Origin of the sequence: Mesorhizobium sp. M0815, assembly GCF_040319995.1 — a bacterium.
Lineage (GTDB): Bacteria > Pseudomonadota > Alphaproteobacteria > Rhizobiales > Rhizobiaceae > Mesorhizobium.
Window position 1 is genome coordinate 108,811 of record NZ_JAMYOU010000010.1, and the last position, 57,671, is coordinate 166,481.

Annotated in this window: 51 protein-coding genes and 1 riboswitch (2 of these 52 only partly in view); of the genes, 27 read left to right on the forward strand and 24 right to left on the reverse strand. The window is 63.4% G+C overall.

Annotation, left to right across the window (positions count from 1 at the left end; all coding sequences use genetic code 11):
* The 9 genes from NKI01_RS13925 to murA form a co-directional block, all read right to left on the reverse strand.
* On the reverse strand, positions 1-939 hold the 5' portion of the coding sequence (locus NKI01_RS13925) for an anhydro-N-acetylmuramic acid kinase (RefSeq protein WP_352963565.1). The gene continues 186 nt to the left of window position 1, outside the view; only the first 939 of its 1,125 coding nucleotides appear in the window; the start codon lies at positions 937-939; the stop codon falls past the left edge of the window.
* 5 nt (positions 940-944) lie between these two features.
* Positions 945-1,946 carry a serine hydrolase domain-containing protein gene (locus tag NKI01_RS13930; RefSeq protein ID WP_352482740.1) on the reverse strand — a complete coding sequence of 334 codons (1,002 nt, stop codon included), beginning with the start codon at positions 1,944-1,946 and terminating at the stop codon, positions 945-947.
* A 70-nt stretch (positions 1,947-2,016) separates the two neighbouring features.
* Positions 2,017-3,765, reverse strand: a complete 1,749-nt coding sequence (locus NKI01_RS13935) for an ABC transporter ATP-binding protein (protein WP_352493946.1) — start codon at positions 3,763-3,765, stop codon at positions 2,017-2,019.
* Complete coding sequence (locus tag NKI01_RS13940; RefSeq protein WP_023716694.1) at positions 3,762-4,601, reverse strand: ABC transporter permease; 840 nt, start codon at positions 4,599-4,601, stop codon at positions 3,762-3,764. The genes NKI01_RS13935 and NKI01_RS13940 overlap by 4 nt, the downstream gene beginning before the upstream one ends.
* Positions 4,601-5,560, reverse strand: a complete 960-nt coding sequence (locus NKI01_RS13945) for an ABC transporter permease (RefSeq protein ID WP_352789786.1) — start codon at positions 5,558-5,560, stop codon at positions 4,601-4,603. Before NKI01_RS13945 ends, NKI01_RS13940 begins: the two co-directional genes overlap by 1 nt.
* A 34-nt stretch (positions 5,561-5,594) precedes the next feature.
* The gene (locus NKI01_RS13950) at positions 5,595-7,115 is read right to left on the reverse strand and encodes an ABC transporter substrate-binding protein (RefSeq protein ID WP_352590309.1); all 1,521 of its coding nucleotides are present in this window, start codon (positions 7,113-7,115) and stop codon (positions 5,595-5,597) included.
* 99 nt (positions 7,116-7,214) lie between these two features.
* Positions 7,215-8,120 carry an N-acetylmuramic acid 6-phosphate etherase gene (gene murQ / locus NKI01_RS13955; RefSeq protein WP_502896899.1) on the reverse strand — a complete coding sequence of 302 codons (906 nt, stop codon included), beginning with the start codon at positions 8,118-8,120 and terminating at the stop codon, positions 7,215-7,217.
* A 186-nt stretch (positions 8,121-8,306) separates the two neighbouring features.
* Complete coding sequence (locus tag NKI01_RS13960; protein ID WP_352789794.1) at positions 8,307-9,197, reverse strand: glucosamine kinase nucleotide-binding domain-containing protein; 891 nt, start codon at positions 9,195-9,197, stop codon at positions 8,307-8,309.
* Entirely contained in the window at positions 9,194-10,450 is a 1,257-nt protein-coding gene (murA, locus tag NKI01_RS13965) for a UDP-N-acetylglucosamine 1-carboxyvinyltransferase (RefSeq protein ID WP_352547495.1), read from the reverse strand. Before murA ends, NKI01_RS13960 begins: the two co-directional genes overlap by 4 nt.
* Positions 10,451-10,666: 216 nt before the next feature.
* Between murA and NKI01_RS13970 the strand changes: the two genes are divergently transcribed.
* Complete coding sequence (locus tag NKI01_RS13970; RefSeq protein ID WP_352850491.1) at positions 10,667-11,515, forward strand: MurR/RpiR family transcriptional regulator; 849 nt, start codon at positions 10,667-10,669, stop codon at positions 11,513-11,515.
* A 43-nt stretch (positions 11,516-11,558) separates the two neighbouring features.
* Here NKI01_RS13970 and NKI01_RS13975 read toward each other — a convergent pair whose 3' ends face one another.
* The gene (locus NKI01_RS13975; RefSeq protein ID WP_245278491.1) at positions 11,559-12,404 is read right to left on the reverse strand and encodes a FadR/GntR family transcriptional regulator; all 846 of its coding nucleotides are present in this window, start codon (positions 12,402-12,404) and stop codon (positions 11,559-11,561) included.
* 21 nt (positions 12,405-12,425) lie between these two features.
* Here NKI01_RS13975 and NKI01_RS13980 point away from each other — a divergent pair, with 21 nt between their 5' ends.
* The 13 genes from NKI01_RS13980 to NKI01_RS14040 all read left to right on the forward strand — a co-directional run bounded on the left by NKI01_RS13980 (position 12,426) and on the right by NKI01_RS14040 (position 28,379).
* Complete coding sequence (locus NKI01_RS13980) at positions 12,426-13,304, forward strand: fumarylacetoacetate hydrolase family protein (protein WP_023716702.1); 879 nt, start codon at positions 12,426-12,428, stop codon at positions 13,302-13,304.
* Complete coding sequence (locus NKI01_RS13985) at positions 13,301-14,080, forward strand: alpha/beta fold hydrolase (RefSeq protein WP_352963569.1); 780 nt, start codon at positions 13,301-13,303, stop codon at positions 14,078-14,080. The genes NKI01_RS13980 and NKI01_RS13985 overlap by 4 nt, the downstream gene beginning before the upstream one ends.
* Positions 14,081-14,134: 54 nt before the next feature.
* Positions 14,135-15,475: a metal-dependent hydrolase family protein gene (locus NKI01_RS13990; protein ID WP_023716704.1), complete on the forward strand. Its 1,341-nt coding sequence runs from the start codon at positions 14,135-14,137 to the stop codon at positions 15,473-15,475.
* Positions 15,476-15,549: 74 nt separating this feature from the next.
* Positions 15,550-16,551 carry a branched-chain amino acid ABC transporter permease gene (locus NKI01_RS13995; protein ID WP_023716705.1) on the forward strand — a complete coding sequence of 334 codons (1,002 nt, stop codon included), beginning with the start codon at positions 15,550-15,552 and terminating at the stop codon, positions 16,549-16,551.
* Complete coding sequence (locus tag NKI01_RS14000) at positions 16,548-17,573, forward strand: branched-chain amino acid ABC transporter permease (protein ID WP_352963571.1); 1,026 nt, start codon at positions 16,548-16,550, stop codon at positions 17,571-17,573. Before NKI01_RS13995 ends, NKI01_RS14000 begins: the two co-directional genes overlap by 4 nt.
* Positions 17,574-17,619: 46 nt before the next feature.
* Positions 17,620-18,867, forward strand: a complete 1,248-nt coding sequence (locus tag NKI01_RS14005) for an ABC transporter substrate-binding protein (RefSeq protein ID WP_352963574.1) — start codon at positions 17,620-17,622, stop codon at positions 18,865-18,867.
* A 27-nt stretch (positions 18,868-18,894) separates the two neighbouring features.
* Positions 18,895-19,680, forward strand: coding sequence for an ABC transporter ATP-binding protein (locus tag NKI01_RS14010; RefSeq protein WP_352493955.1), 786 nt, complete (start codon positions 18,895-18,897; stop codon positions 19,678-19,680).
* Entirely contained in the window at positions 19,673-21,928 is a 2,256-nt protein-coding gene (locus NKI01_RS14015) for an ABC transporter permease (RefSeq protein ID WP_352963576.1), read from the forward strand. The genes NKI01_RS14010 and NKI01_RS14015 overlap by 8 nt, the downstream gene beginning before the upstream one ends.
* 79 nt (positions 21,929-22,007) lie before the next feature.
* Positions 22,008-24,194 carry a flotillin family protein gene (locus NKI01_RS14020; protein WP_031193323.1) on the forward strand — a complete coding sequence of 729 codons (2,187 nt, stop codon included), beginning with the start codon at positions 22,008-22,010 and terminating at the stop codon, positions 24,192-24,194.
* Positions 24,195-24,275: 81 nt separating this feature from the next.
* Positions 24,276-24,713 carry an SRPBCC family protein gene (locus tag NKI01_RS14025; RefSeq protein ID WP_352963578.1) on the forward strand — a complete coding sequence of 146 codons (438 nt, stop codon included), beginning with the start codon at positions 24,276-24,278 and terminating at the stop codon, positions 24,711-24,713.
* 10 nt (positions 24,714-24,723) lie between these two features.
* Positions 24,724-26,241, forward strand: a complete 1,518-nt coding sequence (locus NKI01_RS14030; RefSeq protein ID WP_352963580.1) for a zinc-binding dehydrogenase — start codon at positions 24,724-24,726, stop codon at positions 26,239-26,241.
* A gap of 86 nt (positions 26,242-26,327) precedes the next feature.
* Positions 26,328-27,437, forward strand: coding sequence for a carbohydrate kinase (locus NKI01_RS14035; protein WP_023716713.1), 1,110 nt, complete (start codon positions 26,328-26,330; stop codon positions 27,435-27,437).
* A gap of 12 nt (positions 27,438-27,449) precedes the next feature.
* Positions 27,450-28,379, forward strand: a complete 930-nt coding sequence (locus NKI01_RS14040) for a pseudouridine-5'-phosphate glycosidase (protein ID WP_352494031.1) — start codon at positions 27,450-27,452, stop codon at positions 28,377-28,379.
* 35 nt (positions 28,380-28,414) lie between these two features.
* Here NKI01_RS14040 and NKI01_RS14045 read toward each other — a convergent pair whose 3' ends face one another.
* From NKI01_RS14045 to NKI01_RS14075, 7 genes are all read right to left on the reverse strand, one after another.
* Entirely contained in the window at positions 28,415-29,830 is a 1,416-nt protein-coding gene (locus tag NKI01_RS14045) for an FAD-binding oxidoreductase (protein WP_352917879.1), read from the reverse strand.
* Between the two features lie 83 nt (positions 29,831-29,913).
* Entirely contained in the window at positions 29,914-31,194 is a 1,281-nt protein-coding gene (locus NKI01_RS14050) for an amylo-alpha-1,6-glucosidase (RefSeq protein WP_352917880.1), read from the reverse strand.
* 38 nt (positions 31,195-31,232) lie between these two features.
* Positions 31,233-32,273, reverse strand: coding sequence for an ABC transporter ATP-binding protein (locus tag NKI01_RS14055; protein ID WP_023716717.1), 1,041 nt, complete (start codon positions 32,271-32,273; stop codon positions 31,233-31,235).
* Positions 32,274-32,294: 21 nt separating this feature from the next.
* Complete coding sequence (locus NKI01_RS14060) at positions 32,295-33,134, reverse strand: carbohydrate ABC transporter permease (protein ID WP_352493961.1); 840 nt, start codon at positions 33,132-33,134, stop codon at positions 32,295-32,297.
* Positions 33,131-33,976 carry a carbohydrate ABC transporter permease gene (locus tag NKI01_RS14065; RefSeq protein ID WP_023716719.1) on the reverse strand — a complete coding sequence of 282 codons (846 nt, stop codon included), beginning with the start codon at positions 33,974-33,976 and terminating at the stop codon, positions 33,131-33,133. Before NKI01_RS14065 ends, NKI01_RS14060 begins: the two co-directional genes overlap by 4 nt.
* Before the next feature lie 76 nt (positions 33,977-34,052).
* Entirely contained in the window at positions 34,053-35,321 is a 1,269-nt protein-coding gene (locus NKI01_RS14070; RefSeq protein ID WP_352845855.1) for an ABC transporter substrate-binding protein, read from the reverse strand.
* Between the two features lie 38 nt (positions 35,322-35,359).
* A complete protein-coding gene (locus NKI01_RS14075; RefSeq protein ID WP_352493963.1) occupies positions 35,360-36,403 on the reverse strand; it encodes a LacI family DNA-binding transcriptional regulator in 1,044 nt (347 codons plus the stop codon).
* 227 nt (positions 36,404-36,630) lie between these two features.
* Here NKI01_RS14075 and NKI01_RS14080 point away from each other — a divergent pair, with 227 nt between their 5' ends.
* The 10 genes from NKI01_RS14080 to NKI01_RS14125 all read left to right on the forward strand — a co-directional run bounded on the left by NKI01_RS14080 (position 36,631) and on the right by NKI01_RS14125 (position 48,368).
* Positions 36,631-37,605 carry a sugar-binding transcriptional regulator gene (locus tag NKI01_RS14080; RefSeq protein ID WP_023716722.1) on the forward strand — a complete coding sequence of 325 codons (975 nt, stop codon included), beginning with the start codon at positions 36,631-36,633 and terminating at the stop codon, positions 37,603-37,605.
* 44 nt (positions 37,606-37,649) lie between these two features.
* Positions 37,650-39,095, forward strand: coding sequence for an ABC transporter substrate-binding protein (locus tag NKI01_RS14085; protein WP_023716723.1), 1,446 nt, complete (start codon positions 37,650-37,652; stop codon positions 39,093-39,095).
* Between the two features lie 153 nt (positions 39,096-39,248).
* A complete protein-coding gene (locus NKI01_RS14090; protein WP_023716724.1) occupies positions 39,249-40,172 on the forward strand; it encodes a carbohydrate ABC transporter permease in 924 nt (307 codons plus the stop codon).
* Between the two features lie 9 nt (positions 40,173-40,181).
* Entirely contained in the window at positions 40,182-41,039 is an 858-nt protein-coding gene (locus NKI01_RS14095) for a carbohydrate ABC transporter permease (protein ID WP_023676025.1), read from the forward strand.
* Between the two features lie 4 nt (positions 41,040-41,043).
* Entirely contained in the window at positions 41,044-42,162 is a 1,119-nt protein-coding gene (locus NKI01_RS14100; protein ID WP_023716726.1) for an ABC transporter ATP-binding protein, read from the forward strand.
* Positions 42,159-43,283, forward strand: a complete 1,125-nt coding sequence (locus tag NKI01_RS14105) for an ABC transporter ATP-binding protein (protein ID WP_023716727.1) — start codon at positions 42,159-42,161, stop codon at positions 43,281-43,283. The genes NKI01_RS14100 and NKI01_RS14105 overlap by 4 nt, the downstream gene beginning before the upstream one ends.
* A complete protein-coding gene (locus NKI01_RS14110; RefSeq protein ID WP_023716728.1) occupies positions 43,283-44,845 on the forward strand; it encodes an FGGY-family carbohydrate kinase in 1,563 nt (520 codons plus the stop codon). Before NKI01_RS14105 ends, NKI01_RS14110 begins: the two co-directional genes overlap by 1 nt.
* 7 nt (positions 44,846-44,852) lie before the next feature.
* The gene (locus NKI01_RS14115) at positions 44,853-45,893 is read left to right on the forward strand and encodes a 2-hydroxyacid dehydrogenase (protein WP_023716729.1); all 1,041 of its coding nucleotides are present in this window, start codon (positions 44,853-44,855) and stop codon (positions 45,891-45,893) included.
* A gap of 19 nt (positions 45,894-45,912) precedes the next feature.
* The gene (locus NKI01_RS14120) at positions 45,913-47,430 is read left to right on the forward strand and encodes a glycerol-3-phosphate dehydrogenase (protein WP_023716730.1); all 1,518 of its coding nucleotides are present in this window, start codon (positions 45,913-45,915) and stop codon (positions 47,428-47,430) included.
* Positions 47,430-48,368, forward strand: a complete 939-nt coding sequence (locus NKI01_RS14125; RefSeq protein ID WP_023716731.1) for a sugar phosphate isomerase/epimerase family protein — start codon at positions 47,430-47,432, stop codon at positions 48,366-48,368. The genes NKI01_RS14120 and NKI01_RS14125 overlap by 1 nt, the downstream gene beginning before the upstream one ends.
* Positions 48,369-48,414: 46 nt before the next feature.
* Here the strand turns inward: NKI01_RS14125 and fba are convergent, their stop codons facing one another.
* Positions 48,415-49,479 (reverse strand): class II fructose-bisphosphate aldolase, encoded by a 1,065-nt coding sequence (gene fba / locus NKI01_RS14130; protein ID WP_352547511.1) that lies wholly within the window; start codon positions 49,477-49,479, stop codon positions 48,415-48,417.
* Positions 49,480-49,741: 262 nt separating this feature from the next.
* Between fba and NKI01_RS14135 the strand changes: the two genes are divergently transcribed.
* The 3 genes from NKI01_RS14135 to derI are packed head-to-tail and all read left to right on the forward strand — an operon-like array spanning position 49,742 to position 51,746.
* Positions 49,742-50,506, forward strand: coding sequence for a DeoR/GlpR family DNA-binding transcription regulator (locus NKI01_RS14135; protein ID WP_352814397.1), 765 nt, complete (start codon positions 49,742-49,744; stop codon positions 50,504-50,506).
* A gap of 11 nt (positions 50,507-50,517) precedes the next feature.
* Positions 50,518-51,276, forward strand: coding sequence for a triose-phosphate isomerase (locus NKI01_RS14140; RefSeq protein ID WP_352963584.1), 759 nt, complete (start codon positions 50,518-50,520; stop codon positions 51,274-51,276).
* 26 nt (positions 51,277-51,302) lie between these two features.
* On the forward strand, positions 51,303-51,746 hold the full coding sequence (gene derI, locus NKI01_RS14145) for a D-erythrulose-4-phosphate isomerase (RefSeq protein ID WP_023716734.1): 444 nt from the start codon (positions 51,303-51,305) through the stop codon (positions 51,744-51,746).
* Here derI and dhaL read toward each other — a convergent pair.
* The 6 genes from dhaL to NKI01_RS14175 all read right to left on the reverse strand — a co-directional run.
* Complete coding sequence (gene dhaL, locus NKI01_RS14150; protein WP_352963586.1) at positions 51,743-52,381, reverse strand: dihydroxyacetone kinase subunit DhaL; 639 nt, start codon at positions 52,379-52,381, stop codon at positions 51,743-51,745. The two genes, derI and dhaL, sit on opposite strands and share 4 nt — an antisense overlap.
* A gap of 9 nt (positions 52,382-52,390) precedes the next feature.
* On the reverse strand, positions 52,391-53,398 hold the full coding sequence (locus tag NKI01_RS14155) for a dihydroxyacetone kinase subunit DhaK (RefSeq protein ID WP_352963589.1): 1,008 nt from the start codon (positions 53,396-53,398) through the stop codon (positions 52,391-52,393).
* A 69-nt stretch (positions 53,399-53,467) separates the two neighbouring features.
* On the reverse strand, positions 53,468-53,941 hold the full coding sequence (locus tag NKI01_RS14160; RefSeq protein ID WP_023716737.1) for a 6,7-dimethyl-8-ribityllumazine synthase: 474 nt from the start codon (positions 53,939-53,941) through the stop codon (positions 53,468-53,470).
* A 76-nt stretch (positions 53,942-54,017) separates the two neighbouring features.
* A riboswitch (FMN riboswitch) is annotated at positions 54,018-54,163 on the reverse strand.
* 128 nt (positions 54,164-54,291) lie between these two features.
* On the reverse strand, positions 54,292-56,601 hold the full coding sequence (locus NKI01_RS14165; protein ID WP_352963592.1) for a xanthine dehydrogenase family protein molybdopterin-binding subunit: 2,310 nt from the start codon (positions 56,599-56,601) through the stop codon (positions 54,292-54,294).
* A 98-nt stretch (positions 56,602-56,699) separates the two neighbouring features.
* Positions 56,700-57,170 carry a nuclear transport factor 2 family protein gene (locus tag NKI01_RS14170; protein WP_352963594.1) on the reverse strand — a complete coding sequence of 157 codons (471 nt, stop codon included), beginning with the start codon at positions 57,168-57,170 and terminating at the stop codon, positions 56,700-56,702.
* Positions 57,171-57,241: 71 nt separating this feature from the next.
* Positions 57,242-57,671: the final stretch of an FAD binding domain-containing protein gene (locus tag NKI01_RS14175; protein WP_352963596.1), read on the reverse strand. 557 nt of this gene lie beyond the right edge of the window; only the last 430 of its 987 coding nucleotides appear in the window; its start codon lies beyond the right edge, outside the window — the gene reads right to left on this strand; the stop codon is at positions 57,242-57,244.

Sequence of the window (57,671 nt, forward strand, 5' to 3'; positions counted from 1 at the left end):
CATGATCGTTGGGTTGTGGCGACCGCCACCGCTGACCACCAGCCGCTTCGGCCGACGCGGCAGAAGATCGAGCGCCTTGCCGACCGCGGCCGCGGTGAAGGCCGTCAGCAGGGCAGCGCCATCCTCGGCATTCATCCCGTCCGCCATCGAGGCGCCGAAATCGAAACGGTCCAGCGATTTCGGGTATGGCTTGGTCAAGTACGGGTGCTGCAGGAGCTTGGCCAACCGTGCCTCATCGACCGTCCCGACGCGAGCCAGCGCGCCGTCGCGGTCCATTTCGCCAAGCCCCTTCGACTTGATGAAGTCGTTCAGCGGCGCGTTGGCGGGTCCGGTATCGAAAGCGATGACATTGTCCTTGCCGTCCCACCAGGTGATGTTGGCGACGCCGCCGAGATTGAGCACAGCCGTGTCGCCGCTGGCGTCGGCTTCGCGCAGCAGCGCGGCGTGATAGGCCGCCGACAGCGGCGCGCCCTGGCCGCCGGCGCGCATGTCGGCCGAGCGGAAGTCATAGGCGACCTTGGTGCCCAGGATGGCATGCATCAGCTCGCCATCACCGAGCTGGCGGTTCTGGCCCAGTCGGCCTACTTGCGGGGCACGGTGCAGCACGGTCTGGCCATGAAAGCCGACGACGCCGATGTCGGCCATGGTCAGGCCGTGGCTTTCGACAAGATCCTTGACCGCCGCAGACTGGGCGCGCGTCAGCGCCTCCTCTGCCTCGTGGAAGATTGCCGGTTCCGGCCCGGTGAAATTCCAGTTCCTTGCATGCCTAAGCGTCTCTTCCAGCAAGGTCCGGATCGACTGCGGGTAGGGGGCCAGCGTGTAGGTGCCGAAATCCGCGATCCGCTCGCCGTCGGTCTTGATCAGCGCGACGTCGATATTGCCGTCCAGCACGGTGCCGGTCATCAAGCCGACGGCCCACATTGGTTCGCCATTTTTCATGATTGTCAGGCTCCGTTGACGAGATCGCCGACCGCTTGGCGAAGCGCTGCGATCCCGCTGTTGAAATGACGTGTCGGATGGATCCGGTTGGTGAGCAAGGTCCACGCTCTGCTTTTGTCGAAGTCGACCCAAAGCCCGGTGCCGGTGAAGCCGGTATGCCCGATGGTTTCGGGGCTGCACAGCCGGCCGCCGGACCAGCCTTCGTAGGGTCGCTCCCAGCCATGGGTGCGGGTTGCCGACAAGGGCGTGCGCATCAGCGCTATCGAGCGCTGCGACGCGCCGGTCCCGTCCAGCAGCCCTCGCGCAAAGTCGAGGACCGAAGCTGCCGTTCCGAACAGCCCGGCGTGACCGGCCCCTTGCAATGCCGAGCAATTGTCGTCGTGGACCTCGCCTGACAGCACGCGATGGCGCCATGTGCAATCTTCTGTGGCCGCCGCTTGACCCGGTTCGGCGGAGAACGCGAAGCCCGGACCGGGATCCATGTCGCGAATGGTCTTGCCGGACAGGCGCTCCAGGACGAAGCCGAGCAGAATGAAGTTGATATCGGAATAGACCGGCTCCCCGACCTGCCACTCGCGCTGCAAGACAAAGGCGCGCAACAGCTCGGGGTCACGCCCATAGGTGTAGATCGGCGCGACGGCGGGAAACGGTGTCTGATGGCCGAGGCACTGGCGAAACGTCACCGTCCGCTCCCAGGCCTTTTCGTCATATTGGCGAAGATCGGTCAGGACCGAAATCAGCGGCGCGTCGAGGTCGATGACCCCCTCTTCCGCCAGCGCCAAAATGCGCGGTGTGGTGAAGATGATTTTTGTCAGGGATGCCAGATCGAACCATGTCCCGACATGCATCGGCCTTATCTTCGGCACGACTTGGGCTGAGCCGATTGCCCGGACGATGCGTTCGCCGTCCCGGTCGACCATGCCGAGCACGCCGCCCGGAATGCGCGCCGCAGCCACTGCCGCTTCGAGAGGGGCGAATGCGCGGGAGAAGAGATCGGGATCGATCAATTGCGGCGTCCGTCTGAAAGGCAGCGAGGGAGCTGTCCGTCTGCCTCTGCATGCTTTCGGGCGACAATCATCACACTTCCACCCGTACTCTATGATCCGGCCCGAACTGCTGCCATTTTGCCGGGCCCGGCTCAAATCCCAGCGGACGCACGAGCGAGGGAACCTGGCGCGTGTCCAGCTCGAAACGTTCATGCCGCCGGTCTATGGTGGGAACGGCCGCGATAAGCTGTTTGGTATAGGAGTGCTTCGGCTCCGAGAGCACCAATCTGGCATCGCCGATCTCGACGATCTGGCCGGCATAGATGACCGCGATGCGATGGGCGATCCGCTCGACCACAGCCATGTCATGCGAGATGAACAGATAGGCCAGCCCGAATTCACTCTGCAGCTCGATCAAAAGCTCCAGCACTCTGGCCTGCACCGATACGTCGAGCGCCGAAACCGCTTCGTCGAGGACGACAACGGAGGGATTGAGCATCAGCGCACGGGCAATGCACAGCCGTTGGCGTTGGCCGCCGGAGAATTCGTGCGGATAACGCTGCAGGCTGTTTTCCGGCAGGCCGACGCGGTTCAGCAGCGCGGCCATTTTCGCTCGCGTCTCAGCAGTTATCCGCCCGCCCGTGGCGATCACCGGTTCCGCAAGAATGCTTTCGATGGCGAGCCTGGGATTAAGCGAGCCATAGGGATTCTGGAACACCATCTGCACGGGAAGGGCGCTCTGCCCGGCGGCGGCCTTGCGCGTGCTGGCCAAGATTGTGCCGCGCGTCGAGCGCACCAGCCCCAGAATCGCACGGGCGGCGGTGGATTTTCCGGAACCGCTCTCGCCGACGACGGCCAATGTTTCGCCCGGCATCAAGTCGAAATCCACACCGTCCACCGCATGCACGGCACCGCTGGCGCGGCTGAAAAAGCCACCCTTGACGGGAAATCGCACCACGAGGCCATCGACCTTCAGCGCCGGCTCGGTAGCTTTTTGCTTTTCGCGTTGCATGTCTTTGCGTGTCGCACTGCCGCCGGCGAAATGCGGCACCGCATGAAGCAGATGCCGCGTATAGGGATGCTGCGGATCGTCCAATATCTGGTTCAGCGCGCCTTGCTCGACAGCTTCTCCGCTTTGCATCACCATCACCTTGTCGGCGATACCTGCAACCAAGCCGATATCGTGGGTGATGAAGATCATCGACATCCCGGTTTCCTGCTTCAACTCGGCGAGCAACGCCATGATCTGCGCCTGCACCGTAACATCCAGCGCCGTCGTTGGCTCGTCGGCAATGAGCAGGCGCGGGTTGCAGGCGAGCGCCATGGCGATCATCACCCGCTGCAGCATGCCGCCCGAAAGCTGGTTGGGCGTGTATTTCAGCCGCCGTGCTGCGTCGGGAATGCGCACACGGTCGAGCGCGTCCTTGGCCGCCGCCGTCGCTTGCCGGCCGGTCAGGCCGCGATGCAGGCGAAACGACTCCTCGATCTGCCTGCCGATGGTCAGCACCGGATTGAGCGAGGTCATCGGCTCCTGGAAGATCATGCCGATTTCGCCGCCGCGGATCTTCGTCAGCTGCGGCTCGGCCGCGGCGGTCAGGTCGAACATGCTGCCGTCGGCCCGCTTCAGCTTGATCGAGCCCGCGGTGATGCGGCCGCCGCCATAATCGACAAGGCGATTGATCGAGAGCGCCGTCACCGATTTGCCCGAGCCGCTTTCGCCGACGATGGCCAGCGTTTCGCCGTCAGCGAGATCGAAGCTGACGCCGCGCACGACCTCATTGGCTGACGGCTTTCGGCCGAAGCCGACGCGCAAACCGCTGACGGACAGCAGCGGGATCATGCGATCGATCTCCGCGTCTTCGGGTCGAGCACATCGCGCAACGCATCGCCGAGCAGGTTGAAACCGAGAATGCTGATCATGATCGCCACCCCCGGGAAGATCATCAACCAGGGAGCTGTCTCCATCAGGTTGCGGCTGTCGCTCAGCATCAGGCCGAGCGACGCGGCGGGCGGCTGCGTGCCGAGCCCGAGGAAGCTCAAGCCGGCTTCGGTGAGCAGTGCCCAGGCCAGCGCCAGCGTCACCTGAACGGTCAACGGCGCGACCAGATTGAGCAGCAGATGCCGTGTCACGATGTAGCTCGAGCTGCTGCCGAACGTGCGGGCCGCGTCGACGAACTCACGCGCCTTGAGCGACAGAGCCGGGCCGCGCACCACGCGCGTGAAGATCGGCGTGTAGACGATGGCAATGGCGACGACACTGGTCCAGGTTCCCGGTCCCGCAACCGCGACGATCAGCAGCGCCAGCAGGATCGCCGGGAATGCCAGCAGCACATCCATGATGCGCATCACCAGGCCGTCCCAGCGGCGCCCGAACCAGGCTGCCGCCAGCCCGAGCACGGTGCCGGCCAGTGTCGCGAAGGCGACCGAAAAGAAGGCCACGAGGAAGGACTGGCCGATCCCGGTCATCAGCCGGCTTGCGACATCGCGGCCGAACAGGTCCGTGCCCATCCAGTAAGTGCTGTCAGGCGCATGCAGCCGCTCGACCCGGTGCTGCGTCAGCGGATTGTCCGGCGTCAGCCCCAGCATGCCAAGTACGGCAAGCAGCAGATAAAGCGCAACGATGGCACCGCCGATGCGGCCGCTGGTGTGCGCAAGTATGGCCCGCAATGTCGCCATCAGTGCTCGCTTAGCCGAATACGCGGGTCGAGCGCGACATAGGCGAGGTCGACGAGGAGATTGACGATCATGAAGTTGAAGGCGATGAACAGCACGCTTCCCTGCACCAGCGCATAGTCGCGCTGCAGGATGGCGTCCAGCACCATGCGGCCGAGACCGGGCAGCGCATAGATCTGCTCGACGATGACTGCCCCGCCCAGGAGATAGCCGAACTCTATGCCGCTCAGCGTCACGACCGGGATGAGCGCATTGGGCAAAGCATGCCGCCAGATGACGCCGCGCGCCGAGACGCCCTTGCTGCGCGCGGTCCTGACGTAATCGTCGCTCAGCACGTCGAGCATCGCCGAACGCGATATACGGGTGACCGACGCCGCGAAGGCGAAACCGAGCGTGACGGCCGGCAGCAACAGCTGGCTGAGATTGCGCAGCGGATCCCGCCACAGCGGCGAAAACTCGCCCATCGCCGGCAAAACGCCAAACCCCGCCGACAGCGTGTAGATGATCAGCAGTGCAAGGACGAAGTTCGGCGTCGATTGTCCGATCATTGCGACAACGCGCACGCCGAGATCGGAAAGCTTCTCATTGTGGGTGGCGGCAAAGATCCCGGCCGGCATGCCGACGACAAGGGCGATGATCATCGACAGCAGCGCAAGCTCCAGCGTCAGCGGGAAGCGTTCGAGGATGACGCCGAGCACCGGCCTGCCATAGGTGGACGAAATGCCGAGATTGCCTTGGAAAAGACCAAGCAGCCAGCGCCAGTACTGGATGAACCAGGGCTGGTCGATGCCGAAATAGGCCGCAAGCGCGTCGCGCTGAGGAGGCGTCAGCAGGCCGGCTTCGGTTCCCAGCATTGCCGTGATCGAATCGCCCGGAACCATCCGGATCGCCAGGAACACCACGATGGACACGCCAAGCAGGACGAGAGGGAAGGTCGCCAGTCGCCGCATCAGATAGTTCACGCGAAGAATATCCTCTCGTCCGGCATCGAAGCAGCTACTGGATCGTCACCTTGGCGAGGCTGAACAGCGAACCTGTCGGCACCGGTTCGAATCCCGCGATATTCTTCTGCTGGGCCGTGTAGCTGTAGGACGTGTAGAGCCATATCCAGGGCGACATCTCAGTGATGTGCTTCTCGAAGTCGGCGAAGATCGCTTTGCGTGCTGCCGGGTCGGTCTCGGTGCGGCCCTTCTGCATAAGGCCGTCCAGCGTATCGTCGATATAGTTCGCCACCTTCTGCAGATTGCCGGTCTTGGTCCAGTAGCGGTTGTACATAGTGTAGGGATCAGCCCTGCCGCCGTTCAGCGCGACGGCCATGTCGAAATCGCCCTTCAGCCAGGCATCGACATAGACGTTGAGCTCCATCATCTTGATATCGAGCTTGACGCCGATTTCGGCGAGCTGCGACTGGATGACCTGGGCTTCCGCCGCTGCTGTCGGCGGCTCGCCGGTGGCGCCGATCACGGTCGCCGAAAAGCCGTCGGGAAAGCCGGCTTCAGTCATCAGTTGCTTGGCCTTCTCGACGTCGCGCTTGTAGCAGAACAACTGGCTCGGATCGGTCGCCAGCGCCGGGATGGTCAGCGGGCCGGTGACCTTGCCTTCGCCGAGCGAGGCGGTGTCCAGCACTTCCTGCCGGTCGATGGCGCAGGATATCGCCTGACGCACCTTGAGTTCGGTCATCGGCTTGCGGGACGGATTGAGCTGCAGCACGTGGTAGGCAAGCACCGGCACGCGGTTCAACTGCAGGCTGGCTTCCTTGGGCACCAGCGTGGCGACAAGTGGATCGTTGAGCAGGGCGAAGTCGATCTGCTTGGTGCGCATCGCCGCCAGGATCGCCGTTTCGTCCGGCAGCACGCTGATCTCGATGCCGTCGACACCGGTCGCGCCGCCCGCCCAATCCTTGTTGGCGACAAGCACTTCCTTGGAATTAGGATCCCACTTTTCGAGCTTGAACGGACCCGAGCCGACCGTCGTCGTGCCGATCGAGCCGGCCGTGATTTCGCTTGCCGGGACGATCGCGGCATTGACGTCGCTCATCGCCGTCAGGATCGGCACATCCGGCTGCGAGAGGTGGAACACGACGGTGGCTGGATCGGGCGTGTCGATGCTGGCGATCGAGAGAAAGTTGGCGCGGGCGGCCGCACCGGTCTTCTCGTCGAGTATGCGCTCGAAGGATGCCTTGACGTCGGCCGAGGTCACGGCGGCGCCGTTCTGGAATTTTGCTTTCGGATTGAGCCTGAAGCTCAGCTCCTTGCCGTCCGCCGAGAACTGCCAGGAGTCGGCAATCGCGGGCGTGATCTGCAGATTGGCGTCGAGCCGTACCAGCGGTTCATAGATCAGCTCCAGCAACCGCAGCGAGGAGAATGCCGTCTGCTTGTGCGGATCAAGACCGGTGGCGTCCTGCGACCAGGCCATGTGCAGCGTCGCCGCACTCGCCTGCACCGGTGCCGCGGCAATGGCCAGCATTGCCGCAAGCGTCATCCCGGAAAGCAGTTTCTTGCCAATGTGCCGTACCATTGTCGTCTCCCATTATTGTTAAACCTGATGCCTTGCAGTTCCCCGGACCGCTTCAAAGGGACACACGCCCCGGAACATCGGCCCAGCATCCATGCGGTCTTACACCGTCTTTTCGCCTATCGCCTTGCGCAGGAAACCTCCCGCATTGGCAAGCGCCTTACGTGCTTCTTCGACGCCCATGCCGGTGATCGTCACCAGGATTGCCAGTTTTACGTCATTGCCGGTCTGGTCGAGTGCCTGTCGTGCCTGCTGCGCCGCGCAGCCGGTCGTCTGCATCACGATCCTGACCGCCCTGGCGATCAGCTTCTTGTTGCTTGGATTGAGGTCAACCATCAGGTTCTGATAGCTCTTGCCGATGCGGATCATGCTGGCGGTCGACAGCATGTTGAGCACCAGCTTTTGCGCGGTTCCCGATTTCAGTCGGGTCGAGCCGGTGAGGACCTCCGGTCCAACCACCGGAGAGATGGCAATATCGGCAATTCCGGCAATGGTCGATCGCGGATTGCAGGACAGCGCCACGGTGGTGGCTCCCACCTGCTTGGCATAGGTCAAGCCGCCGATGACATAGGGTGTGCGTCCGCTGACAGCGATGCCGACGACCACGTCGCCGGCGGTCAGCTTGATGTCCTGCAGCGCCTTTATTCCCTGCTTCGGATCGTCCTCCGCGCCTTCCGCGGAGTGCACCAGCGCGTCGACGCCGCCGGCGATCAGGCCCATCACCATGTCCTCGGGCACGCCGAAGGTCGGCGGACATTCCGAGGCGTCGAGGACGCCAAGCCGGCCGCTCGTGCCCGCGCCCATATAGACAAGGCGTGCACCTTTCTGGAACGCGCTCACGATCCGGTCCACGGCCGCAGCAATGTCGGGAATGACCTTCTCGACGGCTGCCGCAACGCCTTTGTCCTCGTCATTGATCTTGCGCAGCACCTCGAGGGTCGGCAACAGATCGATGTCCATCGTCTTCGGATTCCGGTCCTCGGAAACCAATCGCTCCAGCTCCGACATCAACCCGTGTTCGACCACTTGCTTGCTTTCAATCTGCCGTGAGCAGGAATGTGATGCGGTGCCAGGCGACGTCCAGTGCCCGCAGCCGGCGACCGGCAACTTGCTTCTGCTTGGTTAACTTTTTAGAATTCGATATTCCTCGTGTCAACGGATTCTAGGAATATAATATTCCTTCAGGCAGGAGCACTATCGCTGACACAGGGATTTCCTAGCCAGGATTATGGCTCCCGAAACCGCATCGCCATCGGCCGGCTTCAGACGTCGGCGGACGTCGGGAGCGAGCCATGGCTCTAGCGGGCTGGACAGACCGCCGAGCAGCGTAACCCGCGGCGCGCCCTTTTCGAACAGCACCCGCACGAACGTGTCGACCTGCTCGGCAGCACCTTGCACGATGCGCCGTCCGGCCGGATCGCCCTGGTCGGCGTGGCGGATCACCATCGGCGCCAAGGCGGCATAGTCGGTCGCGCTGGCGCGGTCCATCCAGGCCACCGCCTCGAACGGATCGTCCCTGAAGCGCTGCATCACCTCGGTCAGCAGCGCCGTCCGCTCATGCCGGCCGTCATGGGCACGCAAGGCAAGCTGCACTGCCTTTAGTCCGAGATCGGCGCCGCTGCCCTCGTCGGAAATCGGAAAACCGTAGCCGCCGACGCGCAGGTCGCGCCCTTCGACAAAGCCGAGCCCGATCGAACCGGTCCCGGCTATGACGATGGCGCCGTCTTGACCCGAATGAGCGCCAAGGCAAGCCGCGACGCCGTCGCTGACGAAGTCGATGCTCGCAAAGCGATGTTCGATGCCACGAAACGCCTCGAGCGCACCCTTGCGGCCGATGCCGGCAAGACCGATGCCGGCGCGGATCCTGGCGATTTCCACCGCCGCGAACCCTGCCTCTTCGATCGCCGCGCCAAAGGCTTTGGCAATCGAGGCCCAGGCCGCCTCTATACCGAGCCGCGTTGTCGCCGGGCCCGACAGGCCTTGCCCGAGCACAGTTCCTGCCTCGTCTTCGATACGCGCCCGGCAGCCGGTTCCGCCGCCATCGACGCCCAGGAAATAATGCGGAGACACCGCGCCGGCACTCATCCACTTATCCGCTCGATCTGGGCGCCACACAGGCGGAGCTTGCGGTCCAACTGCTCATAGCCACGGTCGAGGTGGTACACCCGGTTGATCGTTGTCTCGCCTTCGGACACCAGCGCCGCCAGCACCAGCGAGACGGAGGCGCGCAGGTCGGTCGCCATCACTTGCGCGCCCTTCAGCTTCTCGCCTCCGCGCACCAGCGCCATGGTGCCTTGCAGCTTGATATTGGCGCCGAGCCGCATCAGTTCGGGCACATGCATGAAACGGTTCTCGAAGATCGTCTCGCGCAACAGCGAAGCGCCCTCGGCACAGCACATTAACGCCATGAACTGCGCCTGAAGATCGGTCGGAAAGCCCGGATAGGGCTCCGTCGTCACGTCGACCGCCTCGAGTGGCCCGTCTCTCGACACGATCAGCCCGCGGTCGCCCGGCCATATTTTCACACCGGCTGCTTCGAGCAGCTGGACGACGGATGCCATGTGCTCGAGCCGCGCGTGGGTCAGCTCGAGCTGACCGCCGGTGATAGCCGCTGCGACGGCATAGGTGCCGGCCTCTATCCGGTCCGGGATGATGTCGTGCGTGGCGGCGCGCCAGTCTGTGCTGCCCGCGATCAGGATGCGGTGCGTGCCGGCGCCCTCGATCCGCGCGCCCATGGCGTTCAGGCAGGCGGCAAGATCGGCCACCTCCGGCTCGCGGGCCGCGTTGAGGATCTCGGTCTCGCCGTGTGCAGTCGTCGCCGCCATCATCGCAGTTTCGGTCGCGCCGACCGACGGCGAGCTCAAAACGATGCGCGCGCCTTTCAGTCCGCCCGGCGCAGACGCGACGATCAGCCCGTTTTCGATGGCAATGTCGGCGCCAAGTGCCGCAAGCGCGGCGACATGCATGTCGACCGGCCGTGCGCCGATCGCGCATCCGCCAGGCAGCGAGACCCGGGCATGGCCGAAGCGGGCAAGCAGCGGACCGAGAACCAGCACCGTCGCGCGCATGCGCCTGACTGTGTCGTAGCTTGTCTCCCTGGAGACGGCAGCACTGGCATCGATTGTGGCGGCATGCGCCGATCTGGTGACTTCAGCCCCATGAAGCCCGACGACGCCAAGCATGTTGTCGACATCGGTCACCTCAGGCAGGTTGGTCAGCTGCAGCGGGTGGGGGCTGAGCAAAGCTGCCGCTATTTGCGGCAAGGCCGCGTTCTTGGCGCCGGAGATCGTCACCGCGCCCTCAAGCCTGTGCCCGCCGACGATCCGCAATCTATCCATGGCTCTGACCTAATCCAAGGTGTCGGCGAGTCTACGCGCTTGCAGGCGATCTTTCATGTCCGAATTCCCGTGCATGTCCGAATCGTTGGTGTGGGCGAAAGGCTAGGCCGAAACCGCACGGGTCGAGATTTGATAGATCATTCTTGGCTGTCAATCAGGAACGGAATAATTTATTCCTTGGCTTGGCATTGTCGATGACTGGCAACAGGGGAACGCATGTCCGTCCTGAAGAAGATCGAGGCCAAGCTCGAAGTCATGGCGCCCGGCGACCGCGAGATTGGTCGGTATATCGTCGATAAACCCGACCAGATGCTCCGTCTGTCGACGGCGGCGCTTGCCGCCGAGATCGGCCGCAGCCAGTCGAGCGTCGTCAAGTTCAGCCAGAAGCTCGGCTATTCCAGCTATCAGGAGCTTAAGCTCGCCGTCAGTGAGGCCAAGTCGCAGGAATGGCACGTGCCGGCCGGCATGATCCACGGTTCGATCGAGGTCGGCGACAGCTATCTCGTCATCTTGCGCAAGCTGATCGGCAGCAAGCTCTTGTCGATGCAGCAGACCGTCGCGGCCAACACCGAGCAGGAAATCGGCAAGGCCCTCGAAGCCTTGAACGGTGCGCGCCGCATTCATTTGGCCGGCGTCGGCGCATCCTCGCTGGTGGCGCGCGATTTTTCCTACAAGCTGATGAAGCTCGGCCGCAACGTGCTGCACGACAGCGACAGCCATGTGCAAATGGCCAATGTCTCGACGCTTGGACGAGGCGACGTGCTGTTCGCGCTCTCCTATTCCGGGGCGAGCATCGAAACCCTGCGGATAGCCGAACTGGCTCGCAAACGTGGCACCACCGTGATCGCCGTCACTGGACTTCGCGACAATCCGCTGAGCCGCGTTGCCGACATTCGCCTCCACACGATCGCCGATGAAGAGCGCGCGCGCTCTTCGTCGATAACCGCGCGCGACGCACAACTGACGCTCACCGACCTGCTGTTCATCCTGCTCGTGCAGAAGCAGCCTGACGCCAACGAATACGTCCACAACAGCGAACTGGCCGTCTCGGTACTGAAGGCTTAGTCGTTGGACGCATCTCACCCGCTCTCCTTGAGCCGCGCGTCTATTAGCGGCCCAGAAGGTTGCGCTCGACTGTCTTGAGATGGGCGAGCATCGCCTGGTTGGCGCTTTCCGGGTCGCGGCGCAGCAATGCGTCCAATATTGTCTGATGCTCGTCGCAATAAACGCGCCTGCGCTCCTCCGAGAATGAGCGCTTTTTCATTTCGAACCACGGCGATTGGTTGCGGATCGTGCGCATGAGATTGTGAATCTCTTTCAGGAAGTCATTGCGGCAGCAGGCGAAGACGCAGTGATGGAACTCGGCGTCCCAATGCTCGAAGTCCGGCATGTCCTCGGCAGCGCATGCGGTCTGATGCGCTTCGCGAACCGCGTTTAGTTCCGCCATGCTGGCATTTGTGGCGGCGAAGGCCGCCGCCGCTGGCTCCAGCAACTGCCTGATCTCCATCATGTCGGCGGGGCTGGTGCCTTCCATCCGCGTGACCGTCGCCGCGATGGAATCGGGATTGGTCGCAGTCAGAAAAGTGCCGCGCCCGACATGCCGGACAACCGTTCCGTCCTCCTCCAGGAAGCCGACGGCACGACGCACCGTATTGCGCGCCACGCCGAACTCGGCCGCAAGGTCGCGCTCGGGCGGCATCCGCCCGTCCTGAAGCCACTCGCCGGCCGAAATCCGTTTTTTCAGCACAGTGGCGATGTCGTTGGCGACGAGCTTGGGCATTTGTTGAGAGCTTTTAATCTGATCCAATGTTGAACCAATACTATCAGCCGGCGCCCTGCCGGTCCAGTACCTGATGAGGTCAAGGCCCGATTTACCGCGACAAGTGACGAAAACCCTCTTGCAGCCTAAACCAATCGGCGATAGCGTGTAACGAAAGAGCTTATATTGGCTCATAAAAGGTTCAGGGAGGAACGAATGAAGGTCGCGACGTTTTCGATTGCAGGCGAACGTCGCGTCGGCGTTGTCGATGTCGACAATCAGTCGGTCGCCCCCTTCGATATCCCTGTTGACCAGGCGCTGTCTGGCGTGCTGGCGCTGTTGCGGCGCAACGGCGCCGGGATGCCGCGCACGCTGTCGCCGGTTCCGCTGGCGCAGGTCGAGCTCGAGGCGCCGATACCTTTGCCTGCCCGCAACATCTTTTGCGTCGGCAAGAATTATTATGAACACGCCCACGAGTTTGCCCGCAGCGGCTTCGATTCGAGCGCCGGTGCCGGCGCCATTCCGCAACATCCGATCATTTTCTCGAAGGTCCCCGAATCGGTCGTTGCAACACATTCGAACGTGCTGATCGACCCTTCCATATCGATTGCGATCGATTATGAGGCGGAACTGGCGGTCATTATCGGCAAGGGCGGACGCGGCATTTCGAAAGCCGAGGCTTACGATCACGTCTGGGGTTATACGATTGTCAACGACGTCACTGCCCGCGACCTGCAGGGAAAATATAGCCAATGGCTAATCGGTAAGTCGCAGGATACGTTTTGCCCGATGGGGCCATGGGCGATCACCAAGGATGAGCTCGACCTGGAAAACGCTTCGGTACGTTGTTTCGTCAATGACGACCTCCGCCAGAATTCCAAAATATCGCTGCTCATCTTCGATATTCCGACGATCATATCGACGCTTTCGCAAGGCATCACCTTGAAGCCGGGCGACATCATCGCCACCGGCACGCCGGTCGGTGTCGGCATCGGCTTTGATCCGCCGAAATATCTCAAAGCCGGCGACATTGTGCGGGTCGAGATCGACGGCATCGGGACGCTGGAGAACCGGATCGTGGAGCGGGTGCAATGACGACTGTCACCGTCGGTCCGATTGTCGCGGAAGTCGCCGGCGAGGGCGAGCCGGTGGTGATGATCCACGGTCTCGGCGGAACCTCGAACATGTTCCAGCCGCAGCTGGAGGCGCTCTCGGCCTACCGTGTCATCCGCCTCGACCTGCCTGGATCCGGCCGCTCGCCGCGGCCGCTCGATCCATTGACGATCGAGGTCATGAGCGACGCCGTCATCCGCGCCATGGCGGGCATGGGCGTCACCCGGGCGCATTTCGTCGGCCACTCCATGGGCACGATCGTCTGTCAGTTGGTCGCAGCGATGCAGCCGTCGCTGGTCAGGTCGCTGGTTTTGTTCGGTGCTCTCGCCGAGCCAGCTGAGGCGACGCGGCAAGGCCTTGCCAACCGGGCGCGATTGGCGCGATCGTGCGGTATCGCCGACATTGCCGACCAGATCGTTGCCAATGCACTGTCGGCCCATACCAGGGAGACCTCGCCGGCCGCCGTCGCCTTCGTGCGCGAATCCATCACCAGGCAGGACCCGGAAGCCTATGCCCGCACCTGCGAAGCCCTGGCCAAGGCCACGGCTGTGGATACGCGCCGGATTTCAGCGCCGACCCTTTTGGTTACCGGCGACGCCGATACGATCAATCCGATGAGCGTCGGCCAGGCGCTTGCCGACAGGATAAAGGGAGCGATATTCTTGTCCCTCGATCGGTGCGGACATTGGGCCACGGTGGAGTGCCCCCGCGAAAGCAGCCAAAGGCTCGCCGATTTTTTGAGACGCGTTGATAGGTGAGGATCGGAATTCGGGCGTAAAAACAGTGCGCTCGACAGTTTGGGAGGTTTTCTGATGGCAGACGACGGCTGGAACGGAAACGGTTCGGGCAGCACGCTCTTTACCAATGTGCGCGTGCTCGATGCGACCGGCGAATACCCCTACACCGGCGAAGTGCTGGTTCAGGGCAACCGTATCAAGCAGATCACCAAGGGCTCGTCGCGTTTCGGCTCGCCGGCTGTGTCGTCCTCCTACAGCGGCTTGTCAGGCGGTGTCACAACGATCGACGGCATGGGCGCGACGCTGATGCCGGGCATGATCGACGCGCATCTGCATCTCTCCTGGAACAACGCGCCCGGCATCGACCCGATCCAGATGATGGAGGTGGAAGAGCACATGCTGGTCACCATGGAGATGGCCAAGCTGGTACTCGACGCCGGCTTCACTGCCGGCCGCGGCGCCGCAGCCGCCAAGCCGCGGCTCGACGTGGTGTGCAAGAAATTCATCAATCAGGGGCGTTTTCCCGGGCCGCGTTACCTCGCCGCCGGTCCCGAGATCACGACGGTCGGCGGCCTCGGCGATTCCGCGCCTTCGCACATTCCGCATGAAGGCCTCAATCTCGGCATCGTTGTCTCCGGTCCCGAGGAAATCCGCCGCACGGTGCGCCAGCTGATCAAATACGGTGTCGATTCCATCAAGCTCAATCTGTCCGGCGAAAGCATCACCGGCATGGGCGCCGAAGAAACGCCGATGTCGGAGGAAGAGGTCGCCATGGCCGCCTCCGAGGCGCGCTGCCGCAACAAGGTGCTGTCGGCGCATGCGCGCTCATCCGGCTCGGTCAAGCAATGTGTCCGCCACGGCATCCAGAACATCTACCACGCTTCGTTTGCCGACGAGGAAGCGCTCGACATGCTCGAGGCGGCCAAGGACAAGCATTTCGTGGCCCCCGGCATCGCCTGGCTGATCAACACCGCGCGCCATGCCGAGCAATGGGGCATCAAGCCCGGCTCGCCGCTCTCGCTCGAATATGAGCGCGAGCTCGAAATGTGCATCGAGACGATGAAAAAGATGCATCGACGCGGCATCCGCGTCTGCATCGGCGGCGACTACGGCTTTGCCTGGACGCCGCAAGGCACCAACGCCAAGGACATCCAGACCTTCGTTGAGATGCTTGGCTTTTCGCCGATGGAGGCAATCCAGGCCGGGACCAAATATGGCGGACAGATCATGGGGATGGCCGACGAGCTCGGCATGATCAAGGAAGGTTATCTCGCCGATCTGCTGTTGATCGACGGCGACCCGATATCGGACGTGCGCATCCTGCAGGACAAGAACCGCATCCTCGCCATCATGAAGGACGGCAAGTTCCACAAGGCGCCGCGCTTGAATGAGCAGCGCCGCCGGCTGACCGCATGAGCATTCTGGACCGGCCATCTTCGCCCGACATTTCGCGGCCTAAGACCTCGGGGCTCGAGATTTCTGGCGGCGGCATGACGCGCAGACAGGCGTGGGGTCTTTTCTGGCTCCTCGCAGCTGCCGTCATTGCATGGCTGGTCTTTGCCGTCTGGCCGGACTGGCTGAACGCCATCCTGATTTCCAAGAAGGCATTCGTCAGCGCCATCCTCAACGGCATCACCCTGGCTGGCCTTTATTTCCTGGTCGCCAGCGGCTTTACCCTGATCTTCGGCCTGATGCGCAACGTCAACCTGGCGCATGGCTCGCTCTATCTGCTTGGCGCCTATATCGGCTATGAGGTGGCGAACCGCACCGGCTACTGGCTGCTGGGTGTCGCCGCGGGCTTCATCGTTCTGGCCCTTGTCGGCGTCGTCATGCAGATCTTCGTCTTCCGGCGACTGGAAGGCGACGACCTTCGCCAGACCCTGGTCAGCATCGGTATCTCGATCGTCGCCGCCGACCTGATGCTGGCGGTCTGGGCCGGCGGCACCTATCAGATCCCGGTGCCGGAATGGCTCGACGGTGCACTGACCTTACCGGTGGTCACGGCCGTGCGGTCTAACGGCGTCTCGGTGTTTCTCACCTACCCGCTTTATCGCGTCGTCGTGCTGGCGGCTGCGATCGTTATCGGCATCGGCCTTTGGCTGATGCTGCACAAGACGCGCGTCGGCATGATGGTCCGCGCCGGCGTCGACGACCGCGCCATGCTGTCGGCCTCGGGCGTCAACGTACACGCGGTCTTTGCTATCGTCTTTGCCGTCGGCGCCGGGCTTGCCGGCTTTGCCGGCGTCGTCGGCGGCTCGGCATTGTCGGTTGCGCCCGGCGAGGACGTCCGCTATCTCCTGGCCTCGCTCGTCGTCGTCATCGTCGGCGGCATGGGTTCGATTACCGGTGCTGCAATCGGCGCGCTGCTGATCGGCCTCGCCGAACAGATCGGCCTCGTCTATTTCCCGACCTACGGCATCGTGCTCACCTTCGTCATCATGGTGGTAGTGCTGTCGGTGCGGCCGCAAGGCATCATGGGGAAAGCGCGATGAGCCTGACCGTCGCCGTAGGCGCCGCGCCTCGACAGAACTGGCTGGAGAAGCTCGGCGCCGGTCACATCATCCTTGCCGTAGCATTGGTTCTCTACCCGCTGGTGGCATCCGATTTCTTCCTGACGCAGATCGGCGGTTATTCGCTGATCTTCGGCATGCTCGCACTGTCGCTGATGATGCTGGCCGGCTATGGCGGTATGGTCAGCCTTGCCCAGATCACTGTCGCCGGCATCGCCGCCTATGCCATCGCCATCCTCGGCGAGAACAATTCGAACGTGCTCGGCCTCGGCTGGCCGTGGTGGATCGCAGCACCCTTCGCCATTCTGGCAGCTGCGGTGGCATCGGCGCTGATCGGCTGGATCTCGGTGCGCACCGAAGGCATCTATACCATCATGATCACGTTGGCGATCGCCACCGCGACCTTCTATTTCGCCCAGCAAAACTACGCGATCTTCAACGGCCATTCCGGCTATGCCGGCATTCGCGCGCCGGTGTTCTGGGGCGTCAACTGGCGCGACCCGAAGGCCTTCTATTATCTCTGCCTGGGTTCGGCGGTGCTGTCCTACGCGGGGATACTCTACGGCGCCCGCTCGACCTTCGGCATGACCGTGCAGGCAATCCGCGACAATCCGCGTCGCATGCGCGCGCTCGGCTATCACGTCACCGCACACAAGGTCTTCGCATGGTTCCTGGCTGGAATCATTGCCGGTGTCGCAGGCGTGCTTTTGGTCTGGTTCAATGGGCGCGTTTCACCCGGCACGATCGGCGTCGATGTAGCCATCGACGTGCTGATCATCGCCGTCATCGGCGGTTTGCGCCACCCGATCGGGCCTTTTCTCGGCGCGCTCGTCGTTGTCCTGATGCAGACCTTTGCCATCGACCTTGTCGGAGCCGAGCGTTTCAACACGCTGATCGGGCTGGTGTTCCTGGTGATCGTCTTCATCTCGCCGGATGGAATTCTTGGGTTGTGGGGGAGGATCAGACCGCAGCTAGCTCAGGAGTCCTTGCGTTCCGGTCCGTGACGCCGGAGCGGAATGAACTGCATCAATCAATCAAAGGGAGGAAAAAATGAGAATACATCGACGCACACTGCTTGCGCTGGCGCTTGCCACCGGGCTGACAGCTCCGTCTCTGGCGCTAGCCGCCGACGACACGATCAAGATCGGCCTGCTCGCCACTTTCGAGGGACCGTTCACGGTGCTCGGCGAAGACGGCGAGCGCGGCGCGAAGACGGCGCTCGACGAGGTCAGCGGCATGGTTGCCGGCAAGAAGATCGAAATCGTCAAAGGCTCGTCCGACGCTTCACCTGATAGCGCCGTGCGCGCTGCGCGCAAGCTGGTCGAGCAGGATAGTGTCAAGGTTTTGGTCGGCCCGCTTTCGGGCGATGAGGGCCTCGCCGTCAAGGACTATGCCAAGACCCAGCCGACCGTGACCTTCATCAATGGCACCTCGGCGGCGCAGGACACGACGCTGCGCAATCCGGCGGAAAACTTCTTCCGCTTCTCGACCGACGGCGCGCAGTGGATGGCCGGTCTCGGCACTTATGCCTTCAACGACAAAGGCTACAAGCGGGTCGCTACGGTCGCCGAGGACTATTCTTTCCCGTATACGCAGGTCTTCGGCTTCATGGCCGAGTTCTGCAAGGCAGGCGGCAAGGTGCCGTCCAAATCCTGGGTGCCGATCGGCAACAAGGATTTTTCGTCGGTTATCGCGGCCATTCCCGATGACGTCGATGCAATCTACGTCGCGCTTGGCGGCGCCGACGCCGTGAACTTCCTGACCCAGTATCAGCAGGGCGGCGGCGCGGCCCCCTTGATTGGTGGCTCGATCACCGTCGACCAGACGGTGCTGACCTCGAAGGGCAAGCTGCGCGACGTGCTGGTCGGCACGCCTTCCGCCGGACCAACCGCCGACACCAACGACGCGCCTAGTTGGAAAACTTTCGTCGAAGCCTACAAGAAGCAGCCAGGTGCCTTTCCCTCGCCGTCGCTCTTCGCCCACGGCTATTACGTCAACATGAAGGCGACATTGCTCGGTCTCGAACAGGTCGGCGGCGATGTCTCCGATGGCGGTGCCAAACTGCGTGACGCACTCTCGAAACTGTCTTTCGACACGCCGACCGGCAAGGTGTCACTGGACAAGAACCGCAACGCGATTGCCGACATCTACCTGACCGAGGTGACCGAGGGGCCGGACGGCAATCTTTTGAACAAGCTTGTCAAAGTCGTGTCGCAGGTCAACCAGACGCTGGGCATTCCCGAAGACGAGTTCACCAAGCTTGGGGCTGTCAGCCGCGACAATCCGAGCTGCCCGTAACCGCGTGGCTTGCGAGTATATCCGCCCGTGACCGAAACTCTTGCCGCGAACCGTCTCCAAAGCTCCGGCGCCTTTGCGCTGGAACTCGATGGCGTTGCGCGGCATTTCGGCGCTTTGGTGGCGCTCTCCGGCATTGATATGAGGATCGCGGCTGGCGAGCGGCGCGCGGTTCTCGGCTCTAACGGCGCCGGCAAGACCACGCTGTTCAATGCGGTGACCGGCGATTTCCTGCCGACGGCTGGCCGCATCCGCTTCTTCGGTGAGGACATCACCGACTTGCCGCCGCATGAACGCATCCGGCGGGGCTTGCGGCGGACCTACCAGATCTCGCAGCTGTTCAAAGGCTTGTCGGTTCTCGACTCGATCTTTCTCGCTTGCCGCGGCGTCTCACGCCGACGGTTCTCGCTGCTCCGCCCAAAGGCCACCGACGTCAACATGGTGCAGGCGGAATCGATCCTCAATGCCGTGCATCTCGAGGCCTATCGCGACCTGCTGGTGGCGACACTCAGCCATGGCCAGCAGCGGCAGTTGGAGATCGCGCTGGCGCTGGCCGGCGCGCCACGCTTCATCCTGTTCGACGAGCCGGCGGCCGGCCTGTCGCCGACCGAGCGCCGCGACTTGGTGGCGATCCTCAATGCGCTGCCCAAGCATATCGGCTATATTATCATCGAGCACGATCTGGATGTCGCGCTGCGCGTTTCGGAATATGTGTCGATGATGCACAACGGCCGTCTGTTCAAGGAAGGCACGCCGCAAGAGATCGAGGCCGACCCGGAGGTCCAGGAGATCTATCTCGGGGGCAAGCATGGCTGAGCGCCCCGTTCCCCTCGGCCGAACGCTCCCTTCTGGCCCAGCCTCTTCCGGCAAAATAGGCAAGGCGATCCTCAAAATAGAGGATCTGCAGGTCTATTACGGCGAAAGCCATGCCCTTCAGGGCGTCTCGCTGGCGCTGGAAAGCGGCGTGCTGTCGGTGGTCGGCCGCAACGGCATGGGCAAGTCGACGCTCTGCAACACCATCGTCGGCCTGAAGCGCGCGCGCTCCGGCTCGATCCGCGTCGACGGCCGCGAGATCACTGCGCTCGAACCGCACGAGATCCATCGCCTCGGCGTCGGTTATGTGCCGCAAGGGCGGCGCGTCTGGCCAAGCCTGAGCGTTGATGAGCATCTCCGTCTCGCTGCCGGCAATCGGCGCGATGCGAGTTGGACCGTCGAACGCATCTACCAGACATTTCCGCGCCTCGCCGAGCGCCGCACCAATGGCGGCTCGCAGCTCTCCGGCGGCGAACAGCAGATGCTTGCTATCTCGCGTGCCCTGCTCAGCGACCCGAAGCTGCTGGTCATGGACGAGCCGACCGAAGGCCTTGCGCCGATCATTGTCGACCAGGTTGAGCGGATGCTCGTCACCCTGGCCGAGGAAGGTGAGATGGCGATCCTCGTCATCGAGCAGAATATCGGCGTGGCGACCGCTGTTTCCAACCAGGTCGCCATCATGGTCAACGGCCGCATCAATCGGCTGATGGACGCGGCAGCGCTCGCGGCAGACCGGGAATTGCAGCAACGGCTGCTTGGTGTCGGACGCCATGCCGACGAGACGTCCGTCACGCCGGCAGCCGCGGCACAGGCGAAGGACCAGTTGGCTGAAGTCTACCGCATCGACCGGACGGCTACCGGTTCCGAACCGATGACCCAGAATGGAACCTACCTTCTGGTCACCGAACTGCCCAACCGCTGGAACGTGCCGGTCACGGCCATGCGGCAAGCGGCTATCGAGAAGGCCGCGCCACAGGACGATTTGAAGAAGGTCTTTGCAATTCCTTTCGCCGAACGCATTGGAAGAACAGTGCTCGTCGCGGGCACTTTCGATACCAAGGGCAAGGAGTTGCGGTTCGTCGCCGACCGGCTGAAGTCCCTCGGCATTCCGGTTCGCACCGTCGACCTCTCCACCTCCGGAAAACCGTCGAGCGCCGACGTTCCCGCCATGCAGGTGGCCGGAATGCATATGCGGGGATCGGCGGCCGTTTTCACCAATGATCGCGGCGGCTCGGTGAGCGCTATGGCGGAAGCCTTCGCGCGCTGGATCGAGCGCGAGCCGCGCATTGGCGGCGTCATCTCGGCCGGCGGCTCCGGCGGCACCACGCTGGCAACAGCAGGCATGCGCGTGCTGCCCGTCGGTATCCCCAAACTGATGGTGTCGACCGTGGCAGCCGGCGATGTCGCCAAATATGTCGGCGGCGCGGACATCATGATGTTCCATTCGGTTGCCGACGTTCAGGGGCTGAACTCGATCACCGAACAGGTGCTGTCAAATGCGGCGCATGCGATGGCGGGCATGGTCGCGCAGCTGCCCAATGCCGAAGCCTGGGAAGCCAGGCGCAAGCTGGCGCGCCCGGCTGTCGGCATCACCATGTTCGGTGTCACGACGCCGGCGGTGCAGGCGGTAACCAGGCGGCTCGAAGCCGACTACGACTGTCTCGTGTTCCACGCGACCGGCATCGGCGGACGGGCAATGGAGAACCTCGGCGATTCGCGGCTGCTCTCGGCTTTCCTTGATCTGACTACCACGGAGGTGGCCGACATGATCGTCGGCGGTGTGTTCCCGGCGACTGAAGATCGCTTTGGCGCCGCAATCCGCACCGGCTTGCCCTATGTCGGCTCAACCGGCGCGCTGGACATGGTCAATTTCGGCCCGCGCGACAGCGTGCCGGAGAAATTTCGAAGCCGCAAATTCGTCATCCACAATCCGAACGTCACGCTGATGCGGACAACCCGCGACGAGAACCGCGCCTTCGGCGAATGGATCGGTGCGCGGCTCAATGCCATGAATGGCCCGGTGCGGTTCCTGTTGCCGGAGGGCGGTGTCTCGATGCTCGATGCATCGGGCCAACCATTTCATGATCCGGAAGCCGACAGCGCCCTGTTCGAGGCGATCGAGAAGACCGTTCGCCAGACGCCGCAGCGCCATCTCGAGCGTGTGGGTGCGAACATCAATGACGCGCTCTTCGTCGATGCAGCGGTCAATGCGTTCCGCGCGATCACACCGAAACTGCAGAGGCGAGCATAATGGCTTCGAGCAGGCGCATTTGTAAAATCGGTGCCGGTAGCCTGTGGCTGACCGCATTCTATTTGGGAGGGTAGAAAAGATGGCCGCGCAGACCTTGGGTGCTTTCCTTTTGTGGCTGATCATTGCCGCGATCGTGGTGGTGATCGCCGTCTACATACTGCGATGGCTTTATCGCCGGTCGACCAAAGAGACGGCGTTCGTGCGCACCGGCTTCATGGGCGAGAAGGTGGTGGTAAACGGCGGCGCTTTCGTCATTCCGGTGCTGCACGAGATCACGCCGGTCAACATGAACGTCCTGCGCATCGAAGTGCGCCGCGAGGATGCCTTTGCGCTGATCACCAAGAACCGCATGCGCGTTGATCTGGTCGCAGAGTTCTTCGTCCGTGTCGGCGCCGGCCGCGAGCTGGTCGCAGCCGCCGCCCAGACGCTCGGCCGCCGCACGCTGCAGCCCGACAGCCTGCGCGAATTGCTGGAGGGCAAATTCGCCGGTGCCATGCGCACCGTTGCCGCCCAGATGACGCTGGAAGAGATGCACGAGCTGCGCGGCGACTATGCGGCCAGGGTCCGGCAGCTTGCCTCGGAATCGCTCGCCGCCAACGGGCTGGAGCTGGAGAGCGTCGCCATCGTCGACCTCGACCAGACCAGCCTCGAATATTTCGATCCGTCCAATGCCTTCGACGCCGAAGGCCTCACCCAACTGACGGAATCGATCGAGACGCGCCGCAGGATGCGCAACGAGATCGAGCAGCGCACGCTGGTCGACATCCGCAACCAGAACCTCGACACCCAGCGCAAGGTGCTGGAGATCGACCGCGACACCGAATACGCCCGCCTCGAGCAGGAGCGCGAGGTCGAGATACGTCGCGCCTCGCAGCGCTCCGAACTCGCCAGGGAGCGGGCGATCCGCGACCAGGAGGCCGAGCAGGCGCAACTGTCGGCGCGCGAGGCCGTCGAGAAATCGCGCCTCAACCAGGAGCGCAACATTACCGAGGAGCGCATCAAGAGCGAGGAAGACACGCAGCGCCGCGAGATTGCGCGCCGCCGCGCCCTCGATGAGACGGAAATGAAAATGCGCGAACTGACCGAGCGCGAGCAGATCGCGCTAGAGCTCGCCCTGGAAAAGGCCAGGATCGAACGCGAAGGCACGCAGAGCGAGCTCGAGATCGAGCGCAGGAAAGCCCTCGAAATCGCCGAGCTCGAACGCCAGATCGCGCTGGCGGAAAAGGCATTGGAGGTTACCAGGGCCGAGGCGGAAAAGCGCCGCGCCGAAATTGTCGAGAACCAGGCGACCGAAACAGCGCGGATCGGGCAGGAGCGTGCCATCGACGAGGTCAGGATTGCACGCGAGCGTCACCTCGAGGCGCTGCAGATCGCCAAGCGCCAGGCTTTCGAGGAAGCCGAAATATCGGCCGGCGAAGAGGTCGAGCGCGCTCGCATCACCACCGAGCGCGGCATCGAGGAGGCGCGGCTGATCAAGGACCGCGACATCCGCCAGCTCGGCGTCGAGCGCGACCAGAAGATCGAGATAGCCGAAATCCAGAAGGCCATCGACATCGCCAAAAAGACGCAGGAGCGTTCCTCCGCTATCGCGGCATCCGAGGCGGTGCGCGCCAAGGCCATCCAGGCTGAGGAGCAGGCCTTCACGGCGCGCGAGCGCGAGATCGCCGAGCGCCGCAAGCTGACCGACTTGATCGGTGCGGCTCGCGAGGCCGAGCGCGAGGCCTTGCGCATAACCGCGGCCGCAGATGCCGAGATGAAGGCGGCCAAGAGCCTGGCCGAAGCGCAGAAGATCGCCGCTGTTGCCGCGGCCGAGGCGGAGAAGATCCACGCCCTTGCGGCGGCCCAGCGCTACGAGGTTGATGCCGCCGGCCATCGTCAGCTCAACGAGGCCGACAATCTGCTCTCCAACGAGGCTCGTGCCGGTCGCCTGCGCGGCAAGTTGCTCGACCACATGGAAGGCATCATCCGCGAAAGCGTCAAGCCGATGGAGAAAATCGACGGCATCAAGATCCTGCACGTCGACGGCATCAATGGCGGGCAGGGCGGCAACCGCAACGTCACCGACGAGGTGATCGATTCGGCGCTGCGCTACCGGGTCCAGGCGCCGATGATCGATAATCTGATGAAGGAGATCGGCATCGAGGGCGGCTCGCTCGGCCGCATGACCGACGTGCTGCGCGATGCCAAGGACATATCGAGCCTGACCCGCGACAAGAAAGGCAAAGGCAAGGTCAGCAAGGACGACGATGACGACCGCGACCGCTGACCAGGTCCGGTGGGCGGTGTGCTGTGCGAATGAGTGGCGATGCCTCGGCACCGGCCGCTCGTTCGATGCGGGCGGTGGGGCATGACCAAGGTCTATGTGTCCTCGGTCATCCCTGCGCCGGCTGCGGAAGTCTGGAAGCTCGTGCGCAACTTCAACGGCCTTCCCGCCTGGGCGCCATTCGTTGCGGAGAGCCGCGTCGAACAGAACGCACCGGCCGACCAGATCGGCTGCATCCGCAACTTTGTGCTCAGGGATGGCGGGCGGATTCGCGAAAGATTGCTGGCACTGTCCGACTACGATCTGTCCTGCAGTTACGCTATCCTGGAAAGCCCGATGGCGGTGGAGAATTATATCGCCACACTGTCGCTGACGCCGATCACCGACGGCAATCTCACTCTGGCCGAATGGCAGGCGGAGTTCGACTGTGCGCCTGAGCGCGAAGCAGCACTTATGCATCAGATCGGCACCGGCGTCTTCCAGGCGGCGTTGAGCGCACTCAAGCAGCGCTTCGGGCGCTGACATTCCCGCGATGGTTCAAGTCCGCCAGAGCACCATCATCGATGCGCCTATCGATGATGTCTGGTCGATTCTGCGCGATTTCAACGGCCATGAACGCTGGCACCCGGCGATCTCGTTCAGCGAAATCGAAGGTGGCGACCCGGTCGACGCGGTCGGTTCGGTTCGTCATTTCCGCCTGGCCGATGGCGGCGAGTTGCGCGAACAGCTGCTGGCGCTGTCCGACAAGGACTTTCGGCTCGCCTATTGCCTGCTCGAAGCGCCGCTGCCGCTGATGGGTTATGTCGCATCGATCCAGCTGAAGCCGGTGACCGACGGCAACGCGACCTTCTGGGAATGGCGTTCCGAATTCCATCCACCTACGCACCGCCGCGAGGAACTGGTCAAGCTCGTCTCCGAAGGCATCTATCAGGCCGGCTTCGCGGCTATTCGCAGCCTTTTGCGAGGAAGGGTTCAGCCTGCCCAGGCAAGAGCGCCAACGCCGGCACCTCCGTCAGCCCCGCCGCTGATCCCTTCGCCGGTCTCTTCCGCAACAACATCGTTCGGCCAGTCAGCAACAACCAGGGCTATTGTGGTCGAGCGCTATGGCGGTCCGGAGGTGCTGCAACTGAAGGAGATCGGCTTGCCGCCGCCGGCGCCGAACGAGGTGCGGATCCGCCATACTGTGATCGGCGTCAACTTCATCGACGTCTATTGCCGCACCGGCTATTTCGACCTTTTGCAACCACCGGGCGTGCCTGGCATGGAGGCGGCCGGCGTCGTCGAAGCGGTCGGTTCGGAGATTGCCGGTTTCTCGGTCGGCGACCGCATCGCCTATGCCTGCCCGCCGGTCGGCGCTTATACCGAGCGGCGCAACATGGTGCCCGATCTGCTGGTTCGCCTGTCCGACGATATTCCCGACGAGATTGCGGCCGCGGGGCTGCTCAAGGGCATCAGTGCGAGTTTTTTGCTGCATGATATCCATGCGGTGCAGCCGGGCTCCGTCGTTCTCGTCCATGCCGGCGCCGGCGGCATCGGCCAGCTTCTGGTGCAATGGGCACGCCATCTCGGCGCAACGGTCATTGCAACGGTATCGAGCGACGACAAGGCGCGCATCGTCGAACGCCTCGGTGCCCATCATGTCATCGTCTACTCGCGTGAGAATTTCACTGAGGCCGTCATGCGGCTGACGGGAGGCGTCGGCGCCGATGTGGTCTACGATGCGGTCGGCCAGGATACGTTCGGCGGCTCGCTGGCGGCGCTCCGCATTCGCGGTCACCTCGTCAGTTTCGGTCAGGCGTCAGGGCCGATCGGCAATTGGGACATCGGCCGCTTTGCATCGAAGTCGATCACCGTATCGCGTCCCAACTATGCGCATTACACCGACACGCCGGAAAAACTAGCCCCGCACGTCGAGCGTTTCTTTGCCGCGCTGCGACAGGGCGTCGTCAGGATCGAAGCGCCCAAGCGCTATAACCTATCCGACGCCGGCGAGGCTCACCGCGACCTTGAGGCCAGGCGGACAACAGGCGCATTGGTGCTGGTGCCGTAGCCGACACTCGGTCGAAAACAGATGTTGACAATGTCATCTGTTGTTGCGAAGGCGTTCAGCCTCGAATTTGACGGCCGGGCGGGACAATGGACGACCTTGGAGCACAGGAACAAGCGGTTCTCGACCTCATTGCGGCGAACCCGTTCGCCGGCCAGCAGGACATAGCAACGGCGCTCGGCATCGCCCGCTCGACGGTCGCGGCCCACATCGTGCAACTCGTCAACAAGGGCTACATTCTCGGCCGTGGTTACGTCTTGCCGACGTCCAAGCGCATGGTCTGCGTCGGCGGCGCGGTGCTCGACCGCAAATACCACGCCAAGAAGGATCTGATTTTCGAGACGTCGAACCCGGTCGACGGCTATCGCAGCTTCGGCGGGGTCGCCCGCAACGTCGCCGAAAACCTTGCCCGCCTCGGCGTCGACATAAGCTTCGTCTCGATCGTCGGCGACGATGAAACCGGCCGCTCGCTGGTGCGGCACCTGCGCGATCTTGGCGCTGATGTCAGCCAGGTCATCACCACCACGGAACGGCCGACGGCCGAATATGCGGCGATCCTCGACCGCAACAATGATCTCGTGCTCGGCATTGCCGACATGGAGATCTTCGATCTGTTTTCGTCGTCCTATCTCGACCGCTTCTGGCCGCATCTGGCTTCGGCGACATGGGTGTTCATCGACTGCAATCTGCCGGCTTCGACCATCGCAGCACTGATCTCGCGCAAGCAGGGCGCGCGCTTCAAGCTCGCCGTCGACACGGTCTCGTCGCCGAAATCAGCGCGGCCGCCGAAGGACCTGACCGGCATCGACCTTCTTTTCACCAACCATGACGAGGCCAATACGATGCTCGGCATAACGGATGCCGACAAGCGGCTGACGCCGGAGGAAGCAGCAGCAGCGCTGCGCGCGGCCGGCGCCAGCGCGGTGATCGTAACCGCAGGCGCGCATGGATTTGCCGTTGCGACTGAGAGCGGTGTGACGACCATGCACTCCGTCCCGGCCCAGCCCGTCGACATCACCGGCGCCGGTGACGCGATGATCGCCGGCACTCTGTACAAGGTGCTTTCGGGTGATCCGGTCGCTCATGCCGCGCGCACCGGCGCGCTGCTCGCCACGCTGACCACCGAGAGCGAATCGAGCGTCCACCCCGATCTGTCGCCGCGCTTCCTTGCCGCCGGCACGTACCGCATTCCTGCCTGAAAGCGAGATGATATGAAACCTTCCCTTGTCCACTTGAACGATGAAGTCGCTGCTGCGCTTGATAAAGGCCGCGCGGTGGTGGCGCTGGAATCGACGATCATCACCCACGGCATGCCCTATCCGGCCAATCTGGAGACTGCTCGTGGTGTCGAGACCGTGGTGCGTGAAAACGGCGCTGTGCCCGCCACGATCGCGGTGGTCGCCGGCAAGATTAAGGTTGGCCTCGACGACCGTGAACTGGAAGAGCTGGCAGCGGCAAAGGGCGTGGTCAAGGCTTCCGGGCGCGATCTCGCCGCCATCATGGTGCACGGCGGCTCGGCCGGAACCACCGTCTCGGCGACGATGCGGATCGCGGCACTCGCCGGCATCGGCATTTTTGCGACCGGCGGCGTCGGCGGCGTGCATCGCGGCGCCGAAGCGACTTTCGACATCTCGGCCGACCTGACCGAACTCGGCCAAACCGGCACGACTGTCGTCTGCGCCGGAGTCAAGTCGATCCTCGATATTGCGAAGACGCTGGAATATCTGGAAACCCAGCGTGTGCCGGTGATCGCCTATGGGAGTGATGATTTTCCGGCTTTCTACACCCGCTCCAGCGGGCTCAAGGCCGATCATCGCCTCGATACCCCCGACGAGATCGCGCGAGCCATGCTGCTGCATGACGAGATGGAATCCGGCACCGGCATTCTCGTCGCCAACCCTATCCCCGAAGCGGACGCGCTCGATCCGGCATTCATCGACGGCACGATCGCAGCGGCGGTAGCCGAAGCGGAGCAGCGCGGCATCGGGCGCAAGGAACTGACGCCGTTTCTGCTCGCCCGCATCAACGAGCTTTCGCAAGGCCGCAGCCTGAAGGCCAACATCGCGCTGGTCCGCAACAACGCCGCGCTCGCCGCCCGCATCGCGGTGGTGCATGCGAAATTGAAAGGCGTGACCAGATAGAGGCAGCACCCGGCCAGCGCTACCGGCCTTCGATTTCAGCCCGTCGCAAGGTCGAAGATGCGCCCGGCATTGAGGATGTTGTTCGGGTCGAAGGCTGCTTTCAGGCGCCGCATGGCCGCAATCTCTGCATCGCTGCGCACCAGATGCAGCCACTCCTTCTTGTCAAGGCCGATGCCATGTTCGGCCGAAACGCCGCCGCCGGCGGCGGCCACACCGCGGTAGACGGTGCCGTATGCGGCTGCCGGATCCACCGTGCGGATCTGGTAATGCAGATTGCCATCGCCGAGATGGCCGAAGACGTAGATGTCGGCGCCGGGGTCGACGGCCTTGATGGCGGCTTCTGTTTCGTCCAGGAAAGTCGCCATTCTCGCCAGTGGGATGCTGATATCGACGCCAATCAGGCCTGCCATCGAAAACAGGAAACGGTTGGCCTCCTCCCGCACCGCCCAGAGCGCCCGGAATTCGCGCGGCGATTGCGAGACGACCACGTCGTCGATCACGCCCTCCTCGACCGCCTGCATCAGCGTCGCGGCAAAGCGTTCGCCGTCGCGGTCGGGCTCGCTGCCCTGTATCTCGGCAAGCACATAGACGGGCGAGCCCGCGGGCAGCGGCGCCGGCGCGTCCATGCCGGCGATCATGGCGCCATAGAGCGGGGCGAAATTCACCTCATAGGCCGAGAGCGAGGGCCCGAGTTTCTGCCTGAGCAGCGCCAGCAGCGCGATTGCAGCGTCGAGCGAAGCAAGCGCGCAGAAGGCGTTGATCTCGGTGGCCGGCTTCGGGTGCAGCCGCAGGCATGCGCGGGTGACCACGCCGAGCGTGCCCTCACTGCCGATGAACAATTGGCTGAGGTCATAGCCGGAATTGTCCTTCGCCAAACCCTTGAGCGAGGTCAGGATGCCGCCGTCGGCAAGCACCGCTTCCAGGCCAAGCACCTGCGCCCGGTACATGCCGTAGCGCAGCACGCGGATGCCGCCGGCATTGGTGGCGACATTACCGCCGACGGTCGCCGCGCCGCGCGCTCCGATGTCGACGCCGAACAGTAAGCCGGCCGCATCGGCGGCTTCCTGCACCGTTTGCAGCGGCGCGCCGGCCTCGGCGATGATGGTTGTCGCTTCACGGTCGAGGGCTTCAACGGAAGTCATACACTCCAGCGACAGCACCGCTTCGCCGGGTTGGACGCGAGCGCCGCCGGCGAGCCCGGTCCGGCCACCCTGGATGACAAGCCTCTGTCCGGCCTCGTTGCACAGGCGAAGTATGTCCGACACCTCGCCGGCCGTACGTGGACGCAGCACGAACTCCGGCGATACGCCGGCTTTGCCGTCGGGGTCTTCCCTGTAACGCGGCCCGGCCTCATCGGCCGAAACGATCGCCGACCGGTCCAGCCGCTTCTCCAGCCGCGACAGGAGTTCGCCGGTCAGTGGGGACAGAGCGCTCACGGATGGTGTCGTCATGCGCCGCTCCTGTAACAGGCAGGACGATAGACACGGACTGCTGTTTGTCAAACCCACGCGGGACTGCCAGTCGTGGCCGGCCTTCAGCCTCGACCCTTCAAAAACTCGATCACCATTGCCGCGGTCCAGGTGAAACGGTTACCGCCGAGCGGCTCGCCGCTGAGGGGATCGTAATATTCGGCAAAGCCGCTCTCGGCGATCAGGTCGAGACTGGACTGGGTGATCCGTTGTGCGATTTGGCTGTGGCCGGCGGCGGCAAGGCCATTAGCGATCATGTAGTTGACCACCAGCCAGACCGGGCCGCGCCAGTAGCGCTTGGCGTCGAAGCGCGCATCGCCAGGATCGTGCGAGGGGACGATGTAACGCGCTTTGCCGGCGATGCGCTCGATCGTTGCGGCGATGGCCGCTGCCCGGCTTTCCGGAATAGCCGAAAACACCGGCAGAATGCCGCCGACCGACGCGCTGTCAACGTGCTTTCCGGCCACTCGGTCGAAACAAATGTACTGGCTATGTGTGTCGCTCCACAGCCGTTCCATCGTCGAAAGCCCGTTTTCGGCACGGGCGCGGTTGGCTTTTGCGATTTCGGTTTCGCCAAGTGCCTCGGCGAGATCGGCAAGATCGGCGGCGGAACGGATCAGAATGGCATTGAAGCCGGGATCGACGACCTGGAACGGCGAGGCATCGTGCAGCCTGGCATTATCCCAGCCAAGCCCGCGGAAATGCTGCAGCAGCCAGACATAGCGGTCATACTGTGCCTTGGTTGGACGATGCGCCGGATCGGCGTGCAGGATGTCGCGGCGGGTGTAGGGCTCGACGCCTTCGGTCGGCACGTGCTCAAACGCCTCGTCCCAGTCGATCGAGTTGTCGCGACCGGACTCCCATGGGTGGATTATGGCGACCAGCCCTTCGCCGTTCGGGTCGCGGTTTTCGTAGAACCAGCGGTGCCAGGCATCGATTTTCGGCAGCAACACCCGGGCACGCTCGGCCGCCAGCGTCTTGTCCTTGGCCTGGTCAAACAAGCGGCGCACGGCAAAGCCGGCGACCGCCGGCTGGGTGATGCCCGAGGTGGCGGTCGGGCGGTCCGTCCGCCAGACCTCCGGTCCCGGGAAATAGCCGTCGCTCCAGACATGGAAGACGATGTGCGGTACCATGCCGTCCGGCCACTGGTGGGCGAACAGCGTGTCGATCTCGGTCCAGGCTCGAGCCTCATCGTAGTGGGCAAGACCGAGCGCGGTCAGGCAGGAATCCCAGTTCCACTGGAACGGGTAGAGGCCCTTGGTCGGTATGGTGTAGGTGCCTTGGTCGTTTTCCCTGAGCACCTCTACGGCGCGGGCGATGGTTTCGTCGACAGCAAGAGATATCATGGGGGCGGTCGTACTTTCAGGATCGAAGGGCGTTTGGATCAAAGCGCGTTGGTGGTTTCGGGGTCGAACCAGCGGATGCGGTCGGGTTTGGGCAAGAGCCGCAGGTGATCGCCGACGGCGACCGTGGCATTCGATTCGAGGATGGCGCGGAACAGGCCGCCCTCGACATCGCAGGTGACCAGCGTGTGCGGTCCGAGCGGCTCGACAACGCGCACGGTGGCGTGCAGCCCTTCGGTGCCGGTGTCGACATCCTCGGGGCGAATGGCGAATTCTATCGTCTGCTTGTCCGATTTGGGGCCGGGCAGCGTCAGCCCGGCGACGGTCCAGCTGCCGTCTGCCGCCTTCGTCGCCAGGATGAAATTCATCGGCGGGTTGCCGATGAAGGAGCCGACGAAGCGTGCGGCCGGATTGCGATAGACCTCTACCGGCGAGGCGGCCTGGACGATATGGCCCTGATGCATGACGGCGATGCGGTCGGCGAGGCTCATCGCCTCGACCTGATCGTGAGTGACATAGATGGTGGTGGTCTTGGACGCGGCGAGCACGCCCTTGAGCTCGGCGCGCATTTCGAGCCGCAGCAGCGCATCGAGGTTCGACAGCGGCTCGTCCATCAGGATCACGTCCGGCTCCATCGCAAGTGCCCGAGCGACTGCCACGCGCTGGCGCTGGCCGCCGGAAAGCTGGCCCGAATAGCGCTTCAAAAGCTGCTCGATGTGCATGAGCTCCGCGGTGCGGTTGACGCGCCCCTCGACCTCCTGCTGCGGCAGCTTCTTCATGCGCAGGCCGAAGGCGATGTTCTCGAACACGGTCAGGTGCGGAAACACGGCGTAATTCTGGAACACCATGGCGATGCCGCGTTCGCGCGGCGGCAGATGGTCGACGCGACGGCCGCCGATCCAGACCTCGCCCTGGCTTGGCGTTTCCAGCCCGGCGACGATCCTCAGCAGCGTGGTCTTGCCGCAACCCGAGGCGCCAAGCAGCACCATGAATTCCTGGTCGGCGATGGTCAGGTCGATCGAATGCAGCGCGGTGAAGCCACCGAAACGTTTTGCGACCTGCTTGATGGCGATCTCAGCCATCGGCGTTCTCTTTTGTGCGCGTCATCGGTTGGCGATCCCCCACATGGCGAACAGATATTTGCGAACGGCGAAGATGAAGATCAGCGCCGGGATGACCAGTGCCGCGCCACCGGCGAATTTGAGGTAGAGCGGCGATTCGCCGAGGCTCTGCAGCAGGAAGGCGGTCAGCGTCCGGTTCTCGATGGTGAGCACGGCGGCGGCAAACACTTCGTTCCAGGAGATGGTGAAGGCAAATACCGCCGACGCCGCGATGCCCGGCAGCGCCAGCGGTAGAATGATTTTTCGGAATGCCTGCAATCTCGTGCAGCCGAGCGTCCAGGCCGCTTCCTCCAGCTCGACTGGAATGCCGGAGAAGAGCGAGAACGTGATCAGCACCGCGAATGGCAGCGCCAGCGTGGTGTGGACCAGCGCCAGCCCGATCGCGGTGTCGTCGAGGCCGGTGCGGATGAACATCACCGCCAGCGGTAGCGCCAGCAGCGGCAGTGGGAAGGCGCGGGTCATCAGCACGAGGAAACGGAACGTTTCCTTGCCCGGGAATTCGAAGCGCGACAGCGCGTAGCCCGCGGGTGCGCCGAAGCCGATCGAGAGGAGCATCGTCAGCGTGGCGACGAGAACGGAGTTCCACAGCGCCCTGGCGACGCCGGCGAAATTGATGAAGAAAGAAAGGCTGCCGAAATCGAATGACGGGAAGAAGCGCTTGGGAAAGGCGGTCACCTCTTCCGGCGACGACAGCGCGTTGACGATCAACAGATAGATCGGCAGCAGCACCCAGATGCAAAGCAGGATGACGGTGGCGACCAGCAACCAGTTGCCGGCTTTGCGGGCCTCAGGCGCGGCGATCGACAGCTCCACCGTGCTCATATCCGCGCCTCCTTCGGCACACGCAGCACCCGCAGGAAGAACAGCGTGAAACCGATCGATATGGCGAGGATGAACAGCGCCATGGCGGCGGCGACATTGCGGTCCTGCAGCGTGAACTGCCAATTGTAGGTCTCGCCCATCAGCACCGGCAGATTGGTGCCGCCGAGTGCTGCAACCACCGCAAAGACCTCAAAGGCAAGGATGACGCGCAGGATGATCGCCGTCTGCAGGCTGGGGCGCAGCAGAGGCAGCGTGATCTTGATGAAGCGCTTCCACGGACTAGCGCCAAAAACCTCCGCCGCCTCGTAATATTCCCGGGGGATGAGCCCCATGCCGGCGACCAGAATGACCATCATGATGGCGGTCGCACGCCAGATCTCGGCCAGCGCCACGGCGATGAAGATCGTCAGCTTGCTCTGGTAGCCGAGGAACATGACCGGCCTGTCGATGACGCCGAGATTGGAGAGCAAGGTGTTGAGGAAGCCGGACTGGTCGAAGATGGCGAGCCAGATCAGCCCAGCGGCGAGATCGGAGATGCCGAGCGGAATAGCGAAGATATAAAGCGCGGCGCTGCGCCCGGCCGCAAGTCGCGACACCATCGTTGCCATCAGCAGCGCCATGACCAGCTGGATGGGCACGACGACGGCGCTGAGAAGCAGCGTGTTGCGAACCGTGACCGGAAATTTCCAGCTGCTGGTCATGGTGCGGAAATTGTCGAGCGTAAAGCCGCCGTCGCGGGTGAACGCCTCGAAGGCGACCAGCGCAAACGGATAGAGGAAGAAGACGCAAAGGAACAGCGTCGCCGGCGTCAGCAGCAGATAGGGCAGGGCCTTGCCGTGCATGGAGCTCTCTCTATTCGAAGCTTCAAAAGGGGTGGGCGCCCGGCGCGCTGGAAATCCGGACGCCCGGGGAGGATTCTTAATCGACGGGACAGGCGCCTTGCGATGGTTTGTCGGGCGCCCAGCACGGCGCTTTCGCCTGGTCGATGATCGCCTTCAGCGCCGTCGCCTGTTCGTCGAGCACGCCGTGCACATCCTCGCCGCCGAGCACGATGCGCTCGAAGCTGTCGGTGTAGATCTGATTGAACTTGCCGCCGAGGCCGCCAAGTCCCATCGGCAGCAGCGCCGGCAGCGCATCCGGGGCTCCGGTCATGGTGGCGATCACTGGGCTGAAGGCCTTCACCGAGGCCGGCATGTCGTCGGGCAGCTTGACGTCGACGATGGGGAAGAAGTTTGTCGCCTTGAGCGTCGCGATCTGGGTTTCCGGTTTCAGCATATAGGCGACCAGTGCCTTGGCCTTGTCCATGTCGGGCGAGGTCTTCGGGATAGCGACGCCGGCGACCACCGGCATGTAGCCGCGGCCTGCCGGGCCGGCCGGCGCCGGGAAGGCGACGAAGTCATCGGGTTTCTGGTTGAAGGCGTCGGCGAGGCGCGCCACGTGATCGAATGCCACCCAGACTTCGCCGGTCAACAGCGGCTCCTGCATGAAGGCATAGTTGGTCGAATTCGGGTTGGTGTATTGCCACAATTCCTTGAACTTGTTCCACGCCGTCTCGGCCTCCGCCGAGCGAAACTTGGTCACCATCGAGCCGGTATACGATGGAAGGAGAAAACCCTCGAAGAAACGGTGCTTCAGCCCTTTCGGGCCGGCCGGAAAACCGAATTTGGGCGAACCGGTCTTTTCAGCGATGTTTTTCGCCCACTCGATCAGTTGGTCATAAGTGATGGTGTTGAGATCGGTGCCGGCCGGCAGATATTGCAGCGCCTGCTTGCTGGCCGCCATCAGAAAGGTGGCCTGCATCCATGGCAGGTACTTCTGCTCGCCGGTGCCGAGCATGCCGAGCTTCTTGTAGGTCTCGTTGACCTTGACGCCACCGAGATCGACGCCAGAGAGATCGACAAGGTCCGCGCCGACGGTGGAGAAGTCTCCGTGCAGGCCGCCGAGCACGCCTATGGTGCCGGAGCCGGCCTGCAGTTCGGCCTGAAGGCGGGTGAGCCAGGGCCCGTCCTCGGCGACCTGATAGTCGACCTGGCCGTCAAACCCCTTCAGCACTTCGCTGCGCATCTTCTGTGTCTCTTCCACTGGTCGCGCCTGTGTCGACCAGAACAACACCTGCTGGGCTTGCGCTGCGCCGGCAGCGAGCGACAGCGCCAGCACGGCGCCGGCCAATATCCGCAAAGCATTCATCGTCATCTTCCTCCCTGGGTTGCGCCGCGAAGCGGGCGTCAGTTCTGTCTTGTGGGTGCCGGGCCATGGCTTGCCCGCGAGACAAGTGTCGGCCGGACCAGCCGCGTCAGTGGCGCGTCCGGCCTGTTGCCGATGACGGTCAGCAGCATCTCGCCGATCTCGCGCGCGCACTGGCGGATCGAGGCGTCGAAAGTGGTTAGCCCCGGCGGCGCATAGGCTGAGGCGGCTATGTTGTCGAAGCCGATCACCGAAAGGTCGCGAGGAATGGCAAGGCCGGCTCGGGCAGCCTCTTCCATCACCGTCAGCGCCAGCTCGTCGAACAGCGCGACAATGGCCGTCGGCCGCTCGGTGGCGTGCAGTAGCCGGTTGATTGCATGGATGCGGGCACCGCGATCGAACCGCGGTGCCGTCGCCACATCGAGCCTGACCGTCGGATCGCCTCGGCGGGCGATCGCGGCAGCGAGCCCATCCTGCCTGAGATGGCGAAACGTCATCGGCTCGGAAATCGTCACCAGGCCGAAATGGCGGTGTCCGAGATCGTAGAGCATGTCGAAGGCCTCGCCGAATGCGTGCGCGCCATCGGTATCGAGCCAATGATAGGCAAAGTCACCGTCGAGCAGCCGGCCATGCGCGACGAACGGAAAATTGCGTTGACGCAGATAGGTAAGCCGCTCGTCGACCTCGGCGATGCGGGTGACGACGACCCCATCGGCGCGTCCGGATTCGACAACATGGCGAAGCACGGAAAGTTCCGACTGGCCCTGCGCCGCTGCGGCCAGGATCAGGTCGGAACCGTGCGAAACCAACCCTTCGCCGAGCCCGGTGACGAATTCGCCGAGGAAGGAATCGACCAGATTGGGGCCGCGGATCGGCAGCACCATGCCGACAAAACCGCTGCGGCCGGAGACTAGCGTGCGGGCTGCCGTGTTCGGCACATAGCCGGCCCGGCGCGCGGCCTCGGTGACACGTTGGCGCGTTTTCAATGCGATCTGCTCGTGGCCGGCAAGGGCGCGCGAAACGGTGGTGATCGACAGGCCGAGCTGTGCGGCTAGTTCCTTGAGGGTGGTAACGCGGCCCGGCATCGTTCCTCTCGAACGAAGTTTGAAACGTTTGTAATCAGTCCAAGCGAAATTGCAAACGTTTTAAATGCGCGCGATCGGTGTTGCTTCTTGCCCGTTGGTTCGCGCGGCCCTGTTCGGCCCCGGGCCGGCAAGCTTCCGGACGGAGATTTAAACGCAGCGGTTGCTTGACTCGGACGGCGCCTTGTGAAAAATTTTACAGCAACTGATAAAAATATCAAAGGGCGGAAATGGTTGGTTTTGGCAACGGCCTGCTGCGCGACGACGAGACCGGGATGGCAGCCCGCGCTGCCTGGCTTCACTATGCCGGCGGCCTGACCCAGTCGGAAGTCGCCAAGCGGCTCGGCCTGACCAGCCTCAAGGCGCACCGCCTCATCACCAAGGCCAATCAGGAGGGCCTGGTCAAAGTCTATATCGATGGCGAAGTCTCAGAATGCGTGGAACTCGAGGACGAGTTATCCGGCCGTTACGGCCTCGACTATTGCGAGGTGGTCCCGGACTTCGATGCCGAAGACCTGCCGCTCAAGGCGCTCGGCATTGCCGGCGCGCAGTTTCTCAAGCGCGAGATCGAACGCGGCGAGGAGGCGCTGATAGGCGTCGGCCACGGCCGCACGCTTGCCGCCTGCGTCGAATATCTGCCGCGCATATCGGCCGGCAGGATCCGTTTCGTTTCGCTGCTTGGCGGCCTGACGCGCAAGTTCTCCGCCAATCCACATGACGTCATCCACCGCGTCGCCGAACGGACCGGCGCGGAGGCCTATGTGATGCCGGTGCCGATGTTCGCCAACACGGTCGAGGATCGAACGGTGCTGCTCGGGCAGAAGGGCGTCAGCGATGTCTTCGACCTCGCCAAGACCGCCGACTTGCTCATTGCCGGCATTGGCACCGCCGAGCGTGAGGCCTCGCTTGTCGCCACCGGCATGATCGAAAAGGGCGAGATGGAGGAGATCCGCCGCAACGGCGGCGTCGGCGAACTGCTCGGCCATTTCTTCGACGATGCTGGAAAGGCCGTCGCGACGACGCTTTCCGACCGGGCGCTGGCACTGGCGCGCGAAGACATCAGCAACCGCAGGATTGTCGCCGTCGCCGGCGGCAAGGTGAAGGTTCGCGCCATCAAGTCAGTGCTGGAGGGCCGCTATCTCAAAGGCCTGATAACCGACGAGCGGACGGCGCGATCGCTCGTGGAACAGACGCCGGTCGGGTAGCCGGCAACCATTTCGTTGAAACTACCCTGTGGAGGAGAAGAGAAATGCATGAGAAAGAGAAAGACCTCATCGACGCGTTCCTGCGTGGACAAGTCGGCCGCCGTGGGCTGATCAAGGGCCTCGGTGCAATGGGCCTTGCCGCCAGCACCGCCGGTACACTGCTCAATTTCGGGCAGACCCGCGCCCTGGCAGCTGATTTCGACTGGCAGGCGCATAAGGGCAAGACCATCAAGCTGCTGCTCAACAAGCATCCGTACGCCGATGCGATGATTGCCAACCTCGACAACTTCAAGAAGCTGACCGGCATGGAAGTCGTCTATGACGTGTTCCCCGAAGACGTCTATTTCGACAAGGTTACCGCCGCGCTGTCGGCCAGCTCGCCCGAATACGATGCCTTCATGACCGGCGCCTACATGACTTGGACCTACGGCCCGGCCGGCTGGATCACCGATCTCAACGAATGGATCAAGGATCCGGCCAAGACCAACCCGAAATATGCCTGGGACGACTTCCTGCCCGGCGTCAAGAATTCTTGCGCCTGGAACGGCCAGCCGGGCGGCGCGCTCGGTTCGGAAGACGCCAAGCAATGGTGCATTCCGTGGGGCTTCGAGCAGAACAACATCACCTACAACAAGGGCATGTTCGACAAGGTCGGCGTCAGCGTTCCCGGCAATATGGATGAAATGGTCGCTACGGCGGCGAAGCTTACCAAGGATGTTGGTGGCGGCGTCTACGGCATCGGCGTGCGCGGCTCGCGCTCCTGGGCAACGATCCACCCGGGCTTCCTGTCGGCTTACGCTAATTTCGACCAGAAGGACCTGAACGTCTCGGCTGACGGCAAGCTGTCGGCCGCGATGAGCACCGCCGAATCCAAGGCTTTCCACAAGCAGTGGGTGCAGATGATCCAGGAGAGCGGCCCCAAGGACTGGTCGACCTACACCTGGTATCAGGTCGGCACCGATCTCGGTGCAGGTGCGTCGGCGATGATTTTCGACGCCGATATCCTCGGCTATTTCATGAATGGCGGCGACAACAAGATGGCCGGCAAGCTCGCCTTTTCGGCGTTCAAGGCCAACCCGGCCGCCAAGGCGCCGACGCCCAATATCTGGATCTGGTCGCTGTCGATGTCCAACTTCTCGAAGGACAAGGACGCCACCTGGTACTTCATGCAATGGGCATCCGGACCCGAGCATGCATTGTTCGGTGCGACCAAGATGGACTTCGTCAATCCGGTTCGTCAGTCGGTCTGGAACGACGAGATGTTCCGCGAGAAGCTGAACAAGAGCTATCCGGGCTACGTCGAGATGTTCGACGTCTCGGCGCCGGGCGCCAGCATCAAGTTCACACCGCAGCCGCTGTTCTTCGATCTCACCACCGAATGGGCGGCGACGCTGCAGAAGATGGTGGCCAAGGAAGTGCCGGTCGACGAAGGCCTCGACAAGTTGGCCGAGAGCATCAACAGCCAGCTCAAGGAAGCCGGGCTCGGCTAAAGCCGCGGCCAAGGCTGGCCCGTCCGCGGGTCAGCCTTTGAGATGTGATACGTTTGCGACGCGGTGCCGAGCGGTACCGCCTGCTCGCCCGACCGGCCGCCTTGCTCCCTTGGGCGGCCGGGACGGCGAAGCAACAGAATGACGGAGCAGCAGATGACTGCGGCGACAATACAAAGAAACAGGCCGTCGGGCTTCAGGATCAGCAAGCGGGTGCTGCCCTATCTCCTTAGCTTGCCGGCCTTGCTGGTCTGCATCGGCATCCTGATCCCGTTCTTCACATCGGTGGTCTATTCTTTCCAGCGCTACCGATTGAGCCAGCCTTGGGCGCGGCAATTCAACTGGGGCGACAACTATATCTCGTTCTTCACCGACCCGAAGTTCTGGAACACGCTGCAGGTGTCGCTGCTCTACGCCGGCATCACCGTCGTGCTCGAGTTGCTTCTCGGTCTCGGCATCGCCATGCTGCTGCAAAAGCGCTCGACGCTGAACAACTTCATCTCGATCATGCTGTTGATGCCGCTGATGACGGCGCCAGCGCTCGCCGCGCTGATGTGGAAGCTGATGACCAATCCCGGCTTTGGCGTGCTCAGCTATCTCGCCAGCCTGATCGGGCTGCAGGATTTCCGCTGGGCCTCGTCGCCCTCGACGGCACTGCTCACCGTCGTGCTTGTCGACATCTGGGTCTACACGCCCTTCATCATGATCCTGCTGCTTGCCGGTCTGCGCAGCCTGCCGACGCAGCCCTTCGAGGCGGCAGCACTTGACGGCGTGCCGCGCAGCTTCGTGTTCTTCCGCATCACCCTGCCGATGCTAACCCCCTATATCCTGACGGCGACATTGTTCCGCCTGCTCGATTCCATCCAGCAGTTCGACATCATCTACGCCATGACCCAGGGTGGTCCGGGCGACACGCTGACCGTGTTCCAGGTCGAGGCCTATCTCAACTTCTTCCAGTCGACCAATGTCGGCCGCTCGGCGGCGCTGATGATCATCCTGTGGGCGATCACCTATTTCCTCTCGAACATCTTCATCAAGAACTGGCTGCGGCTGCGCGAACGCGCCCGCGGCCAGGCATAGGAGGCTGGCATGGAACATACCTCCCTTCTCGAACGCATCCTGCGCGGCATAGCCCTGGCGCTGGTCGTGATCTTCTTCATGTTCCCGATCGTCTGGATCCTGATGATGTCATTCCAGACCAACGAGACAATCCTGCGGATTCCGCCACAGCTTGTCTTCGAGCCGACGCTCGCCAACTACACCGCCTTGATCACCGGCAAGCTGATGACGGCGGCCGGCACGCTCGACATCGCCTTCATGCGCAATCTCTGGAATTCCGTCTTCCTGTCGGTCACCTCGGTTGCCGTCGCGTTGCTGCTCGGCGTGCCGGCCGCCTATGCGTTTGCGCGGCATAAGTTTCGCGGCTCGGAGGACATTGCCTTCACGCTGCTGTCGTTCCGTTTCGCGCCGGCGCTGCTGGTGCTTTTGCCGCTCACCCTCTATTTCCAGAAGCTCGGGCTGGCCAATACCTATATCGGGCTGATCTGGGTCTACCAGCTGATCTGCCTGCCGCTGATCCTGTGGATCGTGCGCGGCTATTTCGAGGATATACCGGCCGACATCGAATACGCCTACCGCATTGCCGGACATTCCTGGTTTGCTACCTTCCGCAAGATCGCGCTGCCGCTCGCCGGCCCAGGCATTGCCGCTGCCGGCCTGCTCGCCTTTATCTTTGCCTGGAACAATTTCGTTTTTGCGCTGGTGCTCGCCTCTGCCGACAAGCAGCCGGTGACGGTCGGCGCGCTGGCCTTCATCACGTCCTCCGGCATCCAGTATGGCCAGATTTCGGCGGCGATCGTGCTGTCGATCACGCCGACCCTGGCGCTCGCGCTCTATGCGCAACGCTATCTGGTCGAAGGCCTGTCGCTTGGCGCGGTGAAAGGATAGTCCGATGGCAAGCCTCGAACTGCGAAACATCGTCAAGCGCTATAAAAGCCAGACCGTTCTCGACAATCTGTCGCTGACCGTCGCCGACGGCGAAACGCTGGTCCTGTTCGGACCGTCCGGCGCCGGCAAGACGGTGCTGTTGCGGCTGGTGGCCGGGGTCATCGACCCCGACGAGGGAAAGATCCTCATCGGCGGCGAGGACATGACCGATCTCGACGCCGAGTTCCGCGGCGTCGGCATGGCATTCCAGAACTTCGCGCTGTTCCCGCATATGACGGCGTTCGACAACATAGCCACGCCTCTGCAGGCGAAGCACTCATCGCAGGGCACGATAAAGACCGGCGTCGAGAGCGTCGCTAAGCTGTTGAAAATCGGCCATGTGCTCAGCCACAAGCCGCGGGCGCTGTCCAACGGCCAGAAGCAACGCACCGCGCTTGCCCGCGCGTTGGTCGGCTCGCCGCCGCTGCTGCTGCTCGATGATCCCTTGCGCAACGTCGATGCCAAATTGCGCTTCGAAATGCGCCTCGAGCTGCCAAGGCTGCTCGCCGATCGTGGCGCGACCGTCATCTACGTCACCCAAGACTACAAGGAAGCGATGGCGCTCGGCGACCGCATCGCGGTGATGTCGCAAGGCGTCGTCAAACAGCTCGGCACGCCCGAGCAGATCTATCGCGAGCCGGCCAATGTCGAGATTGCCCGGCTGTTCGGCGACCCGACCATCAACCTTCTGGACGTCAAGCCGTCGCGGGACGCCAAGGGCATCTATGTCGGCCTGTCCAACGTCCAGGTCCATCTTGCCGGCGCGCATGAGGCGGCGGTCGGCCGTGATTGCGTGATCGGCCTGCGGCCGGAGGCTCTGGCGTTTGTTGATGAAGGCACGCCCGGCGCCATCCCGGTGACGGTCGAGGCTGAGACGCCGCTCAACGAGAAGATCGTCACCCTGGCGCGAACCGTGCGCGGCCGTGAAATCTTGGTCTCGCGTCCGTCCGGGACACCTGGCCAATCCGAGGGCAGGGCGCATATAGCCGTCGACAGCAAAAGCGCCCTGCTGTTCGATCGCGCGAGCGGCGAGCGCATTGGCTCGAAAAACGTCGTCAATTTGCGCAGTGGAGAAGCGGCATGAGCCCAAGCGCAATCACCCTCTCAGGCGTCGACAAGTTCTACGGTCCGATCGACCGCGGTGTGCATGCGGTCAAGAACCTGACGATGGAAATCGCCAAGGGCGAGATCGTGGCGCTGCTCGGCTCGTCCGGTTGCGGCAAGACCTCGACATTGCGTATGATCGCAGGCTTCGAAGAGGTCTCGCGTGGCACCATCGCGGTTGCCGGCCGCAAGGTGCACACGTTGCCGCCGGTCAGGCGCAACGTCGCAATGGCCTTCGAGGGCTATTCGCTCTATCCGCCCCTGACCGTGCGCGAGAACATGGCCTTCGCCCTCAAGGCGGCCAGGCTGGCGAAGAGTGCGGTCGATGCAAAGGTTGCCAACATCGCCAAGCTGCTCGAGATCGAGGACATTCTCGAGCGCTATCCGAGCTCGATCTCCGGTGGCCAGCAGCAGCGCGCCAGCCTCGGCCGGGCGCTGATCCGCGAGGCCGACCTGCATCTGCTGGACGAGCCGATGGGCCAGCTCGAGCCGCAGCTTCGCGCCGTGCTGCGCGGCCGCATCAAGCATTTCATCAAGGAGCGTGGCCTGACCGCGATCCTGGTCACGCACGACCAGACCGAGGCCAATGCGCTGGCCGATCGCATCGCCGTCATGGAGGGCGGCGTGCTGCAGCAGTTCGATACGCCTGACAGGCTCAAGGAACGGCCGGCAAACCTGTTCACCGGCACCTTCGTCGGCGAGCCGCCGATGAATGTCTTCGAGGCCTATGTCGGCACGGCTGCCGACAAGATCAGTCTCAAGCTGCCCGACGGGCTTTCGCTCGACTACGACAAGGACGCGTTCAGCGGCCCAGTTCGCGATGAATTGCTCAACCGGCAACGCGTCGTCATCGGTGTCAGGCCCTATGCCGTCCGCCGCTCCAAGGACGGTGTGCCGGCCACGGTTTCGGCCAATCAATGGCTCGGCGACCAGACCCATATCGCCGCCGACTTCGCCGGCGGCTCGCTGGTTCTGGTCGAACATGACCGGACTCGCCTGGAACTCGGGGCGCCTATCAAGGTCAGCATCGATCCAAAAAACCTGCACGTCTTCGATCAGGCGAGCGGCGACGCCATTTCGCACGGCACGGAGCTTGCCTGATGCGGGATGTGCTGATCGGCATCGACGCCGGCACGTCTGTTATCAAATCCGTCGCCTTCGACACGGCGGGCAGGCAGATCGCGGCAGCCGCGCTGCCGAACAGATACGAGACACTGCCGGGTGGCGGCGCCGAGCAGGACCTAGTCCGCACCTGGGCCGATACCGCGACGACCTTGCGCCAACTGGCCGACAAGGTGCCGGATCTCGCCAGCCGGACCATTGCCATCGCCGTGACCGGGCAGGGCGACGGCACCTGGCTGATCGACAAGGATGGCGAGCCGGTGGCCAAGGGCTGGCTGTGGCTCGACGCGCGCGCTGCCGCCGTCGTCGAGGAGATCCGCGCGCGGCCCGAAGACCGGCTGCGCTTCGAAAAGACCGGCAGCGGGCTCGCTGCCTGCCAGCAGGGGTCGCAATTCGTCTTCATGAAGCGCCACATGCCCGCGATGCTTGCCAATGCAGCGACGGCGTTCCACTGCAAGGACTGGCTTTATTTCAAGTTGACCGGCCAACGCGCCACCGACCCGTCCGAAGGCACCTTCACCTTCGGCGACTTCCGCACGCGCAGCTATTGCGACGATGTTCTTGAGGTGCTCGGCGTCACCGATCTCAGGCATCTGCTGCCGCCCATCGTCGATGGCACCAGGCAAAGCACCGCACTGTCGGCGACAGCAGCCGATGCGACCGGCCTGCTTGCCGGCACGCCGGTCGTTCTGGCCTATGTCGATGTCGCCTGCACGGCGCTCGGCGCCGGCCTGTTCGATCGCGAGCGCAAGCCGGGATGCTCGATAATCGGCTCCACCGGAATGCATATGCGGCTTGCCGAGACGCCGGACGAGGTTCTGCTCAACGAAGCTGCAACCGGCTACACGATGACCATGCCGGCACCGGGCGTCTTTGCGCAGATGCAGTCGAACATGGCGGCAACGCTCAACATCGACTGGGTCCTCGGCCTCGCCTCCGGCATTCTCGCCTCGCAAGGTATCACGCGGACCAATGGCGAGATGATCGCGCTGGTCGACCAGTGGATATCGTCGTCCGAGCCAGGCTCGCTGCTCTACCAGCCCTATGTCTCCGAGGCGGGCGAGCGCGGCCCGTTCGTCGATGCCAATGCCAGGGCCGGTTTCGTCGGCATTTCGTCCAGGCACGGCTATGCCGACATGGTTCGTGCGGTGTTCGAAGGGCTGGCTTTCGCGGCACGCGATTGCTACGCCGCCATGGGGCCGCTGCCCGAGGAAATCCGCCTGACTGGTGGAGCGGCCAGGAGCCCGGCTCTGCGCAAGATCCTGGGTGCTGCGGTCGGCGCCGACATTCGCACCAGCGAGCGCGAGGAGGCCGGTGCTGCGGGCGCTGCGATGATTGCTGCGGTCTGCGTCGGCCAGTACGCATCAATGGACGATTGCGTCAGTGAATGGGTCACGCCTTTGCTCCGTGCGGCCGAACCTAGCGACCGAAAACTTGCCGCTGCCTACGAGGCGATTGTTCCGTCCTACACATTGGCGCATGAGGCGCTGCGGCCGGTCTGGCGTTCGCTGGCCGCATCCAGACAAACTGACGTGAATTGAGAAGAGCATGCCCAACAAAATTGCGATCATCGGCGACCGCTTCATGCTTCCGGAAGTGTTTCGGGAGAAAATCGAAGCGGCCTGCGGCGATAATCTCGACATCCGCACCATTGAGACCGCATGGCCCGACGAGCCGATGGAATTCGGCAATGCGGCGCTCGGCCTCGACAAGGTCAAGGAATATTTCGGTGATCCGGACGAGGTGGTCGATTTTATCGGCGATGCCGAAATCTTCGTCACCCAGCTTGCGCCGCTTTCCGAAACCATGATGCAGCGCTTGCCGGCGCTCAGGCTGGTTGCGGTGTCGCGCGGCGGGCCGATCAACATCGACATGGCTGCCGCCAACGCCCATGGCATCACCGTGGTCAATGTGCCCGGCCGCAACGCCAGCGCGGTGGCCGAGTTCACCATCGGCGCCATCCTCGCCGAGACGCGGCTGATCCGCGTCGGCCACGAAGCCTTGCGCAAGGGCGAGTGGCGCGGCGATCTCTACCGCGCCGACCGCACCGGCCGCGAGCTCAACGAAATGACCGTTGGCGTCATCGGCTATGGCAATATCGGCACCAGGCTGGTTCGGCTGCTGCGCGCATTCGGCTGCCGCATCCTGGTCTCCGATCCCTATGTGCAATTGAGCGTCGAGGACCGCAATGCCGGCGTCGAGCTGGTTGCGCTGGACGATCTCCTGTCGCGCTCCGATGTGGTCACGCTGCATTCCCGGGTCACCGAGGAGACGCGCGGCCTGATCGGCAAGGACGCCATTGCCCGGATGAAGCCCGGCGTGATCTTCGTCAATACCGCGCGCGGACCGCTGGTCGACTACGATGCGCTCTACGAGGGGCTCGTCTCGGGGCAGATCGGCAGTGCCATGCTGGAGACGTTCGCCGTCGAGCCGGTGCCGGCCGACTGGCCGCTGCTGCAGCTGCCGAATGTGACGCTGACGCCGCATATCGCCGGCGCGTCGGTACGCACGGTGACTTATGCTGCCGAGCAGGCGGCCGAGGAAGTGCGCCGCTTCATCGCCGGCCTGCCGCCGGTCAATCCATGCTGACGACAGGGCATAGAGCGAGATGAGCGGTGACAGCGAAATCGTCGATCTCTTCGTCATTGGCGGCGGCGTCAATGGCGCCGGCATTGCGCGCGATGCAGCAGGCCGGGGGCTGTCGGTCATCCTCTGCGAAAAAGACGATCTCGCCGAAGGCACCAGTTCGCGATCGGGAAAGCTCGTCCATGGCGGTTTGCGCTATCTCGAATACTACGAGTTCCGCCTAGTGCGGGAGGCGCTTATCGAGCGCGAGGTGCTGCTGGAATCCGCGCCGCACATCATCTGGCCGATGCGCTTCGTGCTGCCGCACAGCCCGGATGATCGGCCGGCCTGGCTGGTCCGGCTCGGCCTGTTCCTCTACGACCATCTTGGCGGCCGCAAGCGGCTGCCGGCCACTCGCACGCTTGACCTGCGCACCGCACCCGAGGGCGCGCCGATCAAGGACAGCTTCAAACGCGGCTTCGAATATTCCGACTGCTGGGTCGACGACGCCCGCCTGGTCGTCATCAACGCGCTCGACGCCGCGGAGCGTGGGACCAGGATATTCACCCGCACTGCCTGCACCGCCGCCCGCCGCGAAAACGGCCTGTGGTCGGTGGAGATGCGCGACGGTCGAACCGGCGTCAGGACCACGGTTCGGGCACGGGCGCTGGTCAACGCCGCCGGCCCCTGGGTCAATGACATCATCAATCGCGTCGCTGGCCAGAATTCCAGGCGCAACGTGCGCCTGGTCAAGGGCAGCCACATCGTCGTGCCGAAATTCTGGGAAGGCCGGCAAGCCTATCTCGTCCAGAACAGCGACAAGCGCGTGATCTTCATCAATCCCTACCAGAACGATCTGGCGCTGATCGGCACCACCGACATTCCTTATGACGGGCGGCCGGAAGACGTGACCGCCGACGCCAGCGAGGTCGACTACCTGATTAAGGTGGTCAACCGCTACTTCAAGCGCCAGCTTGCGCGCAGCGACGTCGTCTACTCGTTTTCCGGCGTCAGGCCGCTTTATGACGACAATGCCGACAATCCGAGCGCGGTCACCCGCGACTATATTTTCGAGCTCGACGTGGCGGCGGGACAGGCGCCGCTGCTTTCCGTCTTCGGTGGCAAGATCACCACCTTCCGCAAGCTGGCCGAGCACGCGCTCGACCGCATCGCCCCGTTCTTCCCGAAGATGGGCAAGCCGTGGACCTCGAAAGGACATCTGCCAGGCGGCGATATCGCCAATGCCGATTTCGAGCAGTTCCTCGGTGACCTCGGCCACGAATATCCCTGGATGCCGGCCTCGCTGGTCAAGCATTATGGCCGGCTCTACGGCACAAGGACGCGTGATCTGGTCGGCGCGGCCGGTTCGCTCGCTGAACTGGGGCGGCGCTTCGGCAAGGATTTGTTCGAGCGCGAAGCCAATTACCTGTTCGAGCATGAATGGGCCGAGACGGCCGCCGATATTCTCGAACGGCGCACCAAACACGGACTGCATCTGTCCGCCGCAGAAAGAACCGCCTTCGAAGACTGGTGCTCGAGCCGGCTGGCGAAGGCAGGCTGATGGCCTTTACGCTGTCCCTCAACACCAACCCGCTGGTCAATCGTTTCGCCGAACCGGACGATCTGATCGATGCGATCGCCTACGACATCGGCATCCGCGACGTGCAGCTCACGCATGAATTCGTCAATCCCGGTTGGCCGGCGGCGACGATCGCCAAATTCATCCGCCTGTTCCGCTCCGCTCTCAACCGCACCGGCGTGCGTGTGACCTCCGCGATGACCGGCCCCTACGGCCGGCTCAATCATTTCGGCCATCCCGATGCCGACGTGCGGCGCTATTATGTCGACTGGTTCAAGACCTTTGCCGAAATTTCGGCCGAGCTCGGCGCCCGCGGCATGGGCACGCAATTCGCGATCTTCACTCATCGTGACTATGACGATCCCGAGCGTCGCGCGCGGCTTTTCGAGATCGCGCTGGAATGCTGGCGCGCGGTCGCCGAGCACGCCAAAGCGGCCGGCTTGACCTACCTGTTCTGGGAGCCGATGTCGGTCGGCCGCGAGTTCGGCCATACGATCGAAAGCTGCCGGACGCTGCAGAGCGAGATCGATGCGGCCGGCATGGCGATCCCGCTCAAGATGATGGTCGATATCGACCATGGCGACGTGACGTCGAGCAATCCGGACGACATCGACCCCTATGCCTGGGCCGAAGCCTTTCCAAAGGAATCGCCGATCATCCACGTCAAGCAATCCTCAATGAACAAGGGTGGCCATTGGCCGTTCATTGCCGCCTACAACAAGGACGGCCGCATCACGCCGGAAAAGCTGCTGGACACTGTTCGCCGTGGCGGCGGCGTCGACAATGAGATCTGCCTCGAATTGTCGTTCCGCGAACGCGAGCCCGTCGACCACCAGGTCGTCGCCATGATCCGCGAATCGGTCGACTATTGGGCGCCCTTCATCGAGGCCGGCAGGGCCGGTCTTTTGCCGAAAGCATGATGGATGAGCAGGTGCCGACGCGGCTCCTGCTCAGAACCGGAATATGTCAGCCGAATTTCGGATCGAGACTGCCCGACTTGTAGCGCTTGGCCATTTCCGAGACCGGCAGCGGCTTGATCCTCGGTGCGTTGCCGGCAGTGCCGAACTGCTCGAAACGCTCCTTGCACAGCTTCCGCATGGCGGCCATCGCCGGCGTCAGATATTTGCGCGGATCGAATTCGCTCGGGTTCTCGGTCAGCACCTTGCGGATCGCGCCGGTCAGCGCCATGCGGTTGTCGGTATCGATATTGATCTTGCGCACGCCATGCTTGATGCCGCGCTGGATTTCCTCGACCGGCACCCCCCATGTCGGCTTCATCTGGCCGCCATATTTGTTGATGATCTCCTGCAGCTCCTCCGGCACCGAGGACGAGCCGTGCATGACGAGGTGCATGTTCGGCAAGCGGCGGTGGATTTCCTCGATGACGTTCATGGCAAGCACCGCGCCGTCCGGCTTGCGGCTGAACTTGTAGGCGCCGTGGCTGGTGCCCATGGCGACGGCCAGCGCATCGACACGGGTGTCGCGCACGAACTGTTCGGCCTGAACCGGGTCGGTCAGCAGCTGATCGTGGCTGATGACGCCCTCGACGCCATGGCCGTCCTCCTGTTCGCCGCCGCCCATCTCTAGCGATCCGAGAACGCCGATCTCGCCCTCCACCGACACGCCGCCCCAATGCGCCATATCGACGACGCGGCGGGTGATACCGGAATTATAGGCGTAGTCGGCCGGCGTCTTGCCGTCTTCCTTCAGCGATCCGTCCATCATCACCGAGGTGAAGCCGTACTGGATTGCGGTAACGCAGGTCGCTTCGTTGTTGCCATGGTCGAGATGCATGCAGACCGGGATATCGGGATGGATTTCGACCAGCGCGTCGATCAGCTTGGCCAGCACGACATCGTTGGCGTAGGCCCGCGCGCCGCGGCTCGCCTGCAGGATGACCGGCGATTTGGTCTCCTCGGCTGCCTCCATGATGGCGAGGCCCTGTTCCATATTGTTCATGTTGAAGGCAGGCACGCCATAACCGTATTCGGCGGCATGATCGAGCAATTGTCTCAGTGTGATGCGAGCCACTCAGTAATCTCCCGTATCCGGTTTCGAGCCAGTGTTTGCGGGCTGTTCGGCTATTGTCGAGCCCGCTAAAGCTTCTGGCCGGATTTCCGCTGCACCGCAACCGCTGGACGCCCGGCCGACAGCAATTCTTGTTACGGCACGCCGTCAGAAGCGTCATGATATCCCAGGCAGATATAACATTATCACAAAAATACTGGTGGCTATGCGACGTTTCCTGTTATATCTCGGAACCTGGTTCGGATTGCACGAGGAAGCCGCGGAAATGAAGAGCGACGGCCGTCGGCAAGGCATCATGGATTTTCTGATGGACACCGGCACCGCCAGTGTCGACGATCTTGCCTCGCGCTTCGGCGTCTCCAAGATGACCGTCCACCGCGACCTCGACGAGCTCGAGGAGGGCGGCTTCCTGCGCAAGGTACGCGGCGGCGCCTCGATTCAGCCGAGCAGCCTTTTCGAGAGCGATTTCCGCTACCGCCAGAGACTGGCCGGCGACGAGAAAAAGCGCATCGCCGCCGCTGCCGTGACGATGATCGAACCGGGTCAGACGGTGATCATCGACGACGGCTCGACCGCGGGCGGCGTTGCTCGGCATCTCGTCGATCTGCGTCCGCTGACGGTGATCTCGAACAATCTGGCTGTCATCCAGGATTTGGCGGGCGTTGCCGGCATCAACCTGATTGCGCTCGGCGGCCAGTACAGCAAGAAGTTTCACGGCTTCTTCGGCCTGCTCGCCGAGGACACGCTGAAATCATTGCGCGCCGATGTCGCCTTCCTGTCGTCATCGGCTATCCACGGCGCTTCCGCCTTTCACCAGGATCAGGAAGTGGTCCAGACCAAACGGCTGATGATGGCCGCTGCGGCGCGCAAATATCTGCTGGTCGATCACGGCAAGTTCGGCCGCACAGCCTTGCATTTCCTGACCGATCTCAAGGCTTTCGATACCGTCTTCACCGGCCGCGAGCCGCAGCCGCAGATGCGTGCGGCGCTGGATGGTGCCGGCGTGTCGCTGACAGTGGTCGCAGAGTAGGAGGAGCACGCATGGTTTACTGGGTCGGCACCAGCTGGAAAATGAACAAGACGCTCGCCGAGGCGATGGCTTTCACGAGGGCATTGGCCGAGTTCGTCCCCGGTTTCGACGAGCGCATCCAGCCCTTCGTCATCCCACCCTTCACGGCGGTCCGCGAGGTCAAGAAAGCGCTGTCGCCGACGCGCATCAAGGTCGGCGCGCAGAACATGCATTGGGCTGACGCCGGCGCTTGGACCGGCGAGATCTCGCCGGTAATGCTGAAAGACTGCGAACTTGATATGGTAGAGTTGGGCCACAGCGAACGGCGCGAGCATTTCGGCGAGACCGACAAGGCTGTCGGGCTGAAGACCACAGCGGCGGTGAAGCACGGTCTCGTGCCACTGATCTGCGTCGGCGAGACTTTGGCTCAACGCGACAGCGGGCAGGCGGATACGGTGCTGGCCTTGCAGGTGCACGGCGCGCTGCAGTTTCTCGAAGGCGCGGCCAGGGCGGCGACGATCCTGTTTGCCTATGAGCCGGTCTGGGCGATCGGCGACAAGGGCGTGCCGGCAAGCTCGGACTATGCCGGCAGACAGCAGGCGCTGATCAAGAAAATCGCGCGCGACCTGCTGCCAGCCGTGCCGCCGGTGCTTTATGGCGGCAGCGTCAATCCGCAAAATGCCGCCGAACTGATCGGACAGTCTCATATAGACGGCTTGTTCATCGGCCGTTCCGCCTGGCAGGCGGACGGCTATATAGACATCCTCAAACGCGCCTCAGCGGCGATCTGAACCATCGAACAGGAAGGAAACCGAACATGAAAATAGCCATTGGAGCCGACAGCGCCGGCAAACCGCTGCTCGATGTCATCGCCGCTCACCTGGCCACCAAGCCCGGCCTCACGGTCAGCGATCTCAGCCAGACGGGCTACTACGCCGACCTGTCGCAGAAGCTCGCCCAGACCATCCTGGACGGCGAGAACGATCGCGGCATCCTGTTTTGCGGCACCGGCATCGGCGTATCCATTTCCGCCAACAAGGTTCCCGGCATTCGCGCCGCACTCACCCACGACACCTATTCGGCCGAGCGCGCTGCAAAATCCAACAACGCCCAGATCATCACCATGGGCGCGCGCGTCATCGGCCCGGAATTGGCCAAGTCGATCGTCGATGCATGGCTTGCCTCGGAATTCGATGAGAAGGGACCGTCGGCCGGCAATGTCCAGGCCATCGATAGGCTCGACGCGGCGAAGGTCCGTTAAGCCAGACTGTCCCGTATCGCTTTGATGATCGTGACGGCCGACGCGGCGCCGGGATCCATATGCCCGAGCGAGCGCTCGCCGAGCCGCGAGGAGCGGCCCTTGGCGGCGATCATGTTCTTGGTTGCCTCGGCGCCCCGTTCGGCTGCGGCGAGTGCAGTTTCCAAGCTCTCCAACAGGGTCTTGCCGGCTTCCTGCGCGGCGCCCGCTGCCTGTGCTGCCGGCAGCCAGGCGTCGACCATGGTCTTTTCGCCGAGCTCGGCCTTGCCGCGATCCTGGATGCCTTGCGCCATCGCCCGGAGCATGGCGATGATGTCAGCATCCTCCAGAATTGCCCTGCCTTTGACGGCGGCGGCAGCGCGCATGAAGGCGGTCGCATAGAGTGGGCCTGACGACGCGCCGACGGCGTTGAGGAACGACTTTGCCGCGGTATTGAGCAGCGCCGTCGGTCCGGTCGCCGCGAGGTCGAGTTGCGCCAGTGCCTCGCGTACCGCGCCGAAGCCGAGCGCCATGGCGATGCCGTGGTCGGCGTCGCCGATGACGCCGTCGAGTTGGCAGAGCCTGTCCTTGTCGGCGTCGATCGCCGCCGCGATCTCATCGAACATTCTTTTCAAGCCGGCTGAGTCGATCGAGGTCATGATGCTTTCTCAGCCGGCGCGGAACATGGCGCAGTCGCAGGGATGGTCGAGCATCTCCTGCAATTCGCCGTCGAGATGCATCAGCGTCACTGAGGCGCCGGCCATTTCGAGCGAGGTGCAATAATTGCCGACCCAGGTCGCGTGGACGGAAACGCCGATGTCGTCGAGCCTCTGCTTGACCCGCCGGTTCATGATGTAGAGCTCCATCAGCGGCGTCGAACCGAGCGAATTGACCAGCACGGCGACCTTGTCGCCGCGCGTCGGCGCCATCTCGTCTAGGATCTTGTCCAGCATCTCGTCGGTGATCTCGTCGGCCGTCTTTAGTTTTCCACGCGCGGTGCCCGGCTCGCCATGGATGCCCATGCCGATCTCCATCTCGTCCGGTCCGATCTCGAAATTCGGCCGGCGGGTCTGCGGCAGCGAACAGGGCGAAAGCGCCACGCCCATAGTGAACGTCTGATCGTTGGCCTTCCTGGCGATACGCTCGCATTCATCGAATGACAGCATCCGGTCGCATGCGGCACCGACAGCCTTGAAGATGAAGAAATTGCCGGCGACGCCGCGCCGCTTCTGTCTCTGGTCGCGCGGCGCCGAGGCGACATCGTCGGTGGTCAGAACGGTGCGCACTTCGATGTTGTCCATTGCCGCTATTTCGGCGGCCATGTCGAAATTCATCACGTCGCCGGCATAGTTGCCGTACATGAATAGCACGCCAGCACCGCCGCTGGCCGCCTTGGCGCATTCAAGAATCGGGTCCGGCGGCGGCGAGGCAAAAACGTTGCCGATCGCGGCCGCGTCGGCAAGCCCCTTGCCGACGAAGCCGAGGAAGGTCGGCTCGTGGCCCGAGCCACCACCGATGACGAGGCCGACCTTGCCGGGGCGTGGCCCGTCGCGGGCGACGATGGAGCGGGGGCTGCCGTCCGCACGTCTGAGATGGCGCGGATGCGCGGCCAGAATGCCCTCCAGCATCTCGTCGACGGAGCGGTTGCCGTCATTGATGATCTTCTTGGTCTGCACCGGCATCCTCCCTGGTTTTCGTGAGATACTACAGCGCCTTACCGGGATTTCCACCCGGCGGCGGAGATTTCACGCCGCGATGCGTTCGCGTGTCGCCAGCAGTTGCACGCAGGCGCTGGCCGCCTCTTTGCCCTTGACCCTGAAATGCTCGAAGAAGAAGCGGTGATGGTCAGCGCTGTCATGGTAGTTGTGCGGCGTCAGCACCGCCGACAGCACCGGCACGCCAGTCGACAATTGCACGTTCATCATGCCGTCGATGACCGCGCTCGCCACGAACTCATGCCGGTAGATGCCGCCATTGACGACGAACGCGGCGCCGAGGATAGCGGCATAGCGGCCGGTCTCGGCAAGCGTTTTTGCATGCAGGGGAATCTCAAAGGCGCCCGGCACATCGAAGACATCGACGGCAAAGCGTTTCTCCCCGACAACCGCCAGTTCCGCCTCGAATGCTTCAACGCATTGGTCGACGATATCGGCGTGCCAGCGCGCCCGAATGACGGCAACGCGGATCGTTTCATAGTCGTTCTGGGAATGCTGATTCATGGGTCCATCCTTCCGTTTCGAACCAGAATCAGGACGCACGATACGGAGTCCGAACCGCGAAGGCGGACCGTCTTCCATTCGTTCTCTTTCATCCGGACTGTAACCGTCGGCTCCGGAATCACACCGAATCTGCTGACCTTTCCGGTAGTCCGGAAAGCGCTCGCGGGCTTGGCCGAGACCCTTACCGCCGGTGGGGACTTTCACCCCGCCCTGAGAACATTGACGGCGTTTGTATGGAAGGGCCGGATAACGCTGTCAACCACCGACGTCGTCGCGGATGGCGCAGAAATGGCCATCCGTTCCGACTTGGTCACCCTTGAGGGCGAGGGAGGCGCTGATACGTCGCAGCGTCAAATGGCGATCACGGGCAAGGCAGGCAGCACCTTGTCCAAGGTGATGGGAAATTCACGCACACGCACTCCGGTCGCGTTGTAAATGGCGTTGGCGACGGCAGCCCCCGCACCGCAGACGCCGAGCTCGCCGAGACCCTTCGCGCCAAGTGGATTGGCCTTGTCGTCATCTTCCTCGAGGAAGACGACTTCCATCTCGGGGACGTCGCCATTGACCGGGACGTGATATTCGGCAAGATCGTGATTGACGAAGTGGCCATAGCGCGGATCGAGCACCGTCTGCTCCATCAGCGCCGCACCGATCCCCCAGGTCATGCCGCCGATGATTTGCGAGCGTGCAGTCTTGGGGTTGAGGATACGGCCCGCGCCGACCACAGTCAGCATCCGGCGCATGCGGATTTCACCGGTGTCGCAATCGACAGCGACCTTGGCGAAATGCGCTCCGTACGAATGCTGCGAATAAGTCTTGTACGACTCGGTGGTGGCGCCTGCGGCTACGGAGCCTTCGGCCTCGAACCCGTCGGGAGCGATCCTCCCGATGAGATCGGCCAGGCTCGCCGATCGCTGGCCGATCCTGACCTCGCTGTCGGCAAAGTTTGCCTCGGTGGCGTTCGCGCCGCGCAACGGTGACGCTTCGCTCGACTGCGCCGCGTCCAGGATCCGTCCTTTGAGGGCGTTGCACGCATTATACAGGGCCGAACCCGCGCTCGCCGCGCCCCAGGACCCGCCGGAGCCGGCGGTACGCGGGAAGCGGCTGTCGCCGAGCTCCACCTTGACGGACGAGATCGGCACGCCGAGGCTCTCGGCAGCAATCTGGGTCAGGATCGTATAGGTGCCGGTCCCAATGTCGGTCATGTCGAGCCGCGCCGTCACCCGACCGTCCCGGTCGATCGCAACCCGCGCCGTCGCCGCGCCGATGTAGTTCGGACGGATCGCCGCCGCCATGCCGTAGCCGATGAGCTTCCGGCCCTCCCGGGTGCGGCCCGGTGTCGGGTTTCTCCGCTCCCAACCGAAACGGCGGGCGCCTTCCTCCATGCAGGCGACGAGATTGCGGGTGGAGAACGGCACTTCGCGCTCGGGATCCTGAGCCGGTTCGTTGCGGATCCTGAGTTCGATCGGGTCCAGGCCGACCCGCTCGGCGAGCTCATCCACTGCGCATTCGAAAGCCAGCATGCCGGGCGCTTCGCCGGGCGAGCGCATCCATTCGCCGCGGTTGATGTCCAGCGGAACCAGGCGATGGCGGGTGAGACGGTTCGGCGCCGCATAGAGCGAGCGCGCAAAAACTGCCGTTTGTTCGCAGTACTCCTCGAAGCTGGACGTCGCGGACCAGACATCGTGCGCGATCCCGGTGAGCCGCCCATCGGTATCCGCGCCGAGACGTACCTGTTGGATCATCTCTGCACGGTGACCGGCATTGGCGAACATCTGTTGCCGCGTCAGCGCGATCTTCACGGGGCGCTGCAGGACCTGCGCTGCAAGTGCGGCCAGGATCGTATCGGCATGGGCAATCAGCTTGGAGCCGAAGCCCCCGCCGGTGAAAGGGCTCACGATGCGCACCCGCTCGAGCGGGATGCGAAGCGTGCTGGCGACGCCGGCCCGGAAGTTCGCGAGGGTCTGCGCCGATGTACGGATCGTCAGCTCGTTGCCTGACCAGGCGGCGAGCGTCGCATGCGGCTCCATCGGATTGTGATGTTCGAAGGGGGTCCCGTAAGTGGCATCGATCTTGATCGGCGCCGTCGCAAAGGCGCGCTCGAAGTCGCCGACCACGCTGTCGGTCTCGAAGCCGGCATTGGTCCGCTTTGGCGCGTAGGAGTCGGCGATATGTCCCGGTAGATCGTAGAGGCCCGGCTCCTCGTCGTAGCGCACTCTGATGAGGCCCGCAGCAGCGCGTGCCGCCTCGAATGTCTCCGCAACGACCAGCGCGACCGGCTCGTCGTAATACCGCACCCGATCGCTGTTGAGCGCAGGCCGGGCGCGGGTGAAGACCTCCGGCACCGTCGGCGTGACCGCCGGGCCGAAATCCGGCTGGGCCGGCGCATTGCGGTGCGTCATGACGAGCAGCACTGCCGGCGCCCGTTCGGCTTCGGTCGTGTCGATCTCGGCGATGCGGCCCTTGGCGACGGCGGCGCCGAGAATGTAGCCATAGGCTGTACCATCCAGCTCATTCTCGTAAGCGTATGTGGCGCCGCCCGTCACTTTGAGCGGACCGTCGATGCGGTCGATCGGCCTCCCGATGATGCCAGCACCGGGACGCGGTTTCACTCTTGAATGGGTGGCGGAGCCGGGCAGTCCGGGTATGGTCTCGTTCATAAGTCACCTAAAGATTTTCATTTGGAGTTCGGAAGCATCGAGGCCGCGACGACGCCTCTTTCCTCGCACCTTCATGTTCGTCGCGCAGCGGCCGGAGCTCACGCGGCGATCTCGCCGAAATACTCGCGAAACTCGACCAGCTTCCCTGTCGGGCCGGCGCGCATGAAGATCGCATGCAGGCCAGTGTAGGGCGCGCCGCTGATTGTCCCGCTCCCGCGATCGCAGACGATGACCCAGTCGGCGGCGAAGAGCTTGAGATCGACGGTCGATTTCGTGATCCTGTTTCCTTGCGCTTGATGCGCGGCGGTCCAGGCTGCGAGTGCCGGCTTGCCTTCTGGCGGTCCGTATCGGCCTCGTTGCTCGCCGACAGGGAATTGGAAGGTCATCGTCTCATCGCAACAATCAAGGAATGCCGTCCAGTCGCCGGAGGCCCAGCCGGCAAAGAAGGCGTCGACGGCGGCCTCGAGCACGTGACGAGCTCCCGGGTCGGATGTGGCGCCCCAAGCTGCGGCGGCAGAAACAAAAAGGCCGCCACCCGCGGCGGCAACGGCGCGTCGCGTGAGTTTCATATCGATCTCCTGCTCGGCGCCTGCATCCGGGAACCGCTGTTCGCGGTCGTCGTCTCTGTCATCGCATCACCTCACGCACGTTTGACGGCAGCAGCGAGCGTGTGCCGCATCGTCCGTTTCGCCAGCGGGATCTTGAAATCATTGCCGCCATGCCCGACGGCTCCGGCGAGCGCGGCTTCGGCCGCGTCGGTAAAGGCACCGTCGGACGCTGGCGCTCCGATGAGCTCGCGCTCCGCCTCCGTCGCGCGCCAGGGCTTCGCGGCCACGCCGCCAATGGCGATCCGAGCGCTTCGGATACGGTCGCCGCTTTTTTCGACGATTGCTGCCACCGACACCAGTGCGAAGGCGTAGGAAGCACGGTCGCGCACCTTGCGGTAAAGCTGCCGGCCTGGTGGTGGCGGCGGCAGGGTAACGGCGACGACCATTTCGCCGTGGCCGAGCACCGTCTCCACGTCGGGCATCGTCTCGGGCAATCGATGGAAATCGCCGATCGGGATCGTG

Coding starts and splice junctions, on each gene's coding strand:
- NKI01_RS13995 (WP_023716705.1), top strand. CDS start 15,550: ATGACGCGCAGACAGGCGTGGGGTCTTTTCTGGCTCCTCGCAGCTGCC.
- NKI01_RS14050 (WP_352917880.1), bottom strand. CDS start 31,194: ATGATATCTCTTGCTGTCGACGAAACCATCGCCCGCGCCGTAGAGGTG.
- NKI01_RS14170 (WP_352963594.1), bottom strand. CDS start 57,170: ATGAAACTCACGCGACGCGCCGTTGCCGCCGCGGGTGGCGGCCTTTTT.
- NKI01_RS14035 (WP_023716713.1), top strand. CDS start 26,328: ATGGACGACCTTGGAGCACAGGAACAAGCGGTTCTCGACCTCATTGCG.
- NKI01_RS14020 (WP_031193323.1), top strand. CDS start 22,008: ATGGCCGCGCAGACCTTGGGTGCTTTCCTTTTGTGGCTGATCATTGCC.
- NKI01_RS14110 (WP_023716728.1), top strand. CDS start 43,283: ATGCGGGATGTGCTGATCGGCATCGACGCCGGCACGTCTGTTATCAAA.
- NKI01_RS14100 (WP_023716726.1), top strand. CDS start 41,044: ATGGCAAGCCTCGAACTGCGAAACATCGTCAAGCGCTATAAAAGCCAG.
- NKI01_RS13985 (WP_352963569.1), top strand. CDS start 13,301: ATGACGACTGTCACCGTCGGTCCGATTGTCGCGGAAGTCGCCGGCGAG.
- NKI01_RS14030 (WP_352963580.1), top strand. CDS start 24,724: ATGGTTCAAGTCCGCCAGAGCACCATCATCGATGCGCCTATCGATGAT.
- murA (WP_352547495.1), bottom strand. CDS start 10,450: ATGGATAGATTGCGGATCGTCGGCGGGCACAGGCTTGAGGGCGCGGTG.
- NKI01_RS14045 (WP_352917879.1), bottom strand. CDS start 29,830: ATGACGACACCATCCGTGAGCGCTCTGTCCCCACTGACCGGCGAACTC.
- NKI01_RS14065 (WP_023716719.1), bottom strand. CDS start 33,976: ATGCACGGCAAGGCCCTGCCCTATCTGCTGCTGACGCCGGCGACGCTG.
- NKI01_RS14080 (WP_023716722.1), top strand. CDS start 36,631: ATGGTTGGTTTTGGCAACGGCCTGCTGCGCGACGACGAGACCGGGATG.
- NKI01_RS14005 (WP_352963574.1), top strand. CDS start 17,620: ATGAGAATACATCGACGCACACTGCTTGCGCTGGCGCTTGCCACCGGG.
- dhaL (WP_352963586.1), bottom strand. CDS start 52,381: ATGACCTCGATCGACTCAGCCGGCTTGAAAAGAATGTTCGATGAGATC.
- NKI01_RS14000 (WP_352963571.1), top strand. CDS start 16,548: ATGAGCCTGACCGTCGCCGTAGGCGCCGCGCCTCGACAGAACTGGCTG.
- NKI01_RS14120 (WP_023716730.1), top strand. CDS start 45,913: ATGAGCGGTGACAGCGAAATCGTCGATCTCTTCGTCATTGGCGGCGGC.
- NKI01_RS13970 (WP_352850491.1), top strand. CDS start 10,667: ATGTCCGTCCTGAAGAAGATCGAGGCCAAGCTCGAAGTCATGGCGCCC.
- NKI01_RS14105 (WP_023716727.1), top strand. CDS start 42,159: ATGAGCCCAAGCGCAATCACCCTCTCAGGCGTCGACAAGTTCTACGGT.
- NKI01_RS13960 (WP_352789794.1), bottom strand. CDS start 9,197: ATGAGTGCCGGCGCGGTGTCTCCGCATTATTTCCTGGGCGTCGATGGC.
- NKI01_RS13940 (WP_023716694.1), bottom strand. CDS start 4,601: ATGGCGACATTGCGGGCCATACTTGCGCACACCAGCGGCCGCATCGGC.
- NKI01_RS14085 (WP_023716723.1), top strand. CDS start 37,650: ATGCATGAGAAAGAGAAAGACCTCATCGACGCGTTCCTGCGTGGACAA.
- NKI01_RS14135 (WP_352814397.1), top strand. CDS start 49,742: ATGAAGAGCGACGGCCGTCGGCAAGGCATCATGGATTTTCTGATGGAC.
- NKI01_RS14015 (WP_352963576.1), top strand. CDS start 19,673: ATGGCTGAGCGCCCCGTTCCCCTCGGCCGAACGCTCCCTTCTGGCCCA.
- NKI01_RS14090 (WP_023716724.1), top strand. CDS start 39,249: ATGACTGCGGCGACAATACAAAGAAACAGGCCGTCGGGCTTCAGGATC.
- NKI01_RS13980 (WP_023716702.1), top strand. CDS start 12,426: ATGAAGGTCGCGACGTTTTCGATTGCAGGCGAACGTCGCGTCGGCGTT.
- NKI01_RS14165 (WP_352963592.1), bottom strand. CDS start 56,601: ATGAACGAGACCATACCCGGACTGCCCGGCTCCGCCACCCATTCAAGA.
- NKI01_RS13935 (WP_352493946.1), bottom strand. CDS start 3,765: ATGATCCCGCTGCTGTCCGTCAGCGGTTTGCGCGTCGGCTTCGGCCGA.
- NKI01_RS14125 (WP_023716731.1), top strand. CDS start 47,430: ATGGCCTTTACGCTGTCCCTCAACACCAACCCGCTGGTCAATCGTTTC.
- NKI01_RS14060 (WP_352493961.1), bottom strand. CDS start 33,134: ATGAGCACGGTGGAGCTGTCGATCGCCGCGCCTGAGGCCCGCAAAGCC.
- NKI01_RS14075 (WP_352493963.1), bottom strand. CDS start 36,403: ATGCCGGGCCGCGTTACCACCCTCAAGGAACTAGCCGCACAGCTCGGC.
- NKI01_RS14095 (WP_023676025.1), top strand. CDS start 40,182: ATGGAACATACCTCCCTTCTCGAACGCATCCTGCGCGGCATAGCCCTG.
- NKI01_RS14070 (WP_352845855.1), bottom strand. CDS start 35,321: ATGAATGCTTTGCGGATATTGGCCGGCGCCGTGCTGGCGCTGTCGCTC.
- NKI01_RS13975 (WP_245278491.1), bottom strand. CDS start 12,404: ATGAGCCAATATAAGCTCTTTCGTTACACGCTATCGCCGATTGGTTTA.
- NKI01_RS14025 (WP_352963578.1), top strand. CDS start 24,276: ATGACCAAGGTCTATGTGTCCTCGGTCATCCCTGCGCCGGCTGCGGAA.
- murQ (WP_502896899.1), bottom strand. CDS start 8,120: ATGTCGGAGCTGGAGCGATTGGTTTCCGAGGACCGGAATCCGAAGACG.
- NKI01_RS14160 (WP_023716737.1), bottom strand. CDS start 53,941: ATGAATCAGCATTCCCAGAACGACTATGAAACGATCCGCGTTGCCGTC.
- NKI01_RS14140 (WP_352963584.1), top strand. CDS start 50,518: ATGGTTTACTGGGTCGGCACCAGCTGGAAAATGAACAAGACGCTCGCC.
- NKI01_RS14040 (WP_352494031.1), top strand. CDS start 27,450: ATGAAACCTTCCCTTGTCCACTTGAACGATGAAGTCGCTGCTGCGCTT.
- derI (WP_023716734.1), top strand. CDS start 51,303: ATGAAAATAGCCATTGGAGCCGACAGCGCCGGCAAACCGCTGCTCGAT.
- NKI01_RS13950 (WP_352590309.1), bottom strand. CDS start 7,115: ATGGTACGGCACATTGGCAAGAAACTGCTTTCCGGGATGACGCTTGCG.
- NKI01_RS14115 (WP_023716729.1), top strand. CDS start 44,853: ATGCCCAACAAAATTGCGATCATCGGCGACCGCTTCATGCTTCCGGAA.
- NKI01_RS14055 (WP_023716717.1), bottom strand. CDS start 32,273: ATGGCTGAGATCGCCATCAAGCAGGTCGCAAAACGTTTCGGTGGCTTC.
- NKI01_RS13990 (WP_023716704.1), top strand. CDS start 14,135: ATGGCAGACGACGGCTGGAACGGAAACGGTTCGGGCAGCACGCTCTTT.